The organism is Paenibacillus sp. Soil750, assembly GCF_001428045.1.
Lineage (GTDB): Bacteria > Bacillota > Bacilli > Paenibacillales > NBRC-103111 > Paenibacillus_E > Paenibacillus_E allorhizoplanae.
This window is the reverse complement of sequence record NZ_LMSD01000034.1, coordinates 1-57,671: the sequence shown is the minus strand read 5'-3', so window position 1 is coordinate 57,671 and position 57,671 is coordinate 1. Positions and strand designations below refer to the sequence as shown.

Below are 57,671 nucleotides of genomic sequence, written 5' to 3'. Positions count from 1 at the left end.
AGGTTCTGATGTTCCATCCGCTTTCTTCACGGTTACAACACGTTTACCTCGTTGCAGTTGAAGCGCTTCAGGCGGGATATACAGCACGTCCTTTTTATCCTGAATCAAAATTTCACCTGTTGCCGTCATCCCATATTTCAACACATTATCTTTATTTTCGGTGGCTAAAATAACATCGTAGAACGTTACACCGTTCGTTGTTGTACCAACCGTAGAAACTTGTGTCACTTCTGCTGGGAATGTGCGTCCTGGGAAAGAGTCAACCTTAATTTCCGCTTTCATCCCCACTTTAATATTTGGTAAATCAAGCTCATCCACTTGCACAGGAAGCTGCATTTTGGCAAAACTTGCTACAGTACCAAATTGAGTCCCGCTTGTAACCCTTGTTCCCGGTCTGAAGTTACTAAGAATATCCACTTTTTTATTCACGAAATCTGTTGAGAATACGCCATCGAAAGGAGCTAGAATTTTCAATGCCGTTACACGATCTTGTGCCGCATCCACTTTCAACTTCTGACGTTCTAGCGCAGCTTGCGCCGTCGTTATATCATCGTCTAAAGTATCATTTAGGAAGGAGGCAAGCAGATCACCTTGGTGTACAATTACACCTGTTTTGAAAGGCATTGTGGAAATACTGCCCGTCGTACCTGCAAGTACTGTAGCAATTTGTACGTACTGTAGTGCGGCTTTCCCTTGCGAATCAACCGTACGTCCGCCAATCGTTGCAGATCCCATTGCATTCAATCCTGCATCCATGGAATTGTCATTCTTAATTTGAATATCGATATCGACAAGCTTACCACCCTTACCATCCGATTTCGGGTCTTTGGAAATGGCCGCTATCGTTCCTGTTTTGGTGATCATGAAACCATCAACCGTTATGTCTATGGTATCGCCTTTATGTAGTTGTGCAGCATCCTCCACAAAAAATGGCAAGGTTACTGTTAATGTACTTGCATCGCCAATTGTGGCGATTTTCGTTGATTTATTAATCGTTGCACCAACATCAATATTGGCATACGTTAATTTCCCGCTAATTGGCGCCGTTACGCCTGTTATTCCTCTTTGTTGCTGCTTCGTATTCAAATCTTTCTCCAATTGCTCATAAGTCACCTTGGCATCTTGAAGATCGTTTTCCAAGTTTGAACTTGTCAACTCGATAAGCACATCTCCCGCTTTAACCGCTTGATTACGTGTCAGGTTAATCGATTTGATGCTAGCATTTTCCGTAGACGAAATGGTTTGGGTATCTTTGGGCTCAAATTGAGCTGTTCCCGAAACGGAGGAGCGAATGTTCCCTTTTTTAACATCAACCGTAACTTCTTTGGCCTCTGCTGCTTTCGATTTCTTCCCTTTCGTTAGATACGCATAGGAACCACCCGCGCAAACGAGAATTGCCACAATCAAAATGAACCATTTACTGCGAAAAAATTTCATTCTGTTACTTCCCCCTTAGCATTTGTGCGCTTGTACATGACCTTACAACTTCGAGATCAGCATTTCGATTAATTGCTTTTCAACACTGGTCCCCATTCCTCGTGTGTCTAGAGATGGCACAACATTGTTTACCTGCTCTGTCACACCAGCTTCAACCCGCTGCTCAGACTTCCTCCTTTTTTCGAAAGCGTTTACAAATCGCTCCCTCTCCGCCGCCGTTAACGCTTCCCTGTGAGTTTTCACTCGTTCCGCGATACGTTGCTTCAATTGCTTCGATTGTTCATCCAAATAAGCTTTCTGTTCATTCGTTAACAATTGGATGACGGCTTTACGTTCGGATTCGTCAATGCTGCCTTCTTCTTCACTTTTGCGTACGATGGGCAAAATGGATCGAGATTGCTCTGCAGTCAATGCTAACAACGGTTGTCGATCCATCACGATTAACCCTTGAAATAGCATAACCAGCCGCTGTTCTGTTGCATTCTGTACATCTTCAGCCATAGGGAGCTCTTGCGAGACTTGGGTGGAAGCAGGCATAGTCGGGTTCCCAGTTGCAGAGGATTCGGTTTGTCCAATATCCTGTTTGGTACAACCGACTAACAAGAAGGTCGTGAGGATCACACACAGCAAAATATTGCGTGTACGAATGCTCATCCAATATACACCTCCACAAAAAAACCTATCCATCAGCAAAAGGATAGGTGAAAAATGTGTATGAAGTATGATACTATTGTGACGATTTTGTGAACATTTCGAGATTCCTTGGAAAAATAATGCGAAACTCCGTACCTTCCCCAATTCGGGAGCGTACGGAAACCTTACCTTTCATTCCCGTGACCAGATGTTTCACAATGGTCAGTCCTAACCCTGTTCCCGAAATTGCATCCGAATCGGATGTTCGAGCTTCATCCGCTTTATAGAATCGATCCCAGATTCGTGATAACTCACTTTCCGTCATCCCAGTTCCTGTATCTCTAATATACAGATGGACTTCTTTCTGATGCTCTTCTAATGCAACAGTTAAAGTGCCCCCTTCAGGGGTGAATTTCAACGAATTATACATTAAATTACGAATGATTTGGGCAAATCGATCGGGGTCTAATTGCACGAAACAACCATCCGTATTTTCGTCAGGCAAAATGAGATGCAATGAAATGTTCTTTTCCACAATAGCAGGCTTCAATAACTCGAGTGAGTCCTCAACTAATTCGATAATGTCAACTGGACGTAATCGAAATACATCCACCCCATTTTGAATCTGAGCAAGGTCCAGAAGATCTGTGACAAGTCGTTGCAGCCGCTGTACCTCTTGATCACAAATATGTAAATAATGCGGATATTTCTCTTGGGGGATAATATGATCATTCATGGCAACGATGAAACCACGTAAGGATGTCAAAGGTGATCTGAGTTCATGAGAGACATTAGCCAGAAACTCCTGCCTCGTCTCCTCCCACTCCTCCAACTTCTCCACCATAAAGTTAAAACTTCTAGCCAGCTGCCCAACTTCATCCTGTGAATTGACAGGAACACGCGTCTTGAAATCTCCATGAGCTAATTCTAAAGCTGCACGATTCATTTGTTGCAGCGGCCCTGCAAGTTTACGGGAAACTACGAACAGGATAATGCCAACTGCGATGAGAGAAAACAGCAAAGGTAACCAGAGGTTAAGACGCACTGCAGAGATGACCTCACTAATATCGCCTGCAGGGAAATGAAGAATGATGACCATCGGTTGTTCATTCAATTGATAGGGCGCATAATAGGCAAATAAATTTCGTTTCCCATCCGGCGTTTCTAGACTTATCATGCTATGTCCTGAACGTCCGTGCAGACCATCAATGAATAAAGTGTCCATCTGCTTCGGAATCGCTCTTCCTTCACTATCTGAAGAACCATTCGCTATGTTTCCTTTGTCATCTACGAGCCAGACTTGTCCATTAATACTTCTAGCTAAAATCCGAACCGTATATTTCAACTCACGTGTAGAAATCGTGCCATCCTGAACGGAATCCAATAATCGGATAATTTCTGTATTCCTTTTTTCAAGAAGTTCGATTTTATCCTTATAGAAAAGATCGGTAAAATAAGAATTCCAAAACACGAAAAGCGCAATAAAAAAAAGCACACAGGTCGCGAGAAAAGAGAGGAATAGTTTAATATATAAGCTATTGTATTTCCCCATGACCCAACGCTTAAACATGCTGTACAACCTCAAACGAGTACCCAATCCCCCAAAGGGTTTGAATATTCCAAGTCTCATGCTGGCCTAACTTCTTCCTTAGGTTCTTCACATGCGCGTCTACGGTACGTGTGCCTCCTGTAAAATCAAAATTCCACACATACCCCAGTAAATCTTCACGTGTAAATACACGACCCGGGTTGCTCATTAAGAAAAACAATAATTCAATCTCCTTAGGTGTTAATTCAATACGATTGCCTCCAACCGTAACGCGATACTGCTCTAAGTCGATCATAATATTTCCCATTTCCAACCATTTACGAGGAGAGCTTTGCGGACCCGTCATATCAGCAGGCGGTTGCATAGTTCTCCTAAGTACTGCCTTAATCCGCGCAATGAGCTCGTTCGGGTCAAAGGGCTTCACTAAATAATCGTCTACACCCAAATTAAAGCCTCTCAGCTTGTCCAAGGACTCCCCTTTCGCCGTTAAGAAAATAATCGGTGTATGATGAAAAGGCGCATCCATTTTTCGAATTTGCTCACACAACTCGTAGCCAGAAATATCTGGAAGCATAATGTCAAGCAACACCAAGCTTGGCCTCTCGTTCATGATGGTCTTCAGTACATGACCACCGCGAAACAATTGTATAGCTTCATAATTCGAGTGCTCCAAATATAACTTAACAACCTCAGATATATTAGTTTCATCTTCAACGACTAGAATTTTACCTTCCGAATTCATCGGTTTTCACCTAATTCCTTTCGAATAACTTGTTGTCTCGCTCGCTCTTCAATCACTTCGGACCGATCTCTTCGCGTGTGCTTGTGAATAATCATCTCATCTGACATCGGGCTTGGCGTTTGCCAGTTCCACCCTTTGAGCTGACATAACTCTAAACATAAATTCAACAACTCAGGATCAGATATAGGCAAATTCATATCTTCAAAGAGATAGTTCTCGGTTCCGATCGCTTGCCAAGCCTGCTCAATTCTCGCTTGCAGCTCCACATCGTCTAGTCCCAAAGTGCGAACGTCCTCCGACTGGAGGTTATTTGCTGCACTTTGTAGCATTTTCACAGCCCCCGCATAATTCCCTCTTCGGCTATGATACATCCCCACGGCGATTTGAATAAGCCCAACATACGTTAATCTTGCTGGATCCTTGGGATGCTCTTTCCAATACTCTTCCATCACTTCATGACATTCGAAATAATCCCGCGCTCCGTGAAAGTAACATAAATAATCGGTGTATGCCTCTGGATATTGCGTCATTTGTATTCCCCTCACCTTAAGTTCATCACGGTAAATCAATATCTCTCATGTTACTAAAAAGTCAGGTCATCGTCCAATTTCACGCGGTCATCCATGAACTTCCAACTAGTCGGAAGCGCAACCAATCTACTAGTTCATGCGTCCAATAGAGTAGTTTACTAGAAAGAGGCGAATGAATGAAAATCGGAAAATGGTTACTTAGCGGTACATTACTTCTCTCCATGACGTTACCTTCCACAGTTCTTGCAGCAAGCAATGGTCCTTCCAGCATAGACAAAACGACGAAATACCGCGTCTACCAGTACAACCAAGTGCTTATGGAATTTGCAACCTATGGACAGGCAGAAGCGTATGCCAGATGGTTTTCCAACAGTCACGTAGAAGAAATAGGCACGCGTACTTGGGTATGGAGTAATCTCCCGCGTTATCAGGTTTATCAGCAAGATATTACCTTGCCGGAGTGGCAATTTGCCACACTGAATGAGGCTATCGCAGAAGCCAAGAAATGGACGAACGCGAGTGTGCGGGATTTACAGTCTACGGGCTGGGTGTGGAACAATTATGCGCGTTATCAACTCTATCAAAATGAAATCACGCAGGATTCGTGGAAGTTTGCGAGTCTCACTGACGCGATGGCAGAAGCCAAGAAGTGGGGCAATGCGCATATTATCGATTTGAACTCCAACGGATGGGTATGGGATAACATCCCCCAAGCCGTTAAAGAGGCAAACAGCGCGGGCAGCGTAGTCTACAATGTTTATCAAGGAACGTTTTCAGCTCCAAATTGGGGATTTGCCTCCTTAGAGGATGCGATTCAAGAAGCACTCAAATGGGGAAACTCCACAGTCGTTAATAGGAACTCCAAACAAACGGTTTACAGCAATCTTAAACAATACAAAGTTTTTCAAAATGATGTTTTTCTTCAGGAATTCACATCCATAGATGAAGCGATTAGTTATGCAAAGCTATGGGGACACAGTGCCATTTATCGGGAAGGCCGTAAAATTTGGAACAATTATGCCTCTTATCAAGTGTACCAGAGTACAAATCTGATTGGTGAGTTCCGAACCTTACCAGAAGCCTTATCCTATGGGAAACAGTACAGTAATGCTTCCATTCAAACGTTGGAGAATCGTACACTCTGGGATAATTTCAAAAAGCTGCAAGTATGGGGCTGGAACGGCAGCTCCGGTGCCGAGGTCATTAAAGCTCATGTATCGAATACGATTGGACTTGATGTCGATTCTCCTTCTTATTTCGAGTTGGCAGATAACACAGGTAATCTGAAGGATACATCGAATGCTGATACGGTCAAATGGCTGCAAAAAAGCGGTTATACCGTATATCCATTGGTTAGCAATCAATTCAGCTCTACCTTAACTACGCAATTCCTTGCAAACAGTGCTGCGCAAGATAAGTTCATTACTGCTTTGGTTAATCGCTCTGTGCAATTAGGGGTTCCAGGGATCAATGTCGATTTCGAAAGCTTAGCGGGTTCTGATCGCAATGCCTTTACTGCGTTTATTTCAAAATTGACAGCCGCTGCGCATGCGAAAAATTTAGTCATTTCCATTGACTTACCGCGCGGTAGTGTGAAATGGAATCATCTTTCCGCTTTTGATCATGAGAAGCTTGGTGGCATTGTCGATTACATGGTGATCATGGCCTACGATCAGTTCTGGAAAGGAAGCACCTCACCTGGTTCAGTTGCTGGTATCCCTTGGGCTGATGGCGGAGTACAAGAGTTCCTCTCCTACGGTATTCCGCGGGATAAAATCATTCTAGGCATCCCGTATTATGTACGCGAATGGCAGTTGGATGCCAAAGGAGCTTTAGTCGGGAATCGCACCGTTCTCATGAAAGATATTCCCGCGCTTATGGCTTCCAAATCGACTACGCAAACGTGGGACAACGAATTCGGGCAATATAAGGTCGAGTACAAAGAAAATGGTTACACGTTCGTATTCTGGTTGGAGAACCAAGCAACCGTTACGGCTCGTATGGATATCGCTAAGAAGTATGATATCGCTGGTGTCGCAGCTTGGCGCTTAGGTTATGATACACCGGATCTATGGCAGGGTGTGTTACAGAAGAAGTAAGTAATAAAGGGAATTGAGAGAGAAAAAACTAAAAAGTAATAAGACAAAAAACCTGAGCTGAGGACTTCGTCCTCGCCTCAGGTTTTTTTATTGGCTAAGCCCCTACTTGGTCTAGATGAGCCCCAACTGGCTAAACGTCGTCTCCGTACCGCAATCCGCGCAGTACTTGGCATCCGCCTTATTAACCTTATAGCACCCCTTGTGCATAAGTGATTTCTCTTTGGTGCATTTGTTTTTGAGCGGCGCCCCGCACCGTATACAGTACCTGTCTTCCTTCACGGCAACATATTTGCATCTGACACAGGTTTGCAGCTCATTCTTCTCGGCCATACCTTCATCCCCTTGAAGTTCGTTGATGCGTTACTTCAAGTATATTCGGACTGCGGTCTCATTTGTTCCTATATCAATGCGCTAACTTACAACGATCGTCAGACGATGAAAGGGATCGAGGATCCTCTATTCGATCGATTTTGATGTAATAAGGGATCTACGTTCCCTTTATTCAAGTTATTTTAAGCGTTATGTATAAAAAGAGGTCCCTTTCGCCCACTCTATGAGGTAAGGGAGGTGAAAGAGACATGGCAAAAGATGTTATGTGCGAAGTGAATTCCTGCAAATACTGGGCAAATGAAAACAAATGCAAAGCTAGCTCGATTTCGATCGTGAGCCACCACGGTAGTGATCAAGCGCGCAATTCGGAAGAAACCGATTGTAAAACATTTGAATCCAAGGTTTAGTTCATCCATTACTCGGTGAGTTGGATTAATGAGTTTTGTTTGAGAAGAGGCCTTCGGGCCTCTTTTTATGTTTCTAACACTATTGTAACCAATAATGATAATTATTATCAGTCATTGTAAAAGAGATTTTTTGCGTGTAGGGATAATCTAAAGTTAGGAGAGATTTTCAAGCTCCTCCATATCCTGAGTTGGAGCTTGGCAGGCAAAATTCTCGCAGACATACGCTGTTGCTCGGCCACCGAGCGGCAGCTTATCTTGAACCAGCGGAATCAGCTGGCGCACCTCCTCGCCTGCGGCTCCAGGCGGATGAAGCACCAGCATCGCATTCGGCAGGTACTGCCGCTGCACCGTGCTCAGCATGTGCTGTGTCTCGGGCTTCGCCGGGTCGCCGGCGATCACGATTTCGCTGGCTGCGCCATAGGCGAAATCAAGCGCGGCCAGCGTAAGCGCGTGGCCCGGCGGGTACTTGCTAACAGCTCCAGCGAACGCCTGGAGCTGCTCTTCCCCTGCCTGCGACAGCTTCGCGTCGTAGGTCAGCTTGGACAGCCGCAGCATGTTGAGCGCGGCCGCACCATTGCCCGACGGCATAGCGCCGTCGTAGATCTCTTTGGGGCGGGTGAGCAGCTGCTCGGCATCGCTGCCGTAGAAGAAGAGCCCGCCCTTCTCTTCGTCGCCGAAGAGACGAAGCATCTCTGCGTTCAGCTGGACCGCTTCACGGAGAAAGCGCAGCTCGAACGTGGTCTCGTACAGCTCAATCAGTCCCCATACGAGGAACGCGTAGTCGTCCACGTAGCCCAGGAACGCCGCTTCGCCATCGCGATAGCGAGCGAGCAAGCGCCCATCTTCGCGGCGGAGCTCGCGAAGCAAGAAGTTCGCGGCCTTCGTTGCGGCGGCCGCGTACGTTGACTTGTCCAAGGCGCGTGCCGCCTTAGACAGCGCAGCAATCATCAGACCGTTCCACGCGGTCAGAATTTTATCATCCTTGCCCGGATGAATCCGCTGTTCGCGATGCGCAAACAGCTTGACGCGGGCAGCCTCCAACCGCAGCTTCAGCTCATCCAGAGGGATTTGCTTCCGCTTTGCCACAGAAGCCAGCGTCGTGTCGCGTAGATTCGGGATATTTTTACCCTCAAAATTCCCCGACTCCGTCAAACCATAAATCTCACTATAGAGATCTCCCTCGTCAATGCCGAGCACGTCCTCAATTTCATCCATCGTCCAAACGTAGAACTTACCTTCCACGCCTTCCGAATCAGCATCCTCCGCGGAATAGAAAGCGCCGCCTTCATCTGTCATATCACGTAGAACATAGGTAATAATTTGCTCGGCCACCTCAGCGTATTGATCTTTCCCAGTCACTTGATAAGCCTCAATATACGTCATCACCAGTAGTGCGTTATCATACAGCATTTTCTCAAAATGCGGCACTAACCACTGGGCATCAACAGAATATCTGGCGAAACCGAACCCAATATGATCATACATACCTCCACGGTGCATAGCGTCTAGCGTCTTTTCAACCATTTCAAGTGCTTGCTCATTCCCCGTTTTCTTATAATACCTGAGTAGGAATGATAAATTATGGGAGGTTGGAAACTTCGGAAACGTACCAAACCCACCATGTTCAGCATCAAAATTAGACGCATATAAGCGGAATGCCTCATGTAGCGTTTCCTCTGACAGCGTGCCGCCAGTTTGATTCTCTAGCAACCGTTGTGTCGTTTCCATAGTCACTTGCTCACCAAGCTCGCGAACTCGCTCAGAGTCCTCCCTCCACTTGCTGGCAAGCTGTGCGATGATCTCAACCATGCCTGCTCGATTATATTTACGGCTGCGTGGAAAATAGGTCCCTGCAAAGAATGGCTTCTTCTCAGGAGTTAGGAACACCGTCAGCGGCCAACCACCTTGTCCAGTCATCGCTTGACAAACCGCCATATAGATGTGATCAATATCAGGACGCTCTTCCCGGTCAACTTTGATCGAGATGAAATCCTTGTTTAACATATTGGCTATGGTTTGGTCTTCGAACGATTCGTGTGCCATGACATGGCACCAATGACAAGTGCTATACCCAATAGACAAGAAAACAGGCTTATTTTCCTGCCTCGCTTTTTCAAAAGCTTCCTCTGACCAAGGGAACCAGTCGACCGGGTTATATGCGTGTTGTAACAAGTAAGGTGACTTTTCCTTGGTTAGTCTATTGGGTTTGTTGTGAGTTGTCATGGGGGACCACCTCCTTATTTGTTGGATAATATTGATGTTATAGGCTCAGTTTAGCATAGTGATAAAAACTAGTTACTTAATAATTTAGCAGTTGAGATCATTCCCCATGCTCGTCTACGGAATCGAAATCCAGGCACGTTGATTTTGCCATTTCACTTCTACTGAGGTCTCAAAGAAGGAAGACAAACTGTCACTTGTCAGCACTTCGCTTGTATCTCCTTTGGCAAACACACCACCACGGCGAATGAGTAAAGTTTGACCAAACACTGGAAGAATCTCCTCAATATGATGGGTGACAAATATTAGCGTTGGTGCATCCGACCCCACGGCCAGCTCGTTAATACTGGATAATAAGGCTTCTCTGGATAGAAAATCCAGACCGTTCGTAGCCTCATCCAAAATAAGCAACTTTGGTGATGCCATTAATGCTCTAGCAATGAGCAGCTTTTGCTTCTCTCCTTGTGAGCAGGATTGATAAGTGCGATCATACAAATGCTGGCAAGACAGCCGCTGCATAAATCCCCTTGCACGTTCGAAATCTTCCTCACTCGGCTTATCATACAGCCCAATAGATGCATGTTTCCCACTGATAACTACATGCTGTGTTTTATCTGAAGCGTACAACTTTTCCTGCAAGGAGGAACTGACCCAACCGATAGATTTGCGCAATTCTCTTATATCTACGCTGCCAAAAGGATGCCCCAAGACAGACAATTGCCCCGTTGTTGGCCAAATGTAGCCATTAATCATATTCAGGAGAGTTGTTTTACCTGAACCGTTTAGTCCAAGTATGGCCCAATGCTCGCCTTTGGCAACCTGCCAATTCATATCATCTAGGATGATTTTGTTGTCCCTACACCAACCTATATTGTTCATTTCAATAACCTGCTTCATATGGTGATCACTCCTTCCAATTGCTCTCCTATTCATCCTATCATCAGATGTTTATTCTCTCAAGGAAGAAATCCTAGGCGACGGTATTAGTAAGATAAACAACCATATCCGCGTGTAGTAGGAATCCTGTGGATGATAGGTTAAGTTTACCATAGGAATACGAAACAAAAATAGAAGCTGCGAATAAATTCGCGGCCCCCGTGTTTATTTACCGTTATAAGTTTAAGTATCCTTCAAATTCCCGGTGTTTCGAATCGTGGTTGAGACTTGCAAATCGATTTTCAAATTTTTAAAATACTCGGCATGCCATTCTTCTAGTTGAGTTCGCGTCAATTCATTCCGAAAATGTTGTCCAACTCCCAGAACATCTGCTCCGCCTAGCTTAATTTTTTCAAATAAATGCTCGAACCGTTCCAGAACCAGCTTGTTCAGATCTGACTTGATGGAATCTAGCGAAGGATTACCTTTCGTATCCAATAAGATTACTTTTAAGCTTAGCTTACTTTTCAATAGAGCTTGGTTATTAACGAAATAACTTCTATGCTTCAGATGGTTACTTACAATTTGAATTGTACCCTTTCCTATCACTTCGATTTTCCCCTGCGTTTTCTTCCCATTAAATACATTGATGAGTAAGGTTTCTTCATTATTGAGTCGCCCCACCATTTTGCCATTCTTCATGATGGCTGAGCCAGTGCTTTCAATCGCCGTTGTATTTCCAGATTTAATAATAGGGATAACCACATCGTTGGTAAAGGAATGGATGCTCCTGAAAATTTTCCACGTTTGCGTGTAAGCAATTTCAGGACTCAACCCACTATTGCGCTGAAAAAAGTCATAAATTAGGGTTCCATCATTTGAATTTTTGTCCATTTTTTCAAAAAATCGATCTGGCGATTCATCACAGATAACGAACAGTGTTTTCGGAGAGACATGTCTAGAACGAATAAGGCTTGACACACCGTCATTTAAACCGTGTCTGGCAAACTCTTTATCGACAAGGATGATTTTCAAATGAAGCAGATCAATTTCGCTTTCCATATTCATACTAATTTTGTCAATGATATTGTTGATTGTGTCGCCACTCTCTGAAACGACTTGTATCTTGTCTGTTTCACTTACTTTTGGAATATCGAGATACACCGTATATTGCCCTTGATTGTATGAAACCCCCATAGCGATCGGTAAAGAACGATGATTGATATCCTTGTTATCCCAACAGCCGCTGAGAATAAAAAGTAAGAGTGTTGCAACAATCCATTTCAGCATATTCTTCACTTCAACTCTCTCTGACATGTTTTTGATGTTGATACCCTGCTATGAAAATGACAGTCGGAATGACTAATGCAACATACAAACGAAGAAATGAATTCCACTTCAGCAGCAATTCAACGTGACCCCAGTCAGGAATGAATAAGCATATCAGGAACACGACAATTGAAATGGCAGAAATAAGATACTGATTTTTCATTTTTTTTGCTCGAGACCTGATTAAGCATGCGATCTGCCAGAGAGTCATTGCGATAAAAAGAAGGACAAACGCAATTTGACTCAGCAGGAAAAAAATCGTAATCCTATCAAACATAAGCCAGTTGATTTCTATCGTATCAATCGTGAATATGAAGGGGAATGCGAGCTGACGGGCGGTTTCTCCCCCTAATGTCACAATAGGAATATAAACCGAAAGTAGGAAAAAAATGAAAACGATAATGCTGCTCAAGTAAATGGTTTTGGGTTTATACGTGATATAAGAAGGAATAAAGCCCAGAAATAAAAATCCTCCCGCGAATGCAAACAAGCTTTTATAATAGGAAAAATCGGTGAGAAATGCGAATAGTTTGGAACGATCCTTGGGGATCAGTGGGAGTGCATAGTTCAAATCGATGCTTTGAAGAGATGCGAACATGACAAATAGCATGGGAGGAAGAAATAGGACAGCTAAAAGAAGTCCCGCTCTTAATAGTGATCTTACTCCACCATGGATGACCATAAATGTGGGAATCCCAAGCAACATACACATAAGAATCCAGATTGGAGTGTCTGCTAGAAAAACAATCGAAATGATTTCGGCATAAGCCCTCACTGTAATTATGGTAATCAGTGAAAGATAAAGAAAAACCGGAAGAAGCGTTAACCACATGATTAGTTTATTCTTGTTGATCAGTACTTGATGGATATTCTGATTCTTAAAATAACTAAGCCCCTTCAGATAAATAAAAATGACGGTAATATGGACTAAATAACCTAACCCTACAGGTATCCAATAGGCTTCACGTGTACTCGCTAAAATATCTGTCGGATACATAAAGAATATCAACCCTAAATGGGTTATGATGTAGATAACTACAACTTGTAAGTTTCTAAACATGTCATTCACCTTCTGGATGCTTCAATTGCAAATAAGGAACGCCAAGCGATTTGACACCTGCCAAATAGGAGCAGATAATAACGATCCCGAATAACAGACCAAGGACGCCAAAGATGGCAGAAAGAATCAATAACACATACTTAAACAATCGGATGGACAACCCATTCTGATATCCAACAACTGTCGCACTAGAGATGGTCGTGGCTGCTAATATGATGATAAGCAGACTACTAACTAGTTTCGCTTCTACGACTGCCTGTCCTAATACGATTCCTCCAACCATGGTAAGTGTCGGTCCAATACTCGGGGGAAGTCGGATAATGGCTTCCAAAATTAATTCCAATACAAACAACAATATTAAGGTCTCTATGATGGCTGGGTAAGGAACATCTATTCTACTCTTCGCGATTGAGTGCGCCAGTTCAAACCTCAACACATCCGGATTCACAGAAACTAAGGCCACATATAAACCTGGGATAATTAGCGTGATCAACGCACCTACTATACGAATGAAGCTAAGGGCCGTAGCAAACACATGCGGATGATTGGCATCATCTGCTGTCACGAACAAATCCGAAACAAGACTGGGGAGTACTAATGCGAAAGGCAAACGTTCGATGAAAAGAACCGCTTTTCCATTTTTTAAAGCTCGTGCTGCACTCTGTGGCAGTTCCGTTGTATTGTAACGTGTTACCAGTGTAAAGTTTGAAAACCCAAACACTTTCGATAGTTCTTGTACATTGCTAACATCCAAATGCAAATTCGTTTCGATTGCTTTGATGATAGATCTTAGAAGTGTAGGATCAATCTTTGTATTCAAATAGGACAAAACCACGCAATTTTTGGATACTTCCCCAAACCTATACGTCGCAATCTGCAAATCACTTGAATTTATATGCTTTCGAAGCAAGCCGACATTGAGCTCGATATCCTCGTTGAAAGCGCTGCTTGACCCTCTAACTACATTTTCAGTTAATGGCACTGTTACTGAACGATTGAGCGGTTGTGCAACAGGTATGATGCTAATATAAGTACCAGATGGCTCATGAATGGCAATAAGCATGCCATCTAATATTTCTGAGATGAGTTCGTCCAGTGTGCAATTGGATACATTGTGACCAAGCCCACTCAGCCTATCTTGTATTGGTTGATCTATATTATCTACTGTATGTAGCTGTTCGCGCACCATGGTAAGTGATCTCGGGAAATTAACGAGCGTCCTTAATCCTAGAAAGGTTAGAGGATCACTGCCTATCCATAGTTGACGTGAAATATACTCCCTGTCTTGTTCAAAATGATATTTCAGACTGGTCAAGATAGACAAATCATATCCTCCCTTCCAATTTTGCTAATAGTTCTCAAGTAGTATTTGCATACTTTAGACTTGTTAATCATGATAAAAAAAGGTACAGATCCTCAATAACTGAGATCTGTACCTTATATTTAGACATCAAATTCCAATTGCTTCTTCGCCAGCGTAATAAACTCCAACGGGTTCGGAACTTCCTTAGCATCATATTCAATCGCGCCCATCTTCAAGATAAGCTCGACCCGGTATTTCTCCCTGTACTCGTCCCTGTTTCGCTCCTCCACACTATTTCTCAATCGATCAATTACGATAGAAGCGCCCGGTCGATCTGTGAATAACAGCATGCCCCACATTGGATTTTCCTTATTGAGCAAATAAAGCGAATCATTCGTACGGATGCTGGTCTGACTCATTTGTGATAGATCAAGTACAGCCTCCATCAGTTGTTCTTCTCCTATAATACGCCGAATTTCATCCCAGTATTTCACACTGAAAACCAGAAGTGTTAATGGGATGTGATAACGAACCGACAGCGCCATGAAAATCGTTGCATCGGATTGAAACGAAAACGTATTCTTTAAGCTTGTTTTGGCATCTACTGTTGCGAGCGATTTGTTGGCCTTCTGCAGTTGCTCATTTTCCAACTGAAGCTGGCGATTTCCATAAGTAAGCAGCCATGTTGAGATCGTAAATAGTGGCGTCATGATAAGCCAGAAATAGTTCTGAGCTCCAACTACTCCGCCCACAACCACCGTTTGATACAGCGTAAATGTGCCGTAACCGAAGATGAATAGGATATTCAAAATCAATCCCGTTGTAACGTTTGTAAAGTAGGTGACGATCGCAATTAGTAACGCAAGGTTCAAGAAAATAATATTTTGGATATAGAGATTGGGGTTTCCCGCGGTAAACACGATACAAACGAAACAGACAATAATCAGGAAAATAAATGCGCCATCCGAAACCATATTGCTTTGTAAACGCCTCATCCACGATCCCTCCGCTTCTTTCGGTATTTACGAATTAACAGGATAAGCGAGAGAATAACCAATAAGGCAACAAGGACAACGGCAACCATGAAACCCAGAACATCTTTGCGATCCATGACATCGCTCAATACCGTAGAAGGCTCAGTCGTCGTTATTTTTTTAAAACGAAACGCATTAATTTGCCCGTCAATGTCCGTAACCGCTCCATCGCCGAATACTTTCCACAGCGTACCTTCTGATCCGATAAGTTTAGAGGCTAGATAAGCGTACTCTGAACTGGCCCCTGTGACGGCTAGCAGCCCGAAGCCATTCCCATATGGCGAATCAATCAATTGCAGCGAGCCTATGCGAGTGCCATAATTAGCTTCGATACTCATTTTTTCATTGGAGACGAAGCCTGTTCCACTTTTATCATATTGAAAATATAGCTTGTCATTATTAGTACGGATAACTTGATTATTCTGATAACTACCGATAGCGATGATCTCGCGGTTCTTCAGCTGTGAAGCCGCGACATTATCTTGGTAAAAAAGAACTTCCCCGGTATTGGTCTGCGCGTAACGCCCTAACAAATTAAAAATGTTCGAAATCGTTTGGTATACGTATGTATCATGCTCTTTGGGCAGAACGACTGCCAACTGATTGTAGCTGCCATCTCTCAGAAAGGGATAAGGGTAATTGTTAAACAACATGTCCGCTTTATCTTTGGTATTCAGCTGTAACATGGAATCCTTATCTACAAACGCCCATGGCATTTGATCCTGATTCTCAATACAGCCTGCATTTTTGAGTTCCAAATCGAAAGCAACTTTCACTGTGAAATTCCCGCTAATATTCAATGTTTTGGGGATGGCAATATCAATGTGATCATTGTCTGCGAGCTCCGTAGACAAGCGCTTGCTGCCAATTGGTGTATCATTGATTAGGATCGTAACCATCGAACGATCGAAATCTAAATTTTTCGCGTATCGATACTTAATGCTCAACTTGCTCGCATCTGCGATCGAACGGTTACCTGGAAGTGAGACGAAATAAAATTTCTCACGATGACGGTCACCAACGATTTTATCGCCTGTTTCCGTTAACGTTATGTTTCGGCTAATACTAACCGTAGGGGATTCTACCTCTGTTGTGGCATCGACTACCTTCGTATCCGTGTCAAGCTGACTGAGCAACGACTGATTACCTATTAATCGTCCTGCTTTCACCAGTAAAGCGGTATCCAAAGAAGTGACCACTAACGTCGGTTTTCCCGCTAGGGTGACCAACTTAATGTATGCTTTATTATCCAGATCATCCGCTGGAATCGTTGACTTCACTTCTTCAGGCAGATCGTTATAGAAGGAGATGAGAATAAGGGCTTGCTTTGCTTTCATACTATCCGCACTGTATGCGACGATAGGAATCCCTTTATCGGAAAGAGGATTCACTTTAGCGAATCCAGAAAGCGCGTAGGTAGCCGCTTCAAGTACAGCCAAGTTACTTTCCCCTTCTGTAACTAGGATCGCATTCAAACCTTCTTTGATCGTATCCAACCCGATAAAATGCTCGTTGAAATCTCGGATATTCTTTTGAATTGCCGAGTTTGCGTAATTCACTGAAATACGAGAGGTCTTGGATATTTGCAACCAATTATCACGCGTAGCTGTCGGTAAACAAGCATTGACAGCGAGCGGCGCGGTTGTTTCGAAATTTCCTTGAATAGTTAGCGTATTCACATCTTTCACGAGGTACGAAACGGGAATAAGAACGGTCAACTGCTGTTGTTTCGTTTCTTGAATGACTGGACGAAAAGAGTGAAACGGCTTACCGTTTATCGATAATGTTACACTTGATCGGTCATTCTGCAGAAGGCGTGAAATCTCATAATCGAGATGAACTTCAACACTGGCTACATTCCAATAATCCTCAATCTGAAAGTACTGTGATGTATAGGTTACGCCTCCAAGTAACGACGTATCTGCAAAATTAGTTTGGTATTGTTTATTTCCAGTTGGTGAAAGCTCTTCCGCCCCTGCTGTTGAGCTTAACGAAGTAAACAGGGATAAAAGACAAACGGTCGTAATCAACAGCCATCGTTTCTTCATAAATTCTCCCCAATCTAATACCTTTCGGTTTTATACCATTTGGCTTCTCGCTTGAATACCAAATCCTTCAAAAAGGCGTACATACCATATGCTGCAACAACCATCCACATCTGGCAGTAAGAGACGTACATGAGCATAATAATCCAAACATTAGAAAGCTTCATTTCCCCCTTCTCTGTTACTAACGTAATGAATGTTCCGAGAATAAATAAGATGATGGCAAGCCCCCACAAGAAAGAGCTAAAACTAGCAATGGTTGTACTAACATAACCCAAAGCATGCAATATGAGAAGTAAATCGGACATGACTAACGAGGTTAGCAACAACACATATATGGAGAGATAGTATAAAATATCAAAATGAATGTTTCGAGCTGATCGTTTGAATAATAAGGGGATGTTTTTGACAATGACGTAAATATTTCCCTTCGCCCACCGCGTTCGCTGCTTAAACCATACCTTGACTGTTTGTGGCTCTTGCTCCCAAGTGACTGACTTAGGTTGGAATTTAATCTTGTATCCCATTAAGTAAATGCGAAAACTAATTTCTGTATCCTCTGCAATTGCCTTCACATCCCAACCACCCATTTGCTCGATGATCGAACGCCGAACAATAAAGTTCGTACCTGGAATCGTGCACAGCTTGAATAACTTCCATCTCCCCGCTTGTGCCATCCATTGAAATGATAATGTTTCAACATTAATAAAACGAGTCAAGAGGCTTGCATCACGATTGCGGGTTCGAAATTTCCCGATTACGGCTCCTAAACTAGCATCATGTGTAATTTCGGAAACTAGATACGTCAAAGCCGTTTTCTCAGGGGTATTATCAGCATCATAGATGGCAATAAGTTCTCCCTTGCTTAGTTTAAATCCCAAATTCAAAGCATTAGACTTCCCTTTTCCGCCTATAACATTATCCGTGTTCAAGATGATCAAATTGCGCCCGGGGTACTTCGTTTGGAGATTCCCTAATAGGACGCTGCTATTATCGGAGGAATTGTCATTGATGACGATAATCTCATAACGATTATGAGGATATGATAGCGCTAGCAAGGATTCCACCGTCTTCGTTATAACCTTTGCCTCATTGTGTGCCGGTACCATGATGCTAACGAATGGAGGCTCACCTTCGATAGGTGCAACCGGTTTGTTCTCAATTTGAATATAGTACAAGTAGCCTGCTACGATTAGAACCACATTAACCAATAACAGAGACCAAATACAGAAGACGGAAATTAGCATCAAAATATCTGCAACTGTCATAATGACCTCTCCTGATGGGTGAATTTTCGTTTGTACAGGCGATACCCAATGATGAGAAATACCATAAAAATAAGCAGCGTCGTTACGATGAGTACAATGAAGATATTATTTTGCACCGAAAATAAGGTCGTAAAGCTCTTCTTCACTTCTTGCACATAGGTGTGATCAGAGTCGATCTCAGCTATCGTATTGTTTAAGGCAATAGGTTGTCCATTGATTTGCAAGTGACCACGATGTGAGGTTAATTCGTTCTTTTCTGTACGCACACTATGCTCTTCATTCTTATAATCGGCAAATGTCGACCAACTTCTTAATAAAGTGTCCAGTGTTGCATCCATTTCTTGGCGATTTATTGGAAATGGATAAACAAATGCGGTATTCATAGGTAGGGAATTAAGTGATTTATTTGAATTTATATATGTGTTTAAATCCTTCCCATTGATTGTATACATCGCGGAATGGAACACACTCGAATTATTTCTTTGCGTATGGTATCTGATGTTTCGATTATCATAAAGTATGCCTGAATCAAAGATCGACAAGCCATACTCCGAATAATGTTGATCATAAGTCCAATATAATTCGGAACCTATACCAAGTGGAACAATCTCATATTCAGCTAAGGCATCAAGAAAAGAACTTAATTGTGCTTTTAAACCTGCGATGTCTGGACTAATTGTAGAAGCAACTACGGGTGCATTCACCACGATACTTCCATTGCGAGACTGAATATGTTTAAGTGTCTCCAAATATCGCTGCATTGCGGGGAATTGGAAATTACTAAACACAGGTTGCACACTTGCAATGAAAGGTATGCCAGCATTATATAAACGATCTGCAGCTTCGTTAAGTAAATCCAAATCTGAGAATGGGTAGATTTCATTTAGTAAAACAAAGTTCTTACCTGTACTAGTCACATGTAACCAATCCTTCAACACGAAGGAAGCGGCCAACTCGCTTAAATTCCCTTTTAGCATGTATGGGATATAAGCATTTTTGCCATGAATAACCCCATAAGGATAGCTTGCTTTCCTGTTTTCAGAAAAAATAGTACCATAGGAGGTCCCGTTGAACTTTGTTGTATACGAGATATTGCTTGCAATTATAGATCCTTGAGTGAATTGACCAATTGAAATTTTCAATGTGTCTGTAGCTTGCTTTTGTACCTCAATACCCATTTCTTGTTGAACATACGGTGGGAGTTGATACCCTATATGCATATAATCCCCAAAGAAGCCTTTCATATCACGGTTAAATATTTCAGGGGAATGCGAAACATCTTCCAAATTACTAATGTTAATCACTTTATTGAATTTGGCGAGCATGCCCGCTTCGTATTTATCATAGGAAGTTATCGTTACTTGGGCATTTAACGAAGCAAGAATACGTTGTACAGCATCTATATTACCTTCAAAAGGCGTTCCATTTGCTAAGCTATCATAAACAACTAGCACAGGTGTTGTCTCCGCTTGAGTGGCAGAAGTTATTTGGGGAAAGCATATGAAGATCAGTAGATTGACTAAAAGTAATATTGAAGTACCCATTTTGTATCGATTAAACATACCTATACCCCCTCTCCCGCGAATATCAACCAAGTAAGGCTCAGGTTTCTTGGCTCCATAATCTCTTGGAAATGAGATCTATGATGGTAATCAATGATACTAAATCAAAAATTAGTGTGAATAAAAACTCATGTTTGGCTAAATCCGCATCCCCGGCACCAATGATGGATACAAAAATACCGGAAAGCCCAATCCCTATTAGCATCACAATCAGAGGCAACTTGATTGCATTTCGCCATAATCGCGACCGAATAGCGGTGACAAATGAAGGTAGATATAGTCCGAGAATAGTTAAAATCCATAATAAAACAAAACCAAACGTTTTAGGAGCAATGGCTTTCTTTAACAAACTGTAACCCGAGAAGAACACGGTTTGTGCTCCAAAAGGTTTGCCCACAGAGCGTTCATAATTCCCCATCGCGTTAGGTCGGATACTGAAACCGTCGCGTGCAGCCAAGTTCAACATTTGACCAGCTTGGTTCGGATGCGTCATATAATAGGTCAAAATGGAGACGAAACCGTATTTACTATAGAATTCGTCCTGTAGAATATCTGACTCCACATTTACGGTCGTATAGGCATCGAAATATTCCGTTTCGTTTAATATCGCGTATTGCTTATCGATGTCAAACCTCTTTAAGGTCTTCTCTGGATCCACAGCGCCCATAAGTACGCCACGCGTCATGGCATGGTATTTGTTAATATTGACAAATTCTTTCGGAATGAGCATGTACGTGCCAACACCAACTCCAAGTAATGCAATGAGCAAAATTGAAGTTATTGAGCGATACAACGTATTTTTCCTGATATAAATGAAAAAGACACCAATCGGTGCAGCAATCATACCAACAGGAGCATTTTGCTGTTTACTAGCCGTCAAAATCATGGCACTAAGGATAAATAATATCATCATTAGGTAATCATTATATCTTTTCCGATAGAGCAATAAGCCAAAAGAAACCATGTAAACACTCATAATAAGAACAACGCTCTCGCCATAAAACGAGCTAAAATACGCCGTATATCCAGTGTCGCCTAATACAAAAATTACGATCGCGGCCATTACATAGCCTAATTTCCTAGACAATTTCCAGGTCAATGCTTCCACAAGTAAATAAATAGCACCTACATAAAGTATCAAGTACATGCCTGCTTGAAAACGAATATCAAAGGTATCTTCACGATAAAAAAGTTGATTGATAAGAATTGCAGCTTTCATGAAAAATGTTTGTGTGGAAAATATGGAGGCACTATTCTCGTTATAGTATTGAAAAATACCAAAGGTTTTGACAAAATAACCAAAGTATTGGCTTGTATAGTCCGCATCCTTCACATACAGTCCATTCAAAATTCGAGCATAATCCCCATTATCAGCCATCCCAATATAGGGAGGTGTAAATAGTGCGATCACTGTAATCAAGAACACCACGATGGCAGCGAAAGCAGCTGGGGACAACTTGCGCAGCAGCATTTGGATGAAATGATTGTTCCACATGTGATCGCACTCCTTTCTGATCAGTACGTGTAGGCTAGAAGTGCCATCAAATTATCGAAGGAATACGCCTGCACGGCATTAACATCTCCGAAGCCGCCATTCAGCGGGCTCTGTGGATTATGGACTTGAAATTCATTCATCTTGAGAATACTATCCGCATAAAGCTCTTGATCCTTGATGACCGATCCAATCATGGCTGATATCGCGTAGATAGCAGTTGACCTAACTTCATTCAGTGGTTTTCCATCCAGATCATATTGACCGTATAAAGTTCCTGCTTTAACCTGATCTTTGATATAGCGGATACTGGCTGGCTGTTCCATCTTAACTTCAGCAAGGTTTAGAATCGTTAGCAACGATTCTACCGTGTTAATGCTTTCAGATTGATAACCCTTCTTATCAAAATCGTAGCGAGTTTGGTAAAATGGAAACGAATCCGACAAATAGCCTTGTTGGATAATTTGCAGCATACTGGCTTCAAGTGACGCCTTCTTTTTCCGTGATAGCGGTACAAGCTCCAACGATGCAGCGTCGATATAGCACAAGGTTAAGAATGAATTTGTCATTTTATATGTTGGGTCATAGAAGTCTCGCATTTGTCCATTCACAACATTGTATTGATAGAGTCGCTTTCCGTAAGTTTCTGCTTCCGCTCTGTAGCTCTTGGTCCCAAAAGCGACGGAAGCTTCATCGAGTGCCCGAATAATACGCAAATCATCTACAATGGCATTCATGGGATATTGTTTATTCCTTTTTGGACTATACCGATAGCTGAATCCAAATGGTGTATCGAATACTTGCTTGGCTTGCTGCCACTGCTCATCAAACTTATCTTTCTGACCTGTTAGAGCGTAATAACGCATGAAGAGACCCGCGGATTCGCTCAGAACTTCATGACCTGAAGCAGCAGCACCCATTTGATCGGTATCCTTCAAATTCGTATAAATGCCATGTTTACTTGTAAGCTTGTCCTTCATAAATTCCACTACTAAGTTGCGATTGTCAGTCACTTGCATGGTCTGACCATATTGACTGCTTGATTGCCGCTGCAATCTCGGAGTGTCTCCAAGCATAAAGTTAATCACATAATAAATCACATAGATGCTGATTAATCCGAGGCTGATCAGTCCTATATTCCTGAAAATTTTCATGTATTCCGGCAGCTCCTAACACAATCATTTCCAGAAAAAACGTCGAATGGTATGATAAAAAGACTACACACTACATCTGAGGTGGAATCTTTTATCTAGAGGTTGTATTATTCGCGCGAGTGTGCTTAGTTAGTTGTAGTTTATCACATGAAACTATTCGATCAAAAGGTAAATCCTCCCTAAATCAAGAAAAATGTCGAAATAATAAGAAGGATGTCATGAACTTTTCAAATTTACTAAAAAAACTAGAACCAGCCAATCTTGTAAGTTGTCTCATCAGCCAAAGAGGTCAGATCACATTCGAGCTATACCGAGAACCCCAGTTAGCTGAAACTGTAGCAAAAATCAATTCCTGTACCAAAAGCATCCTCTCAGCACTCTATTGTATCGCTATGGATCAGGGTCTGTTGCCAGCCCCCGAGACACCTGCATCCGTATTTTTCCCACAGTTTGCGAAAGAACCTGCTTCACATAAGAGCGAAATAACACTGCTGCATTTATTAACGATGACATCTGGCCTCGATTGGACAGAATTTGGTGGACAGAATTCTTTTCCACGCATGACAAGAACACCGAACTGGGTAGATTTCGTGTTGGATCAACCCTTATCCAATTTGCCTGGTACGAAAATGTCTTATAATTCTGGCGGCTCTCAATTATTATCTGCGATCCTGGTCCAAGCAACAGGCATGTCAGTTGCTCGCTATGCTGAGATGACTTTATTCGAGCCGCTTGGCATTGAATCGTATAGTTGGGAACAGGACCCTCAAGGTATTCATACGGGCGGTTTCGGATTGTCACTTCGTCCCATCGATATGCTCAAATTTGGTCAGCTCTATCTCCAACAAGGTAAATGGGGCAATTCTCAGCTTATTTCCCAAGAGCTTGTCGCTCTTTCCACGCAACCTGCGGTACGTGCGGAGGCACCTCGCCGCGGCAGCTATGGCTGGCATTGGTGGACAGACACTTACCCAGATTGTACAGATAACGACGCCTCCCTACAATCGCTAAATTACTTTAACGCGTATGGCTTCGGAGGCCAGTGCATTTATATCCTACCTTCTATTGAAACTGTTGTTGTATTGACCAATGACCAACGAAAAAAGAGCAAAATTCCGCTGCAGGTGTTCCGCCAATCCGTGGCACCTTATTTGTCGGAACTAGTTGAAGGTTCTATCACCAAATAGCAAAGAGCTTGCCACCTCTGGCAAGCTCTCTTCCTACTTTTTACATAATAATAGAATACACTAAGAAACCACCTAAAGGCACAATCCAGAGAAGCGGGATACAATTCCAGATCAATGACGCCCTGTAGTGCCGACGTGAAAAGGTTACCCAACCTCCAATAATTGCTGCTAGTAGTCCAACCGGATAAAGCCATATCGTGATAAAAATAAGCCATGTTGTTGTATTGTTGATCGCATCGGGATCGTCAAACATCATAACAGACATCCCCGCGATAAACATCCAAATAAGTACAAATATGACGTACACGATTTGTGACATAATTAATGTCCACAACATTTTGTTCCGATTCAGATTAAATCCCCCAATTCCACTCTCTATGTATGAATGATGAATGCAACTCCTCAAACAGCCTTATTTTAACATAATCCAAGCATGATATCTCTATGATCAAACGAGAAAAGGGTCTGGAGCAGTCATTAACTGCATCCAAACCCTTTTAATCATCAATTAAATACCATGTTTTTCCCATAGAAGATCTCATCCATCTCCCATTTGACGCTTTTCTCAATTTCCAACTGCTCTTCTTTGCTGAGCGTATCTTTCGTGTATCCGAACAAATAGTTATTCAGATCAAACTCGCGAAGCTTGCATTTCGTGTGGAAAATATTTTCTTGATACACGTTCACATCAATCATCTGATATAAATCTTGAATTTCCTCTGGAATATAATTTTGAATAGAGCTGATCTCGTGATCGATGAAAAGCTTATGCCCGCTGATGTCACGTGTGAACCCTCTGACTCTGTAATCCATCGTCAGGATATCGTTATCGAAAGAACGAATAAGGAAATTCAACGCTTTAAGCGGCGATATTTCTCCACACGTTGACACATCAATATCCGCTCGGAAGGTGCTAATTCCCTCATCAGGGTGATATTCAGGATACGTATGGACAGTAATGTGACTCGTGTTGAGATGCATGACCACCGCGTCTGGTAGCGGCCCTGGCGACTCTTCGAACGATTCGCTCGGTTCCTGCTCAATTGGGCCTTCCGATACTAGCATGGTTACGCTAGCTCCTTGAGGGACATAGTCTTGCTTCGCGATATTTAAGACGTGCGCTCCAATAATGTCGGCAACCGTGTTCAATAAAGCTGTCAAACGATCCGCATTATACTGCTTATCAATATAAGCTATGTAGGCTTCGCGCTCTTCTCTTGTTTTGGTGAAACAGATATCGTACATATTAAAACTTAGCGATTTGGTTAAATTATTAAAGCCATGCAGAGTGATCATCTGCTCCGAAGTTAATTTCAAGTAAATTCCCCCCTATGTGTAAACTATAAACTGCTTACACAAATATTAAACAGCTACACATAGGATGGTATGTCGGAGTCGCTTTTATTCCCTGTTAACTTTCTATTTGTCATATTCCACTTTTTAAGAATTAGCAAGAAATCGCTTCTGCAAATTGGGATAGCTACTTAGTAAATCCTGATATGTTTGGCCCCAGTATGCCTCTTTTAACTCGTCTCTCGACAGTTCCAAACTTGTCGATTTGCCTAATTGTAAAGCATGATAGCGATAAGCATTGAAAAAATTTCTTTCCGCTGTGCTAATCCGTCTTCCATTATAAATAGAAGATTGCGTCGTTAACCCTATGCTAACCAGTAAGGAAACAACTGACGCTACGATGCGAGAGACTAGGTAGGAGGCAACACCAGCCCACCCCGTCAATACGAATCCAATCGCAACGGCAATTATCGTCGGAAGAAAGAGTCCATATATATGCGAAAACATAGCACCTAACTGAATAAATGGGACCCACACGATGCCACTAAATGTAAGTAGAATACCTACCATCATCGCAAATAACGTACATATGGCAATATGCGAAGGACTTAATTGCAGTGCAAAGCACAAGATACCTGTGACAAAACCTAAAGATGAAGTCATCACACTAATGGACTCCGTGGTTTTGAGAATGCTATCCGGTTTAATATCCGGATACAATCTCGCCATAAGACCAAAGCTTGTTGGAACGTCCAGACTTATTTTAAGCCCCTGTGGCGTGTAAATAGCCATACCCTGTCTCTCCTCTGCGCCTCCATCTATTAAGCTCTCTTTTTCCTCGTAACGACATCGAAAATAACTGCAATTGCGAGTACCGCACCACGAATCATGTATTGATACGAAATGCCTATTCCCATGAGATTCATCCCACTGGATAAGGAAGCCATTACAATTGCGCCGATAATGGAACCTGTCACTTTACCAACGCCGCCTGCTGCGGAAACACCGCCAACATAAGCCGCAGCGATCGCATCGAGCTCGAACAATGTTCCTGCAGTCGTTGTAGCGGATTGCAACCGCGCCGTAAAGATGATCCCGGAAAGTGCTGATAGCATACCCATCGATCCAAATACGATATACGTAATCTTTTTCACACTAATCCCGCTCAAATTCGCTGCCTCTGGATTACTGCCTACAGCATAAATATGTCTACCTAAAACCGTTGAAGTCGTCAGGAAGTGGTATACAGCCACCACAATCATGACTACGATAACCGTCCAGGAAAAGCCGTTATAGCCAGCTAGAATCCATGTAATATACGCGATGATCGCCGAGACGAAAATAACCTTCACGGTGAAAATATTGGCAGAAACAACTTCGAAATTGTATTTCAGCTTGTTATTTCGTTTTGAAAATTCACTGTAAATATAAAGAATAATCATGACTGCTCCCAAAATTAAGGAGAGCAAATTTAATCCCCCTACCTTCGTAATCGCGGGAATGAAGCCGTTTCCGATCGCATTGAAGTTCTCGTCTTTTACGATAATCGTGCCTGTTTTCTCCGTTACGCGCAGCAGTGCGCCTCTGAAAATCAACATGCCCGCAAGGGAAGCCACAAAGGACGGAATACCGAACTGAGCAACCAATAACCCATTGAATAACCCTACGATGATACCTAGCACGAGAATGATTGGAATGGTGATATAGAACGGAACTCCCGCTTGTGAGAGGAGTACGGCAGCAATTGCTCCTAGGAACCCTGCCGCAAAGCCGACGGATAAATCAATATGGCGAATGACAATGACGAGCGTCATGCCCACGGCTAGAACCGCAATATACCCTGTTGCGTCAATCAGATTACTTATATTTCGCGATGACATGAACAACCCATCTGTCATGATAGAGAACGTCAGCATGATGATGAATAGGGCAATGTACATCCCATATTCTCGGATATTCACTTTAATTAGCGATTTCGCTTCACTATAAAATTGCACGGGTCTTCCTCCTATTGCGTCGCAAGCTTCATAATTATTTCTTGATCCGCATCCTCGATGGATAGCTCGCCTTTTATTTTACCTTCGGCCATGACATAGACACGATCACTCATGCCCAAAACTTCACTAAGCTCTGATGAGATCATGATAATGCTCATTCCTTCACTAATCAGATTGTTCATAATCGTATAAATTTCATATTTAGCCCCGACATCTATGCCGCGCGTAGGTTCATCTAAGATGAGCAGGCTCGGATTCACAAATAACCATTTGCCGAGAGATACTTTCTGTTGATTTCCACCGCTCAAATTACCAACAATTTGTTCCACGGAAGGAGCCTTAATATTTAATGATTGCTTGTAATGATTCGAAATTTTCACTTCTTCATTATGATTAATGATGCCATTCTCGGAAATCTCATGCAGGTTGGCAACAGCAATGTTTTGCTTGATATCTTGGATAAGGAACAACCCATCCCCTTTACGATCTTCCGTTACATAGGCAATTCCCGCCTTGATGGCATCCCTCGGATGGCTGAATGTTTGTTTAGTGCCTTCCATAAGGAGGTCTCCGCGAAGCTTATACGCTTTGGGATTTCCAAAAATACTTTGCGCTAGCTCCGTTCGACCTGAACCCATCAAACCAGCAATACCAACAATTTCACCCTTTTTAATATGCAAATTCACATCTTTCACTACGTCGCGACCCAACTGAGGATCATACGCCGTCCAATTTTGAATCTCGAGTATATTCGTTCCGAATGACTTCGTTATTCTTTTCGGATAAATATCGTCAATCTCACGACCTACCATGTTTTTGATAATGACACTTTCTGAGATCTCACCTTTTGCAGCGTCCAGTGTACAGATTGTTCTACCATCACGTAACACAGTGATATGATCGGCAATCGCCGTCACTTCTTTAAGCTTATGAGAAATCATAATGCTCGTAATGCCTTGTTTTTTCAACTCTCGCAATAGTTCAAGTAGGTTCTCGCTTTCTTTCTCATTAAGTGCAGCTGTCGGCTCATCCAGAATGAGCAGCTTCACATCCTTGCTTAAGGCTTTGGCAATTTCAACGAGTTGTTGCTTACCTACTCCCAAATCTTTAACTAGGACCTCTGGATTCACATCCAGCTTCACTTTATGAAGCATTTCTTTGGCCTGAAGAATCGTTTGATTCCAATCGACCATTATACCTTTTCTTACTTCGTTGCCTGCATAAATGTTCTCATACACCGTAAGGTCCGGGAATAGCGCTAACTCTTGATAAATAATGGCGATGCCCGTCTTCACACTATCGCTGATCTTGGAGAATTGCTGAACCTTGCCCTCGAAAACAATATCTCCTGCGTAAGTACCGCTTGGGTATACACCGCTTAGCACCTTCATTAAAGTCGACTTGCCTGCGCCATTTTCACCTACCAAACAATGAATTTCGCCTGTATTCACTTTAAAAGTTACGTTCGCAAGAGCTTTGACACCCGTAAATTCTTTGGATATATTGTTCATTTCTAAGATATATTTACTCATCATCAAGCGCTCCTTAGCCAACCGACTCTCGGAATAGAGGAATAGTGATAGACGCATCTATCACTATTCCTTCCAAGCTATGTGATCTTACACCTACAAGCCTTTGAAATCGGATGCTTGATAGTACGCAGAATCCACAAGTGCAGATTTAACATTTGCTTTATCAACAACGATTACATTGGTTTGTTTTGCTTTCACGTCAATTTTGCCATTGTTATACGATCCTGTTGTTTCAGGTGTTTTGCCGTCGAGGATCGCTACAGCCATTCCCATCGCATCTTTAACGAGTGTACGAACATCTTTGAATACTGTCATGGATTGTTTACCATCGATCACGTATTGAATGGAAGCTTTCTCAGCATCTTGACCCGTTACTAGGAACTTAGTAACCGCTTTATCTGATGCGAAAACATCCGCGATGGAGCGAGCTGTTCCATCATTTGGAGCTAGAATCGCAACATCGCCTTTCATATCTGCTGCAGCAGCTGTCAAATGTGTTTGTGCTTTATTTTTCGCTTCGTTAGCATCCCAGTTTGTCGTGACTTGACCGATAATTTTACTCATTTGCTCACGAGTTAATTTGGCCGTTCCTTTCAAAGCAGCAGCCTCACTGGAGTTTGCAATTTTGAATGTACCATCGGCAATTTTAGGTTGAAGCACTTGCCATGCACCGTCGAAGAACAAGAAAGCATTATTGTCAGATGCAGCGCCTGCATACAGATACAATGGTTGACCTTTTTTAGCTTTATCAACTAAGTACTGTGCTTGTGCTTTACCCACAGCAATACTGTCGAAAGTCACATAGTAGTTAACTGCATCTGTTTTGGTAATCAAACGGTCATAGGAGATAACTTGAATTCCGGCCTTCTTAGCTGACTCAACAGCAGCAGCTGCTGCATCACCGTCTTGCGGACAAATGATTAACACTTTGATTCCTTTTGCGATCAAAGCATCAACGTTTTCTTTTTCTTTTGCTGAGGAGCCTTGGCTGAATAAGATTTCCGTTGTATATTTCGAACCTTTCAAAGCGTCTTTGAACCGTTGCTCATCTTGAACCCATCTTGGCTCGTCTTTGGTAGGCAATACAATTCCGACGCTTACTTTAGAGCTGCTGGAGTTCCCACATGCTGCAACCATCACGGCTAGAAACATAACCACTAACATCAAAGAAATCGCTTTCACACTTCGTTTCATTTGTAATACCCCTCTCAATTGTTTTGGCTGTGCGCCAACTACAAACTGAGTATATCACCGGGATTTTCCAATGTAACCGCTTTATATTAGCACTTTTTTTAATAATGCTATACTATTTTGTCATTAGCCTTTGATTCACATTTTTATATACGTCTTCTCTCAAATGAAAGCCATCTGCGATGATCGTGGCATCCATATTAGACTGATCCACGGCAATCGGTTCGAGTAAAATGGACGGTACATCAATTTTCTTATTGTTCACTTTTTTATCCGCATGAACATTTTCACCCTTCGCCATCTTCACAGCAAGCTCAGCAGCGGTTTCTGCAAGCTTCTTAATGGGCTTATACACCGTCATTGTCTGGGTGCCTTCGACGATTCGCTGCGCAGCTGCAAGCTCAGCATCCTGCCCCGAAACGGGGATACGACCTGCCATTTTCTGAGCTGTTAAAGCTTGAATCACGCCACCTGCTGTCGCGTCATTCGCGGCAACAACAGCGTCTACTCTATTCTGATTCGCGATCAAAGCCCGCTCCATATTCGCAAGTGCATTAGCAGGCTTCCACTCCTTCGTCGCTTGATCAAAAACGATAGTAATATCCCCCTTCTCGACGAGAGGCTTCAGAATGTTCATTTGACCTTTCTTGAACATATGCGCATTGTTGTCCGTATCCGCGCCTTCAATTAAGACATAATTGCCCTTAGGAGCTTTCTTCACGATCGCTTTCGCTTGCAATTCACCAGCTTTCTCATTATCGAAGGAAATATATAAATCGACATCCGAATTGACTATCAAACGGTCATACGAAATAACCTTGATACCCGATTTGTGTGCCTTCTCTACGATCGCTGCGGATACCTCTGCGTTGTGGGGCACAACGACAAGCACATCTACACCGCGTGATATCAAGTTCTCTGCTTGCGCAAGCTGCAAGGCATCGTCACCATTCGCGGCTTGAACTTCAATAAGCGCACCGAGCTTTTCCACAGCAGCTTTGAATAAATCCCGATCCTTCTGCCACCGTTCTTCCAACAGCGTATCGATCGATAAACCAACGACCACTTTGTTGTCGCTTTGTATAATTCGATTGGGGCTTGGCTTACTATCGAATTGCTGACTAGCTTTATCCGTTGGTGCACTGTTCGTTCCGATGAACGAGCAAGCCGATAGCACGAAGGCCATAATCACGGTTAAACCAACCACTTCACTACTCTTTCTGACATGTATCAGCGCAAGCCCCTCCTTAGAGTTTTCTTTAGAAAACTAACTTTGTAAGCATTTATTCACATGTGCTTTTTGTTGGTTGGCCGAATCAACATCTTCCGATAATCCGTCGGTGAATGTCCTACTAACTTTTTAAATACGCGACTGAAATAATTCGGATCGTTATATCCCACTTCAAATGTAATCTCTTTGAGACTTTTATCCGTTTCCTGCATCAATTGTTTGGCCGTTTCGATCCGATATTCCGTAAGAAAGTCAATATAATTCATTCCGAAATGCTCTTTAAACAGCTTACTGACATAGAAAGGATTCCGATCAACTGTAGCTGCAATCCGCTCCAGGGACAATTCCTCATGAGCATGTTTCTGGATATATAACTTCATCGTTTGGAGTAAATCTGTCTCTACGATTTCTCCAACCTGAACTAAGTTTTGAATTAATAGGCGTGATTCTGCTTTCAATTGCATATAGCTTGTCGTTGTATAGGGAAAATAAGGTGTGTGGACATCCATCCCCATTTCCTGCAACATGCGGGTTACAACGATTAACACTTCAAAAATTCGTTGCTGCGACATCACAACGCCTTGCTGGGCGCCTTCGAAGACATCAATCATTTTGGCAATCTGATCTCCAGCTTCTTCTAGATTTCCGCGTCTAATCTCTTCGAGCACACTCTTCTCCATCTCAACGGTCCGACCGCCAATCGCTTGAATATCATCCCTAGACAGATTCTCATACAAACAATAACGAGCAGGCAGCGTGTTATCCATCGACGCCAACAAAGCTTCATGATAGGATTTGCGCATGTCCCGTACATCTTTACATAATCCGCCTATGCCAATAAAAAGATGAAATCCACACTTCATATCCAAAGCTTGGATCCATTTCTTCGCTACACTTATAGCCTGTGCGCGATAGGAGAACTCACCATCCATGAATACAATTGCTGGTACTTGATTGCCTGACATTTTCCCTAGCCAGATCGGATTGGTAACATCCAGAAGCAACTCGCTTAATTGCAGATACACATCATCGTAATCCCGTAGATGTGAAGGTTCAGCCATATCATGCGAGAATTGCAAGGTCATTACAAAACCCTCTCGACCAGACGGAAACCCAATTAAGTCAATCATTTCAGCAAGTGAAGCCGATTGCACATAATCAAATAGCAGCTGCTCCACAATATCAGCCTCCACAAGAGGCGTCATCTTCTGCAGCCGTGCTTGCTCTAAGCTTCTATTCGCCAACTCCTGTTGAATCATTGTAATCTCATTAGCCACCCGTCCAATCGTCTCCAGAACAACAGAAATTCGGCTTGGTTTCAGCATATAGTCATAGACGCCTAACTTAATGGCTTGTTGAGCAAATTCAAACGTGTCAAATGCAGTAACCACAATAAACTTAACTGCTTTATTAGTCTCCCTAATCTTCTCTATCGCTTGAAGTCCATTGATGCCAGGCATCTTAATATCCATCGTGATCAGGTCTGGTTGTAACCGCTCTGCAGCTTCAATGGCTTCTCTGCCATTCGAGGCTTGGCCTACGACCTCTATATCTGGAGAACCTTCTTCAATTATTCGTTGCAACGCAATCCGCTCAATTGGTTCATCATCCACAATTAACATACGAATCATACGACATGCCCCCTCGGCAGCTTCAATGTAATACAAGTGCCAGCTCCTAGATGGGATTCAATCTCTATGATCTCTTCAACCCCATAGAATAGCTGTAAGCGATGAATCACATTCCATATGCCTATCCCCGTAGAATGGCCTTTATATATGGAATTTTCCGTCTGTGATAATAATCGATTTAACTGCTCTTCATCCATGCCCTGACCTGTATCTTGTACCTGAACAAGGATGTGTTTCTCTGCCTGCTTGACTCGAATCGTAAGCGTGCCACCTTCTTCGGCAGGTTCAATCGCATAAATAAACGCGTTCTCTGCAAGCGGTTGCAAAATAAGAATAGGAAGCTCAATTCCCAATGCATCCTCATCAATTTCACGAACGACTTGCAAACGATCACCAAAGCGAGCCTTCTGAATCGTTAAATACTCCTCAAGTACCTCGAGCTCATCCTTTAAGGACACTCGGCTATCCAGCTTACGGAGATTATATCTAAGCATACCGGCAACAGAGCTAATTAATTCGCTTGTTTTTCCCGCGCCAGCCAAATATGCTTCCTTCGACAACATATTTAACGTATTGAAAAGAAAATGGGGATTAATCTGACTTTGTAAGCTCTTCAACTCGCTTTCCTTCAGCATGAGCTTATGTCGATGCAGATCATATTCCAATTGCGCTTTACTTTGAATATCATCGATAAAATGACCAATCTTAAGTCGCATACTGTCCAGCGTTTTAGCCAAAAAGGATATTTCATCGTTATTGCCCAAATCAATGGGATTTTTGAAATTCCCCCGTGATAATTCTCGTGCAGACAGCGTTAATTTCAGCAATGGCTGTGTCACACTATCAACAAATCGATAGGAAAACAGCAAAAGCAGCAAAGAAACCAGCGCTAACGTCCAGAGTCCCATCTTCTTTATATTTTCACTTCGCTTAATAATTTTTCTATAGAAGGCATCATAGGTGTTCTGTTCACCACTAATTAAAGTGAGTGTCGCTTCTGAAATATATTTGGAAATATTGGAGGCTTCATCAAATTGTTTCGCTGCGTTTTCTTCATCATTATCTTTTTGGAAGCGAACGGCCAAATCCATCGCCTCTGCCTGACTTTCCAGCATATTCTGCAAATTATCGAGCAGCATCATGTTGCTTGCATTTCGCAACCAGCTCATCTCTGTCTTGGTTCGAAGTAGACTATTGTTATCCGAGGCATATTGATTCAAGCTTTCTAACGTAGGTGACATTCGATATTTATTCAGAGTGGTTAAAGATTGTTGACTTAATTGCGAGGCTTGATTCATTTGCATATAGCGCTGAAGAATTTCATTATACTTTTCGACGGTACGCTGATTATAAATACTCATGGAAAGCCAAATAATCGCCATAATTACCCAGATCAAGATCGACAGCATCATCATTTTACTTCGAATGGTTTTCAGGGCGCTCTCTCCTCTTCTCCAGATGAAGTCACCACGCTAATTGGTGTGAAGTAGCTGTTCTCAAGCGGCAGCTGCGCAGCATCTAACCAACGTTTCATTAAATTAACACTGAGAATACCCATATCTTCATAATGCTGCGAGAGCCCAGCTTTCACCTGCCCATTTTTAATAAGCATCATGGTTTGGGGGGAATCATCGAATTGGAAAATCGGATATTCTTTGGTCCGCGAGCGCGAATGCGCCGCTTGAACGATACTTTCTCCAGATTCGGACGACAGTCCGATAAAGGCCGTCACATCCGGATAGTGATTCAAAATATCATTCGTTTGCATCTTCGGTTGTGTCATCTCAGGATCATTAGCTGCAATTACGACCCTTAGTCCTTCGTATTTCTTAAAAACTTCGGTCAGACCTTTCAATCGCAGATCATCCGTTGATGGTGAGGATATGCTCTTAATGACACCAACTACGCCTTTCCCATTCAACTGGGTCGCAATGTACTCCCCCATAATAATCCCTTCTCGATAATGATCGGAACCGATATATGACTTACGTAAGCTGCTCGGAGCATCGGAATTAATCGTAATGATCGGTATCCCTTTCTCTGTCGCCTTCTTCACCATAAGATTAAAATCTGGATGATCCACTCCTTCTACAACAATCCCGCTCGCTTTGGAAGCGATTGCAATATCGATCTGCTTAATTAACCCTTCCAAGTTCGAACGGTATACACCCCAGAAATCAATTTGAATATGATGTTCTTCTGCGGCCTCACGGGCCCCTTTTTGAATGGCATTCATCATAAAGCTGCCTTGTTCCTGTGAGATGATCACGATGCGCTCAGCATGTTCACTCACCATAGGCTCTCCTGCCGTAGACATACTCAAATCGCTTTGATAAATCTTGAGCATATAGTAGAAAGAAAATGACAGCGTAACAAAACTACTGGCTATGATCGCAATCAAAATCAATTTTTTCATACTTTCACCCACAGACTCTTCCAATTTCCAGTAATTCTATCATGATTTCGGGGATTCGAATAGAATCAAAATAAAATCCAGCAACAATTACGTTGCTGGAAGTAGGTTTTGTGCAATCTGCTGTAAAACACATTCATGATTGAAGGCGCCTTACATAAACAGCTGCTTAATTGGTCATCCTCAGCACAATCCGACCTCGACCGTGCCCTGTCTGGCTCTTCTCATGTGCTTGGCGCACATCTGCCATTGCAAAACATTGATCAATGTGAATCGTTAGCTTTCCCTCTTCAATTAGCTCCGCTATGGCTTTCAAATCTTCCTTCGTGGCGATGCCCGGACGAATCAACGCGATGCCGTGCTGCTTGGCTTTCTCCAGCGGCGGCTGGCCCGCGATCGAAGCCAATCTGCCTCCTTGCTTCAGAACAGACCATGTACGTGCGAGGGTGTCACCACTCACCGTATCTAGTACGAAATCGACATCCTGTACGATCTCTTCGAATCGTTCAGACGAGTAGTCAATCACCTTGTCAGCGCCTAATGATGCCACATAAGACACATTCTTCGGCCCTGCCGTACCTATCACTTCTGCACCGATCCATTTCGCGAACTGTACCGCAAACATGCCAACACCTCCCGCGGCGCCATGAATCAAAACACGCTCATTCGGCTTCACTTGGCCTTCCGAAACAAGGGCACGCCACGCAGTTGTGGCTCCTCCTGACAAGGTTGCAGCCTCTTCGTAAGATAGGGAAGCGGGCTTATATGCAATCGCATCCTCAGGTGCAGTCGTGTACTCTGCATAAGTGCCTTTCGTACTTCGGCCGAATACAGGATCTCCAAGTTTCCAGATAGACACCCCTGCTCCAACTGCCTCAACGACACCAGCGAAAGCTGTTCCCGGAATATGTGGGAATTGAATCGGCATCGGGAACAAACCACGGCGTATTTTCCAATCCACAGGCAGAACACCAGCAGCATGTATGCGAACAAGCACTTCGCCTTCTTGTGGCTGTGGAATAGGGATTGTTTCTACTTGCAGGACTTCGGCCTCACCAAAAGCATGGTAACGCACAGCACGCATCAGATCAGCGTCTCTCTTATCCATGTGATCACTCATCTTGGATCTCTCCTCTTTTCTTCTCATGTATGGTATATTAATGTGTATACTCAGTAATTGGTTTTAAGCTGAGTATACTCAGTACTTTCCGCGATGTCAAGGAGGACTATGAAGCCAACTCAAACCAACACACCTGATCCACTACCTACTTCCATGGATTCCAGCCTTTCTCCATCTACACCTACGGCGGGAGATATTTTACAACTATTGATACGTACGACTCATCGATTGCATACGCAATTTGAGGAGCACTTAGCGATGTTAGGAATCCCTGCTTATTTGACGGGGCCGCGTGTACGTGTCCTCATTGCGATTGAAGAAGAAGGGCGTATTCGAATGTCAGATCTCGCGACCAAATTAGGCATCAAAGCGCGCACTGTCACACAATTCGTTGACGCACTGGAACAGGAGGCGCTCATCCATCGTACGACGGATCCTGATGATCGTCGAGCAACTTTTCTCCAGTTGACGGATGAAGCACCTCCCTTGATTGCGAATGCTCGAGCCGCGATGAGCCAAGCCTCTGATCAGGTACTCCAATCCTTATCCGCCGAAGGGAGAAGTCAACTCCAGTCCTTGTTATTCAGCTTATAGGTCTGGTGGATTTTCTATGTAACCAGTGGTAGAATATAGGAGGTTGTCCCAATTTCACAATTAGAGGAGAATGGTCATGTCAATTAATGCTTATTTAAATTTCCAAGGAAACACTCGCGAAGTTGTGACTTTCTATGCAGAAGTATTTAATCTGCCCACTCCAAAAATCATTACATTTGGTGATATGCCAGCTCACCCCGACTATCCACTTCCTGAAGAAGCCAAAAATGGCGTTATGCACACTCGTTTAGATATTAACGGAAGCCCGCTTATGTTCTCCGATGTGTTCCCAGGTATGCCCTACGTTGTAGGAAACAATATCAGTCTTTCCTACGTTAGCGCAAACGCCGATGAAATCCAAAACGCTTTCCATAAGCTCAAAGAAGGCGGGAAAATTGGCATGGAACTTCAAGCAACTGACTGGAGCAAATTGTACGGCCAAGTTGAGGACAAGTTCGGCATTCTATGGCAGTTCAATCTTGACAGTGGTGAAAGTTTCTAGAAATTACACTTAGCTTTCTCTATAGAAAAAGGATTCCATCGCTCACTTCCTTCAAGTGAGTTTACGGAATCCTTTTTATTTGCACTATAGGATGGGTGATATCAACTTCGAAATCGACTCCAGGAAACGGATGCGAAGCGACCGCTTCTCATATTCCTCCAGCGTCAGCTCCATACACCCCTCCATATCCTTCCAGAAGGTGTTTTCCAGCTTCGTTGCTGTCTCTTCATGAAACATCAGTGCATTCGTCTCAAAATTAAGCCGTAAGCTGCGAATATCGAAATTTGCAGTACCAACTGAGGCCACTTTACCGTCTACGATAATGGTTTTGGCATGCAGAAAGCCATAATCATACAGATAGCATTTCACACCTGCACGCAGCAGTTCCCCCACATAGTACAACGAAGCCCAATGAACGAATAAATGATCAGCTTTCTCAGGTATCATAATCCTTACATCAATCCCCGAGAGCGCCGCAATTCGCAACGCATTCAACATGCTTTCTTCGGGAATAAAATAAGGTGTTTGCAGCAAAATTCGGCTTTTGGCCAAATGAATCAGCTTAAGAAATGTATACACAAAATGCGGCCAAGTTTCATTCGGACCACTTGCGACAATTTGCATGGGAACCTGACCTTGTTTGGCATTCTCCAAAACCGCTGGGAAATATGTCATATCTACTTCCAATGTTTCTGCCGATGCAAGGTTCCAATCCAGGATAAAACGTGATTGCAACGCTCGCACGACACTGCCCGACAATCGAAGATGTGTATCCCGCCAGTAACCAAATTTCGGATTCAGGCCCAGGTACTCATTCCCAATATTAAATCCGCCAATGTAGCCGATCTGCCCGTCAATGATGACGAGCTTGCGATGATTCCGATAGTTAACACGATAATTAAGAAAAGGAATACTTGACGGAAAGAATGCCGCTTTGTGTCCACCTGCCAGTAGAAAATCCTTGAAAAACGAATCTTTCAACGTACGTGAGCCGATATCATCATATAAAAAACGAACAGTCACCCCTTGCTTCGCTTTGCGTGTGAGCACTTCCAGGATCCGCTGACCCAAGGTATCATTTTTCACAATATAATATTGCATGTGGATATGGTGCTCCGCTGCCTCAATTCGGCTAATCAAATCATTAAACTTCTCGACCCCATCTGTGAAAATATGTACATCGTTATCCTGCGACAAAAATGAATCATTCGTTGCAACATTCAAATAAATTAAATAACGATACTCCATAACCATTGGATCGATATAGGGAAAAGTCCCTTCCATGAGCTGCTGCCGCTGCTCACTAATCACAGTCTGCATCCGTTCCTGCATGCGCTTATTCCATTTATACAGCTTTCGGCGGCTCAAATTTTGACCTAGCATCACGTATAATAGAAAGCCTAGAATAGGAATGAATAGCAGCACCATTAACCAAGACCATGTAGCTGCCACATTGCGCCTTTCTAAGAATACCACCGTGAGTGCCAATAAAATATTAACGACGAACAACACGGTCAACATATGAGAAATCCAATCCATGCCCATTGTACCACTCCAACCCTCTTTACTTATCTGTATCTATTATACCTGAATTTTCTAAATAACGAAAAAAGCCTCTGAATTCTTTCGAATTAAGAGGCTTACTTCCAGTCAATTAAGAAGTCATTTCCGTGTAAAGCGTGATATATTGCTGAGCAGATTTGCGCCAGCTAAAGTCACCTTTTTTCATATTGTTCTGAATCTTCATCCAACTGTCACGATCATTCTTATAAAAGAAAACCGCGCGCCTGATGATGTGAAGCATATCGTGAGCGTTATAATGCGTGAAGGAGAAACCTGTGCCCTCTCCTGTAAACTCATTATACGGCTGCACTGTATCCTTCAGACCGCCTGTTTCACGAACGATCGGCACAGAACGATAGCGCAGCGCAATCAACTGTCCAATGCCACACGGCTCGAACTGTGATGGCATTAAGAAGAGATCTGATGCAGCGTAGAACTGGTGTGCTAACGCTTCATCAAAATAAATGTGCGCCGACACCTTAGTCGGATGTGTGATTGCAGCGTTCCGAAACATTTGCTCATAGACAGGCTCACCAGTTCCAAGAACAACAAGTTGTATGTCTAAGGCTAGGATTTCACGAAGCACGTGCTGAATCAGATCTAGACCCTTCTGTTGTACTAGACGAGTTACAAGTACAATCATTGGGATATCGCCGTTCACAGGAAGTCCTAGACGCTCTTGAAGTGCCGTCTTATTCTGCGTCTTCTTTGGTAACGAATCCCGATAATTCACAACCAGATTCTTATCCGTCATAGGGTCGAACACATCGTAATCAATCCCGTTCACAATGCCTGTTAATTGATCCTTGCGGTGGCGCAGTAGGCTGTCCAAGAATTCACCGTAATACGGTGTTTGAATCTCCTCCGCATATGTCTGACTTACTGTTGTTATCTGATCCGAATACAACAGTCCACCCTTCAGGAAGCTTGCGCCACCGTGAAGCTCTAGCGCTGTTCCTGAGAAGTGGTCATCTGACAAACCGAACAAATCCTTGAACACTTGTTGGCCAAATACGCCTTGATATTTCAAATTATGAACAGTCGTCATCGTCTTGATCTCGCTAAAGAACGGCAAATGCTGATAATGAGCCTTCAACAACACAGGAATCATACCTGCTTGCCAATCATGACAATGAATCACGTCCGGCTGAAAGTCAAGATATGGAAGGGCCTCAATGACACCTCGACAGAAGAAGCCAAATCGCTCCGCCTCATCCCCAAAGCCATATATACCAGATCGCTTGTAATAAAACTCATTATCGACGAAATAATAGGTAACCCCTTCATGCACCAACATATCAAGGCCGATATATTGTTTCCGCCAGCCCAACTGTACATCAAATGACGTCACATGTGTCATCAGATCTCTAAACTTAGCCGGGATATCACCATATTTCGGCAAAATAACACGCACATCAAGTCCTTGACGCGTCAGCTCCTTAGGCAAGGAGCCGATCACATCCGCTAAACCGCCTGTCTTTATAAAAGGAACGGCCTCCGAAGCCGCGAACAGTATTTTCATCTTGCCACTCCTCCAACTTTGCTAGAACCTGATCCAACACACGAACTTGCGTTTAGATCACTTTGGTTTTCGCTGCAATGAATGGTGCTTTATTGTCACCAGTTAATACCCGTCCGCGGCTAATGAAGACGTCCTTATCCAGAATCGCATTCTCGATAATTACGTTTTCCTCAATCTCGCAGTTTTGCAGAATGATACTGTTTTTCACGTAGGCGCCCTTGCGGATCTTCACCCCGCGGAACAGAATGCTGTTCTCCACTTTCCCTTCAATCTGGCAGCCATTTGCGATAAGTGCGTTCTTAGCGGAAGCGGAGTCCAAATATTTGGCAGGCGGCTCATCCTTAACCTTGGTATAGATCAGATTATTCTTCTGGAAGAACAGCTCGCGCCAAATCACAGGATTCAGCAGCTGCATACTGTGCTTGTAGTAACCTTGAATGGAATTCACAATGCCCAGATGCCCTTCAAATTTGTAGCCATAAACGCTCAGCTTATCAATATTTTTCATAATGCCATCACGAACCAAATGATCATATCCTTGCGCTAAGCAGGATTCCACCATATCCAAGAGCAACGCTTTGCTCATGATATACATTTCCATGGAGATGTTATTTGTCCGCAAACGACCCGTATGATCTTCCATCAAGGTTACTTGACCAGTGTCCTTCACAGCCATGCGGCGGAATTTCCCATGAACCTCTTCATCGGTTTGCTTATAAATCACAGTGATATCCGCTTGCATATCTTCGTGGTAACGTACCGCATCGCGTAGATCCAGATTGCACACCATGTGGCTGCGGGAAATAATGACGAACTCTTCTTTACCGCGGTAGAAATAGTCACGATGGCTATAGAACTGATACAAATCACCGCGGGAGATACCCGTCGGTTCATCCAGTACGGAAGGTAGGACGAAAAGTCCCCCACGCTTACGATCCAAATCCCACTCTTTTCCAGATCCCAGATGATCCATGAGCGAACGATATTTGTGTTGAGTGAATACAGCTACATTGTCAATCCCTGAATTCACCATATTCGATAGAGCAAAATCGATTAACCGATAACGACCACCAAAAGGCACAGATGCCGGGCAGCGGAAATAAGTCAGTTCCTCCAAATCATCCGGTTCATTGACTAAATTAATGACTCCCATCACATGTTTCATCTGACATCATCCCTTCTGATTAGCGTAGCCTGTTACCCGTTCGTTACCGCCAATAAGTACAATTTCACCATTGCCATCGACAACCGCACCATCTTCAACGACCGTATTCTCACCAATAATGGCTTTGATAATCGTTACGTTATTACCAATCTTGGCATTCGGCATAATGACTGAATCTTTAATTTGGCTGCCTTCACCAACTTGGACACCGAAGAAGAGAACAGAATGATCGACATCTCCAAAAATCGCACAGCCCTCATTGACCAATGAACGTTTAATATTCGCCGTAGGCGCTACGTATTGAGCAGGTTGGTACGGATTCTGTGAATATACACGCCAGTCTTTATCATTTAAGTTTAATTCATTATTGTCATCTAAAAGATCCATATTGGCTTCCCAAAGGCTATCAATGGTTCCAACGTCTTTCCAATAACCTTGGAACGGATAAGCAAACATTCTCGCTTCTTCCTTCAGCATCATCGGAATGATATCTTTCCCAAAGTCCTTACTGGACTCCGGATTCGCTTCATCCTCAAGTAAATAGGATTTCAATACTTTCCAGTTAAAAATGTAAATACCCATTGAAGCCAAGTTAGAGTTTGCTTCTTTCGGCTTTTCAGCGAATTCGGTAATCTCCTGCTTCTCATTTACGCTCATGATACCGAAACGGCTTGTTTCTTCCCATTTCACTTCGATAACAGCGATCGTTGCGTCCGCTTTTTTCTCTTTGTGATAAGAAAGCATGAGATCGTAATCCATTTTATAAATATGGTCACCCGAGATGACCAAGACGTATTCTGGATCATACTGCTCGATAAAGCCGATGTTGCGATAAATCGCGTTTGCAGTTCCTTTGTACCAATCTCCACCTTTTTGCTCCATGAATGGTGGCAATACAGTCACACCGCCATACTTGCGGTCAAGATCCCAAGAGCTTCCAATACCAATGTACGTATTGAGAACAAGCGGCTGATACTGTGTAAGAACACCTACGGTATCAATCCCTGAATTCGTACAATTGCTGAGAGTAAAATCAATGATGCGATATTTGCCGCCAAAGTGAACAGCTGGCTTAGCTAAATTGTTCGTCAGTACGCCTAATCTTCGCCCTTCTCCTCCAGCGAGGAGCATAGCAACACATTCTTTACTGCGCATATTTGATTTCCCCCTTCACCTTCATCAATCTCTGATTGGAATTCACTCACACACTTGATATAGACAGCCGCAAGCGGCGGAATACATAACGATAAACTGTATGGCATACCATGCATGGGACTTGCTTTGCTTGTGATTGGCAGCGTATTTCCTTGTCCGGAACCGCCAAACTCTGTAGCATCGCTATTAAAAACAACCTCGTAGAGACCTAATTTCGGAACGCCGATCCGATAATCCGGATGAACAACAGGTGTGAAATTACACACAAGAATAAGTTCATCCTCCGGCGATTTCCCTTTTCGCAAATAAGTGACAACACTTTGGCTCTCGTCATGGGGATTAATCCATGCAAAGCCTTCTGGATCATGATCCAGCTGCCACATGGCCGGTTCGTTCAAATAAAACTGATTGAGCGACTTCACGTAAAGATGCATCTGCATATGCTTCTCGTACCCGTCTAAAAGAAACCAATCCAGCTCTTCGAGATCCTTCCATTCATCGAATTGACCGAATTCACTACCCATGAAAAGCAGTTTTTTGCCTGGATGCCCCGACATGTAGCCATATAAAACACGCAAATTAGCGAACTTCTGCCAATAGTCTCCTGGCATCTTATGCAGGAGTGAACGCTTTCCATGCACGACCTCATCATGTGACAAGGGAAGTACATAATTTTCACTCCATGCGTACATGAATGAGAAGGTAATTAACTTGTGATTATATCTCCGGTGGATGGGATCCAGCTTCATATATTTTAGCATATCGTTCATCCAGCCCATATTCCACTTGTAGTTAAATCCAAGTCCACCTTCGTGCACAGGAGCCGTAACTAGCGGCCAATCCGTCGAATCTTCCGCCATCATCAGCGCGTCTGGATAATAGGAGAATACAACTTGATTCAGCTTGCGAATGAACGCAACGGCCTCCAAATTCTCATCCCCACCGAGTTGATTATGGATTGGCTCTTCATTCCATCTGCCGAAATTAAGGTGCAGCATAGAAGCAACAGCATCCACTCTGATCCCATCCATATGATACATGTCCATCCAAAATAAGGCATTTGAGATTAAGAAACTCTGAACCTCCGGCCTGCCGAAATCGAAGGTAAGTGTCCCCCACTCCAGCTTCTCAGCTTTGCGAGGGTCTTCATATTCATATAGAGGCTTGCCATCAAACTGGCGGAGTCCGTGACTGTCCTTGCAAAAATGACCTGGGACCCAGTCCATAATGACCCCAATTCCCTTTTGATGACAGCGATCTACGAAACGCATGAAATCCTTAGGTGCACCGTGACGACTAGTCACAGAGAAGTAGCCAGTGGCTTGATAACCCCATGAACGATCAAACGGATGCTCGGCCAGCGGCATGACTTCAATGTGCGTGTAACCCATGTCAACCGCATAATCCACTAATTCACTCGTTAATTGTTCGTACGTGTACAGCTCCTCGCTCTTGCGATCTTTTTTACGCCAAGTGCCTAAATGCACTTCGTAAATGGACAGCGGCTTGTTATAAGCGGGGACCTCTTTCTTCTGCTGCTGCCAGGCTTGATCCTGCCATTCATACCCCTCTAAATCAACCACCCGTGATGCCGTACCGGGCCTTAATTCAGAATAGAAGGCATAGGGATCAGCTTTTAATAAAATCTGCCCTGTCTGACTATGAATTTCGAACTTGTAATAGTCGCCTTCACGTGCTTCTGGAATGAAAATCACCCAGAGTCCTAATGAACTAATCTTTTCCATCGTATGCTCGCCGGATTGCCAATCATTGAAATCTCCAAGTACAAACACGGTTCTCGCATGCGGTGCCCAAACGGCGAATCGAACACCTTCATGCCCTATTTCTTTGCTAACATGTGCCCCTAAGATACGATAACTGTGGAAAAGGGATCCTTCATGAAGCAGAAACAAATCCTCGGAGCTGGGTATACCAACGTTTGCTCCCACATTATCCCCCCCTATTTCGACATGTCTTTACTCTAAGATGCGTGTAACAAATCGTCTCTACCTCTACAAATACAACAAACAGGTAAGGAATTCCTTCAATTCGATACGAATAAAAAAAAGGAAATCTCTCAACCTTCGGTGAATTATTGATAGGACAAGAAATGAAAGGTGGATCACCCATAATGAAAGATAAAGTAAAAGGACTTATCGTAGGTTTAACCATTGGTTCTGTTTTAAGTGGAACTGTCGCATTTGCAGCTGGTACACAAATCGAAGTAGCTTTCCGTAATCTGACGTATATGTTTGATGGTGTCGAAAAAACGCCAACTGATGCCAAAGGATTCATCTATGAAGGTAATACGTATGTACCCCTGCGCTTCATGAGCGACGCTCTTGGCAAGAAAGTTACGTGGGATGATACAACAAGTACAATTTGGGTCGGTAACAATCCGAATCAAGTCGTTGCAACATACACAGGCGGAACGGTAACAAAGGGAGAATTTGATGCGTTCTTTAACCTCAAGGCCCTGTTCAATAGTTCGCATGCGGCCTCTAAGGACAACCTAGACTATCAGACTAGTGTTCTTAAAGAACTCGTGACGAACCGAATTCTCTATAGTCGATCATCCGAAGCAGATCAGGCTGCTGCGAAAACAGGTGCCGCTGAACAAGTAGCTGCTTGGAAGCAACAGTTTGGGGCAGATAAATTTAAAGCGGACCTGCAATCGGCGCATTCATCAGAACTGGATCTCCAATATTACCTCGTTGGCAGTATGACAGGGATTAACTATGTGAAATCGAGTATTACTGACGTGCAATTGAAAGCTCAGTATGATGCAGCGCTTGCTGCCAATAAAGATGCGTTTACGATCGCTTCTGTTCGTCATATCTTGATCGGACTTAACGACGCTGAAGGCAAAACCCTTCGCACGAAGGAAGAAGCACTTACACTTGCCAAGGATATTCAAACGAAACTCAAAAATGGTGGAGACTTTGCAGCGCTTGCTAAACAATATTCCGAAGATCCAGGTTCGAAGGATACTGGCGGTCTTTACGCTGATGCTGATGTGAGCCAGTGGGTTGAAGGATTCAAAAACGCTGCGATCTCTCAAGCGGTTGGAACAATTGGTGATCCCGTTGAAACCGAGTTTGGCTATCACGTGATCAAAGTTGACTCTCGCTCTGTTAAACCTTTTGCTGCAGTAAAAGAATCACTGCGTGCTTCGCTTGAACAGGCGCAATTCCAACAATTTACTGAAAAAGAACTACCTGGTCTGATTGAAAAGATCGATTTAGGTCAATAAATGTTGTACAATGGATGTTTAGAAAAGTTTACAAGTTGAAGGATGGATTACAACATGTTTTATGCAAAAGATTGGGTCGATTATGAGCTTCTCGATACGGGCGGCGGCGAAAAGTTAGAGCGCTGGGGGACGATTGTTCTTCGTAGACCCGACCCACAGATTATTTGGCCACTACAGAAAGAAACGCCAGCTTGGCGTCAAGCTGATGCGCATTATCACCGCAGCTCCAGCGGCGGCGGCCAATGGCAACAGAATGCTGAGCTCCCTGAGCGTTGGACGATTACGTATGATCAGAAGCTGACCTTTTATATTAAGCCAACTAGCTTTAAGCATACGGGTCTTTTCCCTGAGCAAGCGGTCAATTGGAAATGGATGATGGACAAGATTAAGGGTGCTGGTCGTCCGATCAAAGTTCTTAACCTCTTCGCTTATACGGGCGGAGCAACACTGGCGTGTGCGCATGCAGGTGCGGAAGTATGCCATGTGGATGCTTCTAAAGGGGTCGTTCAATGGGCGAAGGAGAATTTGCACCTGAGCGGCATGGGTTCTAGACCTGTTCGATTCATTACGGATGATGTTTTCAAATTCGTACAGAGAGAACAACGTCGCGGCAGCAAGTACGATGCGATCATTATGGATCCACCATCTTACGGACGTGGACCTAACGGTGAAACCTGGAAATTGGAGGATGACCTCTTCCCTTTCATTCAGACTTGCCAATCCATTTTGACGGACAACCCATTGTTCCTGTTAATCAATTCCTACACGACAGGCATCTCGGCAACTGTACTTCAGAACATTTTGACAATGGCGATGAAAGACAAGCATGGCGGCACGATCTCCAGCGGTGAAATCGGCCTGCCAATCACCCACTCCGGCCTTATGCTCCCTTGCGGTATTCTGGGACGCTGGGAGGCGTAAACGGTGGCATTGAAGGATGAATACGGTGCATCGCAGATACCGATTATTTTCGAAGACAACCACATTCTTGTTGTTGAGAAGCCCGTCAACATGCCTACGCAGGAAGACGAGTCTCGTGATCTTGACTTGTTGAACGCCTTGAAGGCGGATATCAAGGAGCGATACAACAAGCCCGGCAATGTTTACCTCGGGCTTGTTCATCGCTTGGATCGTCCGGTTGGCGGCGTGATGGTCTTCGCCAAAACGTCAAAAGCCGCGTCTCGACTGTCGGACGCGGTACGAACACGACAGCTCGACAAGACGTACGTCGCTGTCGTGCACGGTAAACCCTCCCAGCCGGCCGCTACGCTGCGCCACTGGCTGTGGAAGGATACGCGGACGAATACTGTCAGCGTGGTCAAGGCAGGCCAGCAAGACGCCAAGGAGGCGGTGCTGGACTATAAGCTGCTCGGCAGCCAAGACGGGCTCAGCTTGATCCAGATCAAGCTGCACACCGGGCGGCCGCATCAGATCCGCGTGCAGCTGGCTGCCATTGGCTGCACGCTGTATGGGGACCAGCGCTACGGCAGCGCTGTAAACAAACCTGGCCAACAGCTCGCGTTGTGGGCCACGGCACTTGCCTTTGAGCATCCTGTGCTCAAAGAGGAGATGCACTTCCGGTCGCTGCCACCAGTACAGCGGCCTTGGAACGAATTTACCATCCCCGAGCTATGAGGGGATGAAGGCCATTTAATTCGCAACCTTGCCCAATAAATAAATAAGCAATTTCTGATTATGAGCGGAAACGCGATTCAGGTACGAATCCAACAGTTCTTCACGGATTCCACGGCCTCTCTCGCATTCCGCTTTTCCTTTATCCGTGACGTGGATCCAAACAATTCGGCGATCCTTCTCATCTCGAACACGGGTAATCAACTCCGCTTTTTCCATCCGGTCTAGTAAGGTTGTAACGGCAGCAGGTGTCGTGGATAAATACTCGATTAAATCCGAAGGCTTCATACGTTCATGGACTAGGAGCAATTCAAGCACATTCAGTTGTCCTTCCGTAATCGTAGGGGCTAAGCCTACCTCCATCTGATTTTTCAATTCCTTCGATAATTTTAGCCATAGCTTTCCGAATTCATCGGAATACATCCTCATCAACTCGCTTCCATTTTCACCTATTTACAGCAAGTATAGCATGCCTTTTCTCTACTTTAAAGATTAATGCCATTAATATTTTCTTACAAAAATTGCGAGATTCATAGACATGCTGTGGTTTGCTGATACCTAATGTCGAGCCTTCACATAGTTTGTCTAGTCATGTGTGGAATGACAAGCGAATCGACTTCTTTTAACAAGTTGCCCAGAACCTACATATACTGATCGAAGGTGTCATGCACCCTTGTAATCAACAGCGAATTCCTTTACTTTCGGAGAAACTTGACGTGCAAGGCTGTTAACTTACTTTCAAGGAGTGATTGGATTGGAAGCTTGGAAAGTGGAGCTAGGTAAAAAAGCGCTGGAAGCCGGTATGCTAAAAGACCCACAGTGGCTTGATCGATTAGATGAACCGATGCCTCTGTGGGTCTTATTAGAATTAGCTTTTGCATTAATTGAAAGACTGGATCCACCAACGATTAGTTACGATTGAGGAAAGCGCAAAATCTCAACAATCGATTCTGTTTTCGTCACAGGAATAAGCGATTTGCCTTGGGATTTGCGATCTTCTAACGGAGCTGTTTCTGTTGAGAATCGCAGTTTCTCGCCATTACTCATCACAGCTGTAATCAAGTAATCCATTTTCACAATGAATGTCCGGATTAAAGCTGAACCGTTAGGTCTGACACGCTTACCTTCCTTGAATTCGAAGGTAATAATCCCCTTCCCGCCGCGACCTTGAATTGGATAGTCTACAACGAGAGATCGCTTCGCATACCCGAGGTCCGAGATCACCAGTACTTCCCCTTCATCCCCATAGATCCACTCAGCTGACACGACTTCATCGTCTTCCTTGAGCTGGATGCCGCGTACTCCTGCGGCCGCACGGCCCATCGGGTTTACTTCTTCCTCACGGAAACGAATGCTCATGCCTTGCTTCGTGACGAGAAGAATTTCCTTCGAATTGTCACTCATTTGAACATGAAGCACTTCATCTTGCTCGCCAAGTTTGCACGCAACAATCGCATTTGAGCGGTTCGTCATATATTCCTTCAGCTCTGTCCGCTTCACTTGACCTTTTCGTGTAACGAACACGAGTGACTTCGTCGGATCCTCGAATCCCTTGACTGGAATGACATTCACGATTCGATCTTCCTTCGCAATCGGGATGACATTCACGATCGCTGTTCCATTCTCTTTCCACTTATATTCTGGAATTTGATGGACAGGCAATAAGTAGTATTGCCCCTTCTTCGTGAAGATCAGCAAACTCTCGATCGTATTGACATCCAGCAAGAAACGAAGATAATCGCCTTCCTTCAAGCCTGTATTCTCAAGCTCTCCACCTGAACGTGTGAAGGAAAGCTTGCTTGTACGCTTCAAGTAGCCTTCATTGGACAAGGTGACAAGCACATCTTCCGCCGTTACTAGAACTTCTAGATTAACTTTCAGTTCTTCGACTTCTCCTTGAATCTCGGAGCGGCGATCAATACCATATTTCTTGCGGATCTCGCCCATCTCATCTTTAATAACGCCTAGTAGTTTCTTCAAGCTGCCAAGAATCCCACGCAAGTATGCAATTGTTTTCTCAACATCCTTCAATTCCTTCTCCAGCGTTGTTATTTCCAAATTCGTTAAACGGTATAATTGCAGGACGAGGATGGCATCAGCTTGTCGTTCCGAAAAATGAAACTTCTCTACGAGATTATTTTGAGCATCCTGCCGATTTTTCGAAGCTTTAATCGTGGCAATGACCTCATCTAGTATGTTCAGTGCTTTCACAAGTCCTTCGAGGACATGTGCTCGATCTTCCGCTTTCTCAAGCTCATATTGGGAGCGGAACGTCACGACCTCTTTCTGATGCCCTATATAGGCTTCTAGAATCTCGCGGATACCGAGCTGACGAGGTGCTTTATTCACAATCGCAACCATGTTGAAATTATACGTGACTTGCAGATCCGTTTTCTTCAGCAAATAGGCCAGAATCCCTTGTGCATCTGCTTCCTTCTTGAGCTCAATCACGATACGAAGCCCATTCCGTCCGCTTTCATCCCTTACTTCCGCGATTCCCTCGATTTTTTTCTCCAGACGGATATTCTCCATCGCCGTTACTAACCGAGATTTAACCACTTGATAGGGAATTTCTGTTATCACAATTTGCTGTCTGCCACCGCGCATTTCTTCGATCGCAGTTTTGGAACGGATATAGATACGACCTTTACCTGTCCGGTAGGCTTCACGAATGCCTTCTTCGCCCATGATGATCCCTGAAGTCGGGAAATCAGGACCTTTGACAATGGACATTAATTCGTCAACCGTAATTTCAGGTTTATCGATCATAGCAGTACAAGCATCAATAATTTCGCGCAAGTTATGTGGCGGAATTTCTGTTGCAAAGCCTGCAGAGATCCCACTTACCCCGTTAACGAGCAAATTTGGATAACGAGCAGGTAATACGACCGGTTCTTTGGTTGAATTATCGAAGTTATCTTTGAACATGACCGTGCGCTTCTCAATATCGCGCAGTAATTCCATTGCGATTTCTGACAGCCGTGCTTCTGTGTAACGCATAGCTGCCGGTGGATCATCGTCTAAGGAACCCCAGTTCCCGTGACCATCGACTAGTGTATGCCCCATTTTCCATGGCTGTGCCATACGTACCATACCATCATAAATCGACGCATCACCATGCGGATGATAATTACCCATTACATCCCCGACGGTTTTGGCTGATTTTCGGTAAGGCTTATCTGGCGTATTGCCGGAGTCATACATCGCATACAACACACGACGTTGAACTGGCTTCAAGCCGTCTCTCACGTCAGGTATTGCGCGATCTTGAATAATATATTTGGAATACCGACCGAAGCGATCCCCTACGATCTCCTCCAGAAAGGCTGGCAAAAACTCTTCTATGATACTCACTTTCTCGTCACCACTCTTTTTGGAAATATAACAATTACATGTTTCACATGATAAGTTGTCTATATTTTTAGATAAACGCTTTCGTCCTTTGAGGACGACGTAGCCGTTTATTTCATCTACTCAACATATTCCGTAAAATCAACGTTTTCGATAATCCATCTCTTACGTGGATCTACTTTATCGCCCATCAATGTTGTCACACGACGTTCTGCTTTGGCCGCATCTTCGATCTGTACTTGGAGCAGCGTTCGACTTTCCGGATTCATCGTCGTTTCCCACAGCTGATCCGGATTCATCTCGCCTAATCCTTTATAGCGCTGAAGCTCCGTATTCTTACCGAGTTCTTTGACCACTACTTGCAGTTGATCGTCAGTCCAAGCATATTTATGACCACCATTTTTACCTTTTCTCGTCACTTTATACAGAGGAGGCTGAGCAATATACACTTTGCCAGCATCAATCAATGGTTTCATGTAACGATAGAAGAAAGTTAGCAGCAACACTTGAATGTGTGCGCCATCCGTATCGGCATCTGTCATCAGAATAATTTTGCCGTAATTCGTCTCTTCCGCTTCGAACTCAGAACCTACTCCAGCCCCGATCGCTGCGATAATGGCCTTATACTCTTCATTTTTCAAAATATCAAGAAGCTTTGCTTTCTCGGGATTCATCGGCTTACCTTTGAGCGGCAATATCGCTTGATGCTTCGAATCACGCCCTTGCTTCGCTGATCCACCAGCAGAATCACCTTCCACGATGAATAGCTCATTCCGTTGCAAATCCTTCGATTGCGCAGGTGTTAGCTTCCCATTCAGGTTAGAGCTCTCACTCTTCCCTTTCTTGCCGCTGCGAATCTCTTCACGTGCTTTACGCGCGGCTTCTCTCGCTCTGGATGCTTGTACAGCCTTCTTCAACATCATTTGCGCTATATGAGGATTTTCTTCAAGGAAAACGGTCATTTTATCGGATACAACGGCATCTACCGCACTACGTGCAATAGCACTTCCTAGTTGGTCCTTGGTTTGACCTACGAATTCGACATCACCCATCTTGATATTGATGACGACCATCATACCTTCTCTGAGATCCGTCCCATCGAGGTTTTTATCCTTTTCCTTGAGAATGCCCCCTTTACGGGCATATTCATTCATCACTCGCGTGTAAGCTGTCTTAAAACCCGTCTCATGGGTTCCACCGCCGCGTGTAGGAATCGAATTTACGAAGGATGCAATCGTCTCCGTATAGCCATCATTGTATTGCAGAGCGACTTCAACTTCAATTTCTTCCTTCTCCGAGGCAAAATGAATAACAGGATGCAGCACGGTCTTCTCTTCATTCAGGAAGGCTACAAACTGGCTTGCACCGCCTTCATACTGAAACGAATCCACTTTATCTGTGCGTTCGTCTTTCAGGTTGACTTGCAGTCCCGAGTTCAGGAATGCAATTTCCTGCAAACGCTCAGCTAGTGTATCGTAATTGATCGTCGTTCCACCTTGGAAGACGCGTTTATCTGGTTTGAAAGTTACTTTCGTCCCTGTGCGATTGGTGTTGCCGATAACCTCAAGTCCTGTTACAGGTTCACCAACATGTTCTATGCCTTTATCATCAACCCAATATTCAAAACGCATCTTATGCACTTTGCCATCGCGATTAATTTCTACTTCCAACCACTCTGAAAGCGCGTTAGTTACCGAAGCTCCGACACCATGCAAGCCTCCAGATTTCTTATAGCCTGAACCTCCGAATTTACCGCCAGCGTGGAGGATGGTGAATACGACTTGTGGCGTAGGAACACCTGTCTTATGCATGCCTGTAGGAATACCGCGGCCATTATCATGTACGGTAACCGATTGATCTTTATGTATCATGACATTAATTTTGGAACAATGCTTTGCCAGATGCTCATCGACTGCATTATCTACGATTTCCCAGATCAGATGATGAAGACCTGAAGAACTGGTACTGCCAATATACATCCCTGGTCTTTTACGAACAGCAACAAGCCCTTCCAGGACTTGAATATCGTCTGCTTCGTAATCTGTCGTGGGTGTCGGGGCTTTCCCTTTCGCAAATTCTAGCTGCTCAGCCATTGGAGCCCTCCTTTATCTCTTTAATCTCTAATTTAAAATATCTTTGCGCGAAAATACCGTAAACGAAACGATAAGCGCTATTACAGTCCATACGCTTAGCACACTAAGCGAGAACCCTAAATCCATACCTTGAATAGGTGGGATCCCTCCGGTTAGATACTTCGTCAGATCCAAATTGACCATAAACAAATATTTAGCCGTCTCCCACGAGGAAACCATGTTTGATAAAATGGTTCCTGATATTAATACGGCAAGCATGACCCCCATACCTGCTGCGGTTGATCGAATTAATACAGAAAGCATCAGCGACATGATCGCTACTACGATTGCTGTAAACCATACTAAGCCGAATTCCATCAAGAGAAAGAACCATTGATCCACGGCGCGAACACGACTAAAATCGACATCTGCCCCAGACAACTGTATGCCTGTGAAAATCGGCATGTTCCATCCGTTATAACCAAAAACAACGCCAGAAATCAAGTAACAAATCAATCCCGTCGATAAAACAGTCAGTGAGGTGAAGAAGATAACGGTAATTAATTTACTCAATAGGATTTTCCAACGCCTGACCGGTCTTGTCAACAATAATTTAATAGTCCCCGTAGAATGCTCGGATGATACGATATCTGCTGAAATGACCATAATAATCAACGGAATAAATAAACCTACGGCATTTTTCACAAATTCACGTGTAAATGTAACCGCATTCGGTGAACTTGGATTCACGTCTTGATCCAGATAGTAGTTTGCAATTTGAATTTGTACACGGAGCTGCTGCTTCCACTCATCTGGTGTTCGTGCTGAGCTAAGGCGTTTTTCCCAGTCGGTCACTTTCTGCCGCTGATCCGCCTTCCAATCCGATGTACCAAATTGCTTCTGTGTATGTTGAGCAACTCGCATTTGAGCATAAGTGAACATGGGAATTAAAGCAAGAAGAATAAGTAGAATGACATAAAATCGCTTTTTCTTAATCATTTTGATCATTTCATTTTTAACTAAAGCATAGAGTCCTGTCAATTCATTCACCTTCTCCTACTCGATTCGTTCCCCTTCGGTTAGACGCAAGAACAAATCTTCAAGTGTTGGATTTTTGATTTCTACTGCGTACAAACTAATTCCTTGTTCGATTAGGAGTTGGCTTAGCTTAGGAATGTCTTCTTGATTCATTTGAGTTGAAATCTGCATAGCCGTTGTTGGTAAGTTAGATAGATTATCTGCGTCTACCGCAATGGCTGAAATCACGAACTCAGAAGATTGCAGTACACGCTGCGCATGTTCACCTGGTGAAACCGTCCACACGACTCTACCGCCTTGAGCAATGAGCTCATCGACAGCACCGACTTGAATCACTTCACCATGGCTAATAATCGCTACACGGTGACACATTTGCTGAAGTTCGCTGAGCAAGTGGCTGGAGACGAATAAACTAAGTCCATCTGCAGCTAATCGTTGTATAAACTCCCTCATTTCTTTGATCCCCTGTGGGTCAAGTCCATTTGTTGGCTCGTCCAAAATCAATAAGCTTGGCCGCCCTAATAGCGCTTGAGCAATCCCTAAGCGTTGGCGCATGCCAAGTGAATAGGTACGCACTTTATCATGAATCCGCTGATCCATCGAGACAATTTCCACGACTTCTCGAATCCGATTCTCATCGACATCAGGCAGCATGCGGGCGAAATGCTCGAGATTTTCCCAACCTGTCAGATAGGAATAAAGCTCTGGATTTTCAACAATACAACCCACTTTTCTCATCGCTTCGTCATGCTCTTTATGTACATCAAACCCACAGATTTGTATAGTCCCTTCCGTAGGACGAATCAAATCCACGAGCATACGAATTGTCGTTGTTTTGCCTGATCCATTAGGCCCAAGAAAACCAAATATTTCACCAGCATAGACATCAAAAGAAATGCCTTTAATAATCTCTTTGTTTTTGATGCTTTTTTTAAGATTATTGACAGATAAAACAATTTTAGGCGTTGCTGCTATAGCCATAGAGCATGTCCTCCCTATTTTAAAATTTGGACGATCCGATCCGCAATTCGCTCATACCCATCCCCATTCGGATGAAAATGATCGGCAGAAGATAAATATTTGATCAAATTTTGCTCAAATAGGTCGTAGGTAGGAACAATGAGCATCTGTGGATACTTATTCGTCAGTTTAAACACGCCGTTATTCCAGCGTTGCACGGTTAAGGAACCCTGTCTCGATGGATCAAGATCTAGAAAAGGGTGATACAAACCGATATATAAGAGCGTTGCTTTCGGGTTCGCTTGATTTATGGATGAGATGATCTTTTCCATTTTGGCTAGTGCTGGGTCTACCCGTTTCTCTGCGGCTTCAGGATTAAATTCGGTCTGATTGTCTCCTTTAAAGAGCCCATCCCCTCCAGCAAAAATATCATTTCCACCGATCGTAAGCAAAATGATATCTGCTTGCGCTAGTGCATCTTGTGTTTTTTTCAATTCTAAATCCGCAAGAAGCTGATCGCTTTTGTAGCCAGGAATAGCTAGGTTATTAAGCACAAAAACGGGTTTACCGCTTGCTTTTTCCAGCTTTTCACGGACACGACCAACATAGCCTTTACCCGTATTGTCGCCAGTTCCAGCTGTGAGTGAATCCCCGAGTGCGACGATTTGCAGCTTGCTGCTGCTTTCAATAATCGATGGTTTCGTAGGTGCTGGAGTAGCGAGTTGCCAATCTCCAGACGCTTTAGGGAACCATATTTGATTCGCCGCGTACGCAAAGCCAACGGCGAAAACAATCGTAGATATTGACGCGGTTAAACCAATGGCACCCCAGATGAAGCGAGATGATTTCAATGCTGTCCCCTCCTGCGAATAATTGGCATATTTCCAATTTAAGAGTATAGCTTCTCGTCAAATTTTGCAAACATTGGACAGATTCGTCGAGTTTACGGGATGTGATTGCAGGATGCTCACAAATAGTTCCACCCTGTAACTCGATTTTTTCGGCTTACAGCGTGTTCACAGCTCTAATTCCACTCTGTAACTCGATTTTATCGACTTACAGCGTGTTCACTGCTTTAATTCCACGCTGAAACTCGATTTTATCGGCTTACAGCATGTTCACAGCTCTAATTCCACCCTGTAACTCGATTTTATCGACTTACAGCATGCTACACACCACTTTTTCAGGTGACAGATTGTGTCGTTGGATGGCTGGTGGTGAATGGTTGGGCGTGGGGGCTATTAGTGATTCGTGTCTCGTTAAATGGCAGTTGTCAGTAGTAGGTGTGTCCCTGTGGCACAATTATCCTATCAATCGGTAACACTCAAATTCAGAAAATTAGCCCAACCATGGGCTTAAATGTTGGAGAATATGACAAAGAAAGCAGCCTAAACCTACCAGAGGCCGGCCGCTTCCACTGCATTTATTTACTATCGAGGGTTAACAATAATTTGGTTTGAATATCGAGTTGTTTATCAATGGAAACAGGGTCACCAGTGAAGATCTCATTGATCGAGCTGCGCATGTAATAATTTCGGCTCATACCAGCCATTTCGGCTAATTCCTCAATTGTCATTTGAAGATGAGAAAATTGCTCCAAATAGTCCATGGTGCGCTTCTCAGATAGATGACGATCCTCCTCTGGGCCACATGCTTGTCCATCCTCTAGAATATGGCGTAGGAGGTCTTGAAAAGTCGCTTGTGAACGCATTCTACCTAATGCCTCAACAGAATGCCAGTGTACCCAAATCGTATAACATAGTTCGCTTATTACTGATGCATTGGTTAAACCAATATCACCCAGCAGCGGGAAATGACTTCTCGCTCTTGTAATTTCTAGTATTGAATCCCTATCGCCTATTTCAGCTATCGCATCGAATTGGAAGACATACAGCCCTTTGGAAGTGCAGCTACGAAAGTTGCTTAAGCCACAGCCTATCGAGCTCCATATAGCGAGCTTTCTTCATCTCGTAGTCTTCCATTACCTCGTATGCACCACCGCGCTGAATAGGTCATTCAACTCATTTTAAATGATAACCACTCTCAATTTCTATTCGAATTTTCTTTCGCATCGCATAAAAAAGCTGCCTAACCACTTTCAATGAACTGTGACCCGTAAGATGGACACTTTGAAAAAAGTGCCCTCTTACGGGTCATTTGTGTTTTAATCAGACTATGAGAATGGAGCGGAGGAAGAAA

The 57,671-nt window shown here is 43.6% G+C and carries 49 protein-coding genes (1 of these 49 running past the window's edge); 9 read left to right on the top strand and 40 right to left on the bottom strand.

Annotated elements, in window-relative coordinates; translation table 11 throughout:
- The 5 genes from ASL11_RS24805 to ASL11_RS24785 all read right to left on the bottom strand — a co-directional run.
- On the bottom strand, positions 1-1,437 hold the 5' portion of the coding sequence (locus ASL11_RS24805) for an efflux RND transporter periplasmic adaptor subunit (protein ID WP_056620838.1). Its footprint begins 309 nt before the window's first position; only the first 1,437 of its 1,746 coding nucleotides appear in the window; it begins with the start codon at positions 1,435-1,437; its stop codon lies off the left edge, out of view.
- A 42-nt stretch (positions 1,438-1,479) separates the two neighbouring features.
- Positions 1,480-2,091: a hypothetical protein gene (locus tag ASL11_RS24800; protein ID WP_056620836.1), complete on the bottom strand. Its 612-nt coding sequence runs from the start codon at positions 2,089-2,091 to the stop codon at positions 1,480-1,482.
- Positions 2,092-2,164: 73 nt separating this feature from the next.
- Positions 2,165-3,640, bottom strand: a complete 1,476-nt coding sequence (locus tag ASL11_RS24795) for a sensor histidine kinase (protein ID WP_056620834.1) — start codon at positions 3,638-3,640, stop codon at positions 2,165-2,167.
- A complete protein-coding gene (locus tag ASL11_RS24790; RefSeq protein WP_056620831.1) occupies positions 3,633-4,361 on the bottom strand; it encodes a response regulator transcription factor in 729 nt (242 codons plus the stop codon). The genes ASL11_RS24795 and ASL11_RS24790 overlap by 8 nt, the downstream gene beginning before the upstream one ends.
- Positions 4,358-4,891: a DUF309 domain-containing protein gene (locus ASL11_RS24785; protein ID WP_056620828.1), complete on the bottom strand. Its 534-nt coding sequence runs from the start codon at positions 4,889-4,891 to the stop codon at positions 4,358-4,360. Before ASL11_RS24785 ends, ASL11_RS24790 begins: the two co-directional genes overlap by 4 nt.
- A 176-nt stretch (positions 4,892-5,067) precedes the next feature.
- Here ASL11_RS24785 and ASL11_RS24780 point away from each other — a divergent pair, with 176 nt between their 5' ends.
- A complete protein-coding gene (locus ASL11_RS24780) occupies positions 5,068-6,990 on the top strand; it encodes a glycosyl hydrolase family 18 protein (RefSeq protein WP_056620825.1) in 1,923 nt (640 codons plus the stop codon).
- A gap of 111 nt (positions 6,991-7,101) precedes the next feature.
- Here ASL11_RS24780 and ASL11_RS24775 read toward each other — a convergent pair whose 3' ends face one another.
- On the bottom strand, positions 7,102-7,320 hold the full coding sequence (locus tag ASL11_RS24775; protein ID WP_056620823.1) for a hypothetical protein: 219 nt from the start codon (positions 7,318-7,320) through the stop codon (positions 7,102-7,104).
- 248 nt (positions 7,321-7,568) lie between these two features.
- Between ASL11_RS24775 and ASL11_RS36015 the strand changes: the two genes are divergently transcribed.
- Positions 7,569-7,727 carry a DUF1540 domain-containing protein gene (locus tag ASL11_RS36015; RefSeq protein ID WP_082593545.1) on the top strand — a complete coding sequence of 53 codons (159 nt, stop codon included), beginning with the start codon at positions 7,569-7,571 and terminating at the stop codon, positions 7,725-7,727.
- A gap of 153 nt (positions 7,728-7,880) precedes the next feature.
- Here the strand turns inward: ASL11_RS36015 and ASL11_RS24770 are convergent, their stop codons facing one another.
- From ASL11_RS24770 to ASL11_RS24720, 11 genes are all read right to left on the bottom strand, one after another.
- Positions 7,881-9,950, bottom strand: a complete 2,070-nt coding sequence (locus tag ASL11_RS24770; RefSeq protein WP_056620821.1) for a thioredoxin domain-containing protein — start codon at positions 9,948-9,950, stop codon at positions 7,881-7,883.
- Between the two features lie 114 nt (positions 9,951-10,064).
- The gene (locus ASL11_RS24765) at positions 10,065-10,844 is read right to left on the bottom strand and encodes an ABC transporter ATP-binding protein (RefSeq protein WP_056620819.1); all 780 of its coding nucleotides are present in this window, start codon (positions 10,842-10,844) and stop codon (positions 10,065-10,067) included.
- A 222-nt stretch (positions 10,845-11,066) separates the two neighbouring features.
- Entirely contained in the window at positions 11,067-12,113 is a 1,047-nt protein-coding gene (locus ASL11_RS24760) for a Ger(x)C family spore germination protein (RefSeq protein WP_056621822.1), read from the bottom strand.
- A gap of 10 nt (positions 12,114-12,123) precedes the next feature.
- On the bottom strand, positions 12,124-13,212 hold the full coding sequence (locus ASL11_RS24755; protein WP_056620817.1) for a GerAB/ArcD/ProY family transporter: 1,089 nt from the start codon (positions 13,210-13,212) through the stop codon (positions 12,124-12,126).
- A 1-nt stretch (position 13,213) separates the two neighbouring features.
- Positions 13,214-14,536 (bottom strand): spore germination protein, encoded by a 1,323-nt coding sequence (locus ASL11_RS24750; protein ID WP_056620815.1) that lies wholly within the window; start codon positions 14,534-14,536, stop codon positions 13,214-13,216.
- Positions 14,537-14,655: 119 nt separating this feature from the next.
- Complete coding sequence (locus ASL11_RS24745; protein WP_056620813.1) at positions 14,656-15,510, bottom strand: GGDEF domain-containing protein; 855 nt, start codon at positions 15,508-15,510, stop codon at positions 14,656-14,658.
- The gene (locus tag ASL11_RS24740) at positions 15,507-17,597 is read right to left on the bottom strand and encodes a cellulose biosynthesis cyclic di-GMP-binding regulatory protein BcsB (protein ID WP_056620811.1); all 2,091 of its coding nucleotides are present in this window, start codon (positions 17,595-17,597) and stop codon (positions 15,507-15,509) included. The genes ASL11_RS24745 and ASL11_RS24740 overlap by 4 nt, the downstream gene beginning before the upstream one ends.
- 14 nt (positions 17,598-17,611) lie before the next feature.
- Complete coding sequence (locus ASL11_RS24735) at positions 17,612-18,862, bottom strand: glycosyltransferase family 2 protein (RefSeq protein ID WP_056620809.1); 1,251 nt, start codon at positions 18,860-18,862, stop codon at positions 17,612-17,614.
- Positions 18,859-20,424, bottom strand: a complete 1,566-nt coding sequence (locus tag ASL11_RS24730; protein ID WP_056620808.1) for a hypothetical protein — start codon at positions 20,422-20,424, stop codon at positions 18,859-18,861. The genes ASL11_RS24735 and ASL11_RS24730 overlap by 4 nt, the downstream gene beginning before the upstream one ends.
- 40 nt (positions 20,425-20,464) lie before the next feature.
- Complete coding sequence (wsfD, locus tag ASL11_RS24725) at positions 20,465-21,919, bottom strand: glycan biosynthesis hexose transferase WsfD (protein WP_063795684.1); 1,455 nt, start codon at positions 21,917-21,919, stop codon at positions 20,465-20,467.
- Between the two features lie 20 nt (positions 21,920-21,939).
- Positions 21,940-23,070, bottom strand: a complete 1,131-nt coding sequence (locus ASL11_RS24720) for a hypothetical protein (protein WP_056620806.1) — start codon at positions 23,068-23,070, stop codon at positions 21,940-21,942.
- A 218-nt stretch (positions 23,071-23,288) separates the two neighbouring features.
- Between ASL11_RS24720 and ASL11_RS24715 the strand changes: the two genes are divergently transcribed.
- Positions 23,289-24,257 carry a serine hydrolase domain-containing protein gene (locus ASL11_RS24715; protein WP_056620804.1) on the top strand — a complete coding sequence of 323 codons (969 nt, stop codon included), beginning with the start codon at positions 23,289-23,291 and terminating at the stop codon, positions 24,255-24,257.
- A gap of 40 nt (positions 24,258-24,297) precedes the next feature.
- Here the strand turns inward: ASL11_RS24715 and ASL11_RS24710 are convergent, their stop codons facing one another.
- From ASL11_RS24710 to ASL11_RS24660, 11 genes are all read right to left on the bottom strand, one after another.
- On the bottom strand, positions 24,298-24,576 hold the full coding sequence (locus ASL11_RS24710) for a hypothetical protein (RefSeq protein ID WP_157257039.1): 279 nt from the start codon (positions 24,574-24,576) through the stop codon (positions 24,298-24,300).
- A 185-nt stretch (positions 24,577-24,761) separates the two neighbouring features.
- On the bottom strand, positions 24,762-25,574 hold the full coding sequence (gene speD, locus ASL11_RS24705) for an adenosylmethionine decarboxylase (RefSeq protein WP_056620800.1): 813 nt from the start codon (positions 25,572-25,574) through the stop codon (positions 24,762-24,764).
- A 123-nt stretch (positions 25,575-25,697) separates the two neighbouring features.
- Positions 25,698-26,342, bottom strand: coding sequence for a hypothetical protein (locus ASL11_RS24700; RefSeq protein WP_056620798.1), 645 nt, complete (start codon positions 26,340-26,342; stop codon positions 25,698-25,700).
- A gap of 29 nt (positions 26,343-26,371) precedes the next feature.
- Positions 26,372-27,547: a sugar ABC transporter permease gene (locus ASL11_RS24695; protein WP_056620795.1), complete on the bottom strand. Its 1,176-nt coding sequence runs from the start codon at positions 27,545-27,547 to the stop codon at positions 26,372-26,374.
- Between the two features lie 11 nt (positions 27,548-27,558).
- The gene (locus tag ASL11_RS24690) at positions 27,559-29,079 is read right to left on the bottom strand and encodes an ATP-binding cassette domain-containing protein (RefSeq protein ID WP_056620793.1); all 1,521 of its coding nucleotides are present in this window, start codon (positions 29,077-29,079) and stop codon (positions 27,559-27,561) included.
- Between the two features lie 93 nt (positions 29,080-29,172).
- Positions 29,173-30,273: a sugar ABC transporter substrate-binding protein gene (locus ASL11_RS24685; RefSeq protein WP_056620791.1), complete on the bottom strand. Its 1,101-nt coding sequence runs from the start codon at positions 30,271-30,273 to the stop codon at positions 29,173-29,175.
- 112 nt (positions 30,274-30,385) lie between these two features.
- Positions 30,386-31,456, bottom strand: a complete 1,071-nt coding sequence (gene xylF, locus ASL11_RS24680) for a D-xylose ABC transporter substrate-binding protein (RefSeq protein ID WP_056621820.1) — start codon at positions 31,454-31,456, stop codon at positions 30,386-30,388.
- Positions 31,457-31,557: 101 nt separating this feature from the next.
- Positions 31,558-33,132 (bottom strand): response regulator, encoded by a 1,575-nt coding sequence (locus ASL11_RS24675; protein ID WP_056620789.1) that lies wholly within the window; start codon positions 33,130-33,132, stop codon positions 31,558-31,560.
- Positions 33,129-34,529 carry a sensor histidine kinase gene (locus tag ASL11_RS24670; RefSeq protein WP_162261680.1) on the bottom strand — a complete coding sequence of 467 codons (1,401 nt, stop codon included), beginning with the start codon at positions 34,527-34,529 and terminating at the stop codon, positions 33,129-33,131. The genes ASL11_RS24675 and ASL11_RS24670 overlap by 4 nt, the downstream gene beginning before the upstream one ends.
- 35 nt (positions 34,530-34,564) lie before the next feature.
- Entirely contained in the window at positions 34,565-35,548 is a 984-nt protein-coding gene (locus ASL11_RS24665; RefSeq protein WP_157257038.1) for a sugar ABC transporter substrate-binding protein, read from the bottom strand.
- 166 nt (positions 35,549-35,714) lie between these two features.
- Complete coding sequence (locus tag ASL11_RS24660; protein WP_235550575.1) at positions 35,715-36,665, bottom strand: NADP-dependent oxidoreductase; 951 nt, start codon at positions 36,663-36,665, stop codon at positions 35,715-35,717.
- 108 nt (positions 36,666-36,773) lie between these two features.
- Between ASL11_RS24660 and ASL11_RS24655 the strand changes: the two genes are divergently transcribed.
- Positions 36,774-37,259 (top strand): MarR family winged helix-turn-helix transcriptional regulator, encoded by a 486-nt coding sequence (locus tag ASL11_RS24655; protein WP_235550574.1) that lies wholly within the window; start codon positions 36,774-36,776, stop codon positions 37,257-37,259.
- A gap of 76 nt (positions 37,260-37,335) precedes the next feature.
- Positions 37,336-37,761, top strand: coding sequence for a VOC family protein (locus tag ASL11_RS24650; protein ID WP_056620783.1), 426 nt, complete (start codon positions 37,336-37,338; stop codon positions 37,759-37,761).
- 84 nt (positions 37,762-37,845) lie between these two features.
- Here the strand turns inward: ASL11_RS24650 and cls are convergent, their stop codons facing one another.
- The 5 genes from cls to glgB form a co-directional block, all read right to left on the bottom strand.
- Positions 37,846-39,306, bottom strand: coding sequence for a cardiolipin synthase (gene cls / locus ASL11_RS24645; protein ID WP_327205115.1), 1,461 nt, complete (start codon positions 39,304-39,306; stop codon positions 37,846-37,848).
- Positions 39,307-39,415: 109 nt separating this feature from the next.
- Positions 39,416-40,846 carry a glycogen synthase GlgA gene (gene glgA, locus ASL11_RS24640; RefSeq protein ID WP_056620781.1) on the bottom strand — a complete coding sequence of 477 codons (1,431 nt, stop codon included), beginning with the start codon at positions 40,844-40,846 and terminating at the stop codon, positions 39,416-39,418.
- A 52-nt stretch (positions 40,847-40,898) separates the two neighbouring features.
- Complete coding sequence (gene glgD, locus ASL11_RS24635) at positions 40,899-42,011, bottom strand: glucose-1-phosphate adenylyltransferase subunit GlgD (protein WP_056620779.1); 1,113 nt, start codon at positions 42,009-42,011, stop codon at positions 40,899-40,901.
- A gap of 6 nt (positions 42,012-42,017) precedes the next feature.
- Entirely contained in the window at positions 42,018-43,166 is a 1,149-nt protein-coding gene (locus ASL11_RS24630; RefSeq protein WP_056620777.1) for a glucose-1-phosphate adenylyltransferase, read from the bottom strand.
- On the bottom strand, positions 43,109-45,115 hold the full coding sequence (gene glgB, locus ASL11_RS24625) for a 1,4-alpha-glucan branching protein GlgB (protein WP_063795683.1): 2,007 nt from the start codon (positions 45,113-45,115) through the stop codon (positions 43,109-43,111). Before glgB ends, ASL11_RS24630 begins: the two co-directional genes overlap by 58 nt.
- A 182-nt stretch (positions 45,116-45,297) precedes the next feature.
- On the opposite strand from glgB, the gene ASL11_RS24620 reads away from it, so the two are divergent.
- The 3 genes from ASL11_RS24620 to ASL11_RS24610 are packed head-to-tail and all read left to right on the top strand — an operon-like array spanning position 45,298 to position 48,054.
- Positions 45,298-46,419 carry a peptidylprolyl isomerase gene (locus tag ASL11_RS24620; RefSeq protein ID WP_056620775.1) on the top strand — a complete coding sequence of 374 codons (1,122 nt, stop codon included), beginning with the start codon at positions 45,298-45,300 and terminating at the stop codon, positions 46,417-46,419.
- Between the two features lie 54 nt (positions 46,420-46,473).
- Positions 46,474-47,340 carry a class I SAM-dependent methyltransferase gene (locus tag ASL11_RS24615; protein WP_056620772.1) on the top strand — a complete coding sequence of 289 codons (867 nt, stop codon included), beginning with the start codon at positions 46,474-46,476 and terminating at the stop codon, positions 47,338-47,340.
- Positions 47,341-47,343: 3 nt separating this feature from the next.
- Positions 47,344-48,054, top strand: coding sequence for an RluA family pseudouridine synthase (locus ASL11_RS24610; protein ID WP_268796231.1), 711 nt, complete (start codon positions 47,344-47,346; stop codon positions 48,052-48,054).
- Positions 48,055-48,069: 15 nt separating this feature from the next.
- Here ASL11_RS24610 and ASL11_RS24605 read toward each other — a convergent pair whose 3' ends face one another.
- A complete protein-coding gene (locus ASL11_RS24605) occupies positions 48,070-48,474 on the bottom strand; it encodes a MarR family winged helix-turn-helix transcriptional regulator (protein ID WP_056621812.1) in 405 nt (134 codons plus the stop codon).
- Between the two features lie 331 nt (positions 48,475-48,805).
- On the opposite strand from ASL11_RS24605, the gene ASL11_RS36715 reads away from it, so the two are divergent.
- Positions 48,806-48,973 (top strand): hypothetical protein, encoded by a 168-nt coding sequence (locus ASL11_RS36715; RefSeq protein ID WP_157257037.1) that lies wholly within the window; start codon positions 48,806-48,808, stop codon positions 48,971-48,973.
- On the opposite strand, the gene gyrA is transcribed toward ASL11_RS36715, so the two are convergent.
- The 6 genes from gyrA to ASL11_RS24575 form a co-directional block, all read right to left on the bottom strand.
- Entirely contained in the window at positions 48,964-51,405 is a 2,442-nt protein-coding gene (gene gyrA / locus ASL11_RS24600) for a DNA gyrase subunit A (RefSeq protein ID WP_056620770.1), read from the bottom strand. The two genes, ASL11_RS36715 and gyrA, sit on opposite strands and share 10 nt — an antisense overlap.
- Positions 51,406-51,521: 116 nt before the next feature.
- On the bottom strand, positions 51,522-53,495 hold the full coding sequence (gene parE, locus ASL11_RS24595) for a DNA topoisomerase IV subunit B (protein ID WP_056620768.1): 1,974 nt from the start codon (positions 53,493-53,495) through the stop codon (positions 51,522-51,524).
- Between the two features lie 27 nt (positions 53,496-53,522).
- On the bottom strand, positions 53,523-54,515 hold the full coding sequence (locus ASL11_RS24590) for an ABC transporter permease (protein WP_082595796.1): 993 nt from the start codon (positions 54,513-54,515) through the stop codon (positions 53,523-53,525).
- Positions 54,516-54,530: 15 nt separating this feature from the next.
- Positions 54,531-55,493, bottom strand: coding sequence for an ABC transporter ATP-binding protein (locus ASL11_RS24585; protein WP_082595795.1), 963 nt, complete (start codon positions 55,491-55,493; stop codon positions 54,531-54,533).
- A 14-nt stretch (positions 55,494-55,507) separates the two neighbouring features.
- Complete coding sequence (locus tag ASL11_RS24580) at positions 55,508-56,323, bottom strand: GDSL-type esterase/lipase family protein (protein WP_056620766.1); 816 nt, start codon at positions 56,321-56,323, stop codon at positions 55,508-55,510.
- A gap of 572 nt (positions 56,324-56,895) precedes the next feature.
- A complete protein-coding gene (locus ASL11_RS24575; protein ID WP_056620764.1) occupies positions 56,896-57,183 on the bottom strand; it encodes a hypothetical protein in 288 nt (95 codons plus the stop codon).
- Between the last annotated feature and the right edge of the window lie 488 nt (positions 57,184-57,671).

Coding starts and splice junctions, on each gene's coding strand:
- ASL11_RS24710 (WP_157257039.1), bottom strand. CDS start 24,576: ATGTCACAAATCGTGTACGTCATATTTGTACTTATTTGGATGTTTATC.
- ASL11_RS24745 (WP_056620813.1), bottom strand. CDS start 15,510: ATGAGGCGTTTACAAAGCAATATGGTTTCGGATGGCGCATTTATTTTC.
- xylF (WP_056621820.1), bottom strand. CDS start 31,456: ATGGCCTTCGTGCTATCGGCTTGCTCGTTCATCGGAACGAACAGTGCA.
- ASL11_RS24615 (WP_056620772.1), top strand. CDS start 46,474: ATGTTTTATGCAAAAGATTGGGTCGATTATGAGCTTCTCGATACGGGC.
- wsfD (WP_063795684.1), bottom strand. CDS start 21,919: ATGTGGAACAATCATTTCATCCAAATGCTGCTGCGCAAGTTGTCCCCA.
- ASL11_RS24790 (WP_056620831.1), bottom strand. CDS start 4,361: ATGAATTCGGAAGGTAAAATTCTAGTCGTTGAAGATGAAACTAATATA.
- ASL11_RS24690 (WP_056620793.1), bottom strand. CDS start 29,079: ATGAGTAAATATATCTTAGAAATGAACAATATATCCAAAGAATTTACG.
- cls (WP_327205115.1), bottom strand. CDS start 39,306: ATGGGCATGGATTGGATTTCTCATATGTTGACCGTGTTGTTCGTCGTT.
- ASL11_RS24780 (WP_056620825.1), top strand. CDS start 5,068: ATGAAAATCGGAAAATGGTTACTTAGCGGTACATTACTTCTCTCCATG.
- ASL11_RS24770 (WP_056620821.1), bottom strand. CDS start 9,950: ATGACAACTCACAACAAACCCAATAGACTAACCAAGGAAAAGTCACCT.
- ASL11_RS24665 (WP_157257038.1), bottom strand. CDS start 35,548: ATGAAAAAATTGATTTTGATTGCGATCATAGCCAGTAGTTTTGTTACG.
- ASL11_RS24685 (WP_056620791.1), bottom strand. CDS start 30,273: ATGAAACGAAGTGTGAAAGCGATTTCTTTGATGTTAGTGGTTATGTTT.
- ASL11_RS24765 (WP_056620819.1), bottom strand. CDS start 10,844: ATGAAGCAGGTTATTGAAATGAACAATATAGGTTGGTGTAGGGACAAC.
- ASL11_RS36015 (WP_082593545.1), top strand. CDS start 7,569: ATGGCAAAAGATGTTATGTGCGAAGTGAATTCCTGCAAATACTGGGCA.
- ASL11_RS24720 (WP_056620806.1), bottom strand. CDS start 23,070: ATGAAAATTTTCAGGAATATAGGACTGATCAGCCTCGGATTAATCAGC.
- ASL11_RS24800 (WP_056620836.1), bottom strand. CDS start 2,091: ATGAGCATTCGTACACGCAATATTTTGCTGTGTGTGATCCTCACGACC.
- ASL11_RS24605 (WP_056621812.1), bottom strand. CDS start 48,474: ATGTATTCCGATGAATTCGGAAAGCTATGGCTAAAATTATCGAAGGAA.
- ASL11_RS24675 (WP_056620789.1), bottom strand. CDS start 33,132: ATGATTCGTATGTTAATTGTGGATGATGAACCAATTGAGCGGATTGCG.
- ASL11_RS24650 (WP_056620783.1), top strand. CDS start 37,336: ATGTCAATTAATGCTTATTTAAATTTCCAAGGAAACACTCGCGAAGTT.
- ASL11_RS24585 (WP_082595795.1), bottom strand. CDS start 55,493: ATGGCTATAGCAGCAACGCCTAAAATTGTTTTATCTGTCAATAATCTT.
- glgA (WP_056620781.1), bottom strand. CDS start 40,846: ATGAAAATACTGTTCGCGGCTTCGGAGGCCGTTCCTTTTATAAAGACA.
- parE (WP_056620768.1), bottom strand. CDS start 53,495: ATGGCTGAGCAGCTAGAATTTGCGAAAGGGAAAGCCCCGACACCCACG.
- ASL11_RS24630 (WP_056620777.1), bottom strand. CDS start 43,166: ATGCGCAGTAAAGAATGTGTTGCTATGCTCCTCGCTGGAGGAGAAGGG.
- ASL11_RS24740 (WP_056620811.1), bottom strand. CDS start 17,597: ATGAAGAAACGATGGCTGTTGATTACGACCGTTTGTCTTTTATCCCTG.
- glgD (WP_056620779.1), bottom strand. CDS start 42,011: ATGAAACATGTGATGGGAGTCATTAATTTAGTCAATGAACCGGATGAT.
- ASL11_RS24715 (WP_056620804.1), top strand. CDS start 23,289: ATGAACTTTTCAAATTTACTAAAAAAACTAGAACCAGCCAATCTTGTA.
- ASL11_RS24795 (WP_056620834.1), bottom strand. CDS start 3,640: ATGTTTAAGCGTTGGGTCATGGGGAAATACAATAGCTTATATATTAAA.
- ASL11_RS24620 (WP_056620775.1), top strand. CDS start 45,298: ATGAAAGATAAAGTAAAAGGACTTATCGTAGGTTTAACCATTGGTTCT.
- ASL11_RS24700 (WP_056620798.1), bottom strand. CDS start 26,342: ATGGCTATTTACACGCCACAGGGGCTTAAAATAAGTCTGGACGTTCCA.
- ASL11_RS24775 (WP_056620823.1), bottom strand. CDS start 7,320: ATGGCCGAGAAGAATGAGCTGCAAACCTGTGTCAGATGCAAATATGTT.
- ASL11_RS24755 (WP_056620817.1), bottom strand. CDS start 13,212: ATGTTTAGAAACTTACAAGTTGTAGTTATCTACATCATAACCCATTTA.
- ASL11_RS24730 (WP_056620808.1), bottom strand. CDS start 20,424: ATGTTTAATCGATACAAAATGGGTACTTCAATATTACTTTTAGTCAAT.
- ASL11_RS24655 (WP_235550574.1), top strand. CDS start 36,774: ATGAAGCCAACTCAAACCAACACACCTGATCCACTACCTACTTCCATG.
- ASL11_RS24785 (WP_056620828.1), bottom strand. CDS start 4,891: ATGACGCAATATCCAGAGGCATACACCGATTATTTATGTTACTTTCAC.
- ASL11_RS24660 (WP_235550575.1), bottom strand. CDS start 36,665: ATGAGTGATCACATGGATAAGAGAGACGCTGATCTGATGCGTGCTGTG.
- ASL11_RS24760 (WP_056621822.1), bottom strand. CDS start 12,113: ATGCTGAAATGGATTGTTGCAACACTCTTACTTTTTATTCTCAGCGGC.
- ASL11_RS24735 (WP_056620809.1), bottom strand. CDS start 18,862: ATGACAGTTGCAGATATTTTGATGCTAATTTCCGTCTTCTGTATTTGG.
- ASL11_RS24575 (WP_056620764.1), bottom strand. CDS start 57,183: ATGCGTTCACAAGCGACTTTTCAAGACCTCCTACGCCATATTCTAGAG.